51 protein-coding genes (2 of these 51 cut by a window edge) are annotated in these 57,329 nt (G+C 72.1%); 29 read left to right on the top strand and 22 right to left on the bottom strand.

Annotation, left to right across the window (positions count from 1 at the left end):
• Positions 1–1,080 carry the 5' portion of a S1C family serine protease gene (locus tag ACWEV0_RS06890; RefSeq protein WP_453147134.1) on the bottom strand. Its footprint begins 372 nt before the window's first position, so 1,080 of the gene's 1,452 nt are visible here — the first part of the coding sequence; the start codon lies at positions 1,078–1,080; the stop codon falls past the left edge of the window.
• A 149-nt stretch (positions 1,081–1,229) separates the two neighbouring features.
• Between ACWEV0_RS06890 and ACWEV0_RS06885 the strand changes: the two genes are divergently transcribed.
• The 3 genes from ACWEV0_RS06885 to ACWEV0_RS06875 all read left to right on the top strand — a co-directional run bounded on the left by ACWEV0_RS06885 (position 1,230) and on the right by ACWEV0_RS06875 (position 4,018).
• Positions 1,230–2,054, top strand: a complete 825-nt coding sequence (locus tag ACWEV0_RS06885) for a glycerophosphodiester phosphodiesterase (RefSeq protein ID WP_453147132.1) — start codon at positions 1,230–1,232, stop codon at positions 2,052–2,054.
• 167 nt (positions 2,055–2,221) lie between these two features.
• On the top strand, positions 2,222–2,833 hold the full coding sequence (locus ACWEV0_RS06880; RefSeq protein ID WP_453147131.1) for an ATP-binding protein: 612 nt from the start codon (positions 2,222–2,224) through the stop codon (positions 2,831–2,833).
• A gap of 207 nt (positions 2,834–3,040) precedes the next feature.
• Positions 3,041–4,018: a DUF5926 family protein gene (locus ACWEV0_RS06875; RefSeq protein WP_453147129.1), complete on the top strand. Its 978-nt coding sequence runs from the start codon at positions 3,041–3,043 to the stop codon at positions 4,016–4,018.
• Between the two features lie 219 nt (positions 4,019–4,237).
• Here ACWEV0_RS06875 and ACWEV0_RS06870 read toward each other — a convergent pair whose 3' ends face one another.
• Together ACWEV0_RS06870 and ACWEV0_RS06865 are read right to left on the bottom strand one after the other, a co-directional pair.
• Positions 4,238–4,858: a hypothetical protein gene (locus ACWEV0_RS06870; protein ID WP_453147127.1), complete on the bottom strand. Its 621-nt coding sequence runs from the start codon at positions 4,856–4,858 to the stop codon at positions 4,238–4,240.
• Between the two features lie 129 nt (positions 4,859–4,987).
• Complete coding sequence (locus ACWEV0_RS06865; protein ID WP_453147125.1) at positions 4,988–5,767, bottom strand: bifunctional DNA primase/polymerase; 780 nt, start codon at positions 5,765–5,767, stop codon at positions 4,988–4,990.
• 381 nt (positions 5,768–6,148) lie between these two features.
• On the opposite strand from ACWEV0_RS06865, the gene ACWEV0_RS06860 reads away from it, so the two are divergent.
• Positions 6,149–7,681, top strand: coding sequence for a PP2C family protein-serine/threonine phosphatase (locus tag ACWEV0_RS06860; RefSeq protein WP_453147123.1), 1,533 nt, complete (start codon positions 6,149–6,151; stop codon positions 7,679–7,681).
• A 107-nt stretch (positions 7,682–7,788) separates the two neighbouring features.
• Positions 7,789–9,258 (top strand): aminopeptidase P family protein, encoded by a 1,470-nt coding sequence (locus tag ACWEV0_RS06855; protein ID WP_453147122.1) that lies wholly within the window; start codon positions 7,789–7,791, stop codon positions 9,256–9,258.
• Positions 9,259–9,331: 73 nt separating this feature from the next.
• On the opposite strand, the gene ACWEV0_RS06850 is transcribed toward ACWEV0_RS06855, so the two are convergent.
• Entirely contained in the window at positions 9,332–9,781 is a 450-nt protein-coding gene (locus tag ACWEV0_RS06850) for an ATP-binding protein (RefSeq protein ID WP_453147120.1), read from the bottom strand.
• A gap of 237 nt (positions 9,782–10,018) precedes the next feature.
• On the opposite strand from ACWEV0_RS06850, the gene ACWEV0_RS06845 reads away from it, so the two are divergent.
• The 9 genes from ACWEV0_RS06845 to ACWEV0_RS06805 all read left to right on the top strand — a co-directional run bounded on the left by ACWEV0_RS06845 (position 10,019) and on the right by ACWEV0_RS06805 (position 19,655).
• A complete protein-coding gene (locus ACWEV0_RS06845; protein ID WP_453147119.1) occupies positions 10,019–10,822 on the top strand; it encodes a hypothetical protein in 804 nt (267 codons plus the stop codon).
• A gap of 122 nt (positions 10,823–10,944) precedes the next feature.
• Complete coding sequence (locus tag ACWEV0_RS06840) at positions 10,945–11,712, top strand: YcnI family copper-binding membrane protein (RefSeq protein WP_453147117.1); 768 nt, start codon at positions 10,945–10,947, stop codon at positions 11,710–11,712.
• 41 nt (positions 11,713–11,753) lie between these two features.
• A complete protein-coding gene (locus ACWEV0_RS06835) occupies positions 11,754–12,494 on the top strand; it encodes an SCO family protein (RefSeq protein WP_453147115.1) in 741 nt (246 codons plus the stop codon).
• Complete coding sequence (locus ACWEV0_RS06830; protein WP_453147113.1) at positions 12,491–12,964, top strand: copper chaperone PCu(A)C; 474 nt, start codon at positions 12,491–12,493, stop codon at positions 12,962–12,964. Before ACWEV0_RS06835 ends, ACWEV0_RS06830 begins: the two co-directional genes overlap by 4 nt.
• Before the next feature lie 48 nt (positions 12,965–13,012).
• Positions 13,013–14,950: a copper resistance CopC/CopD family protein gene (locus ACWEV0_RS06825; protein ID WP_453147111.1), complete on the top strand. Its 1,938-nt coding sequence runs from the start codon at positions 13,013–13,015 to the stop codon at positions 14,948–14,950.
• Complete coding sequence (gene efeB / locus ACWEV0_RS06820; RefSeq protein ID WP_453147151.1) at positions 14,947–16,233, top strand: iron uptake transporter deferrochelatase/peroxidase subunit; 1,287 nt, start codon at positions 14,947–14,949, stop codon at positions 16,231–16,233. Before ACWEV0_RS06825 ends, efeB begins: the two co-directional genes overlap by 4 nt.
• Before the next feature lie 62 nt (positions 16,234–16,295).
• Positions 16,296–17,231, top strand: a complete 936-nt coding sequence (gene pheA, locus ACWEV0_RS06815; RefSeq protein ID WP_453147110.1) for a prephenate dehydratase — start codon at positions 16,296–16,298, stop codon at positions 17,229–17,231.
• Positions 17,232–17,547: 316 nt separating this feature from the next.
• Positions 17,548–18,837, top strand: a complete 1,290-nt coding sequence (gene serS / locus ACWEV0_RS06810) for a serine--tRNA ligase (RefSeq protein WP_453147108.1) — start codon at positions 17,548–17,550, stop codon at positions 18,835–18,837.
• Between the two features lie 11 nt (positions 18,838–18,848).
• The gene (locus ACWEV0_RS06805) at positions 18,849–19,655 is read left to right on the top strand and encodes an HAD family hydrolase (RefSeq protein WP_453147149.1); all 807 of its coding nucleotides are present in this window, start codon (positions 18,849–18,851) and stop codon (positions 19,653–19,655) included.
• Positions 19,656–19,730: 75 nt separating this feature from the next.
• On the opposite strand, the gene ACWEV0_RS06800 is transcribed toward ACWEV0_RS06805, so the two are convergent.
• Positions 19,731–20,471 (bottom strand): rhomboid-like protein, encoded by a 741-nt coding sequence (locus ACWEV0_RS06800; RefSeq protein WP_453147106.1) that lies wholly within the window; start codon positions 20,469–20,471, stop codon positions 19,731–19,733.
• 77 nt (positions 20,472–20,548) lie between these two features.
• Positions 20,549–21,952 (bottom strand): dihydrolipoyl dehydrogenase, encoded by a 1,404-nt coding sequence (lpdA, locus tag ACWEV0_RS06795; RefSeq protein WP_451609023.1) that lies wholly within the window; start codon positions 21,950–21,952, stop codon positions 20,549–20,551.
• 146 nt (positions 21,953–22,098) lie between these two features.
• Between lpdA and ACWEV0_RS06790 the strand changes: the two genes are divergently transcribed.
• Positions 22,099–22,791, top strand: a complete 693-nt coding sequence (locus tag ACWEV0_RS06790; protein ID WP_453147104.1) for a FadR/GntR family transcriptional regulator — start codon at positions 22,099–22,101, stop codon at positions 22,789–22,791.
• A gap of 227 nt (positions 22,792–23,018) precedes the next feature.
• Positions 23,019–24,200 carry a CynX/NimT family MFS transporter gene (locus ACWEV0_RS06785; protein ID WP_453147148.1) on the top strand — a complete coding sequence of 394 codons (1,182 nt, stop codon included), beginning with the start codon at positions 23,019–23,021 and terminating at the stop codon, positions 24,198–24,200.
• 186 nt (positions 24,201–24,386) lie between these two features.
• On the opposite strand, the gene ACWEV0_RS06780 is transcribed toward ACWEV0_RS06785, so the two are convergent.
• From ACWEV0_RS06780 to ACWEV0_RS06765, 4 genes are read right to left on the bottom strand one after another with little or no spacing between them, the layout of a single operon-like run.
• Positions 24,387–25,106, bottom strand: coding sequence for an ABC transporter permease (locus ACWEV0_RS06780; RefSeq protein WP_453147103.1), 720 nt, complete (start codon positions 25,104–25,106; stop codon positions 24,387–24,389).
• A gap of 14 nt (positions 25,107–25,120) precedes the next feature.
• Complete coding sequence (locus ACWEV0_RS06775) at positions 25,121–26,032, bottom strand: ABC transporter ATP-binding protein (protein WP_453147101.1); 912 nt, start codon at positions 26,030–26,032, stop codon at positions 25,121–25,123.
• Positions 26,029–26,946 (bottom strand): ABC transporter permease, encoded by a 918-nt coding sequence (locus ACWEV0_RS06770; RefSeq protein WP_453147099.1) that lies wholly within the window; start codon positions 26,944–26,946, stop codon positions 26,029–26,031. Before ACWEV0_RS06770 ends, ACWEV0_RS06775 begins: the two co-directional genes overlap by 4 nt.
• Positions 26,943–27,905: an ABC transporter ATP-binding protein gene (locus ACWEV0_RS06765; RefSeq protein WP_453147147.1), complete on the bottom strand. Its 963-nt coding sequence runs from the start codon at positions 27,903–27,905 to the stop codon at positions 26,943–26,945. The genes ACWEV0_RS06770 and ACWEV0_RS06765 overlap by 4 nt, the downstream gene beginning before the upstream one ends.
• 239 nt (positions 27,906–28,144) lie before the next feature.
• Here ACWEV0_RS06765 and ACWEV0_RS06760 point away from each other — a divergent pair, with 239 nt between their 5' ends.
• The 5 genes from ACWEV0_RS06760 (at position 28,145) to ACWEV0_RS06740 (ending at position 32,981) form a co-directional block, all read left to right on the top strand.
• A complete protein-coding gene (locus ACWEV0_RS06760) occupies positions 28,145–29,005 on the top strand; it encodes a M24 family metallopeptidase (protein ID WP_453147097.1) in 861 nt (286 codons plus the stop codon).
• On the top strand, positions 29,005–30,795 hold the full coding sequence (locus ACWEV0_RS06755; RefSeq protein WP_453147096.1) for an SDR family oxidoreductase: 1,791 nt from the start codon (positions 29,005–29,007) through the stop codon (positions 30,793–30,795). Before ACWEV0_RS06760 ends, ACWEV0_RS06755 begins: the two co-directional genes overlap by 1 nt.
• Positions 30,796–30,871: 76 nt before the next feature.
• Positions 30,872–31,849, top strand: coding sequence for a MerR family transcriptional regulator (locus tag ACWEV0_RS06750; protein ID WP_453147094.1), 978 nt, complete (start codon positions 30,872–30,874; stop codon positions 31,847–31,849).
• Positions 31,850–31,938: 89 nt separating this feature from the next.
• A complete protein-coding gene (locus ACWEV0_RS06745; RefSeq protein ID WP_453147093.1) occupies positions 31,939–32,484 on the top strand; it encodes an RNA 2'-phosphotransferase in 546 nt (181 codons plus the stop codon).
• Positions 32,485–32,519: 35 nt separating this feature from the next.
• Entirely contained in the window at positions 32,520–32,981 is a 462-nt protein-coding gene (locus ACWEV0_RS06740; RefSeq protein ID WP_453147091.1) for a hypothetical protein, read from the top strand.
• A gap of 54 nt (positions 32,982–33,035) precedes the next feature.
• On the opposite strand, the gene ACWEV0_RS06735 is transcribed toward ACWEV0_RS06740, so the two are convergent.
• The 3 genes from ACWEV0_RS06735 to ACWEV0_RS06725 form a co-directional block, all read right to left on the bottom strand.
• Entirely contained in the window at positions 33,036–33,725 is a 690-nt protein-coding gene (locus tag ACWEV0_RS06735) for a hypothetical protein (RefSeq protein ID WP_453147089.1), read from the bottom strand.
• A 94-nt stretch (positions 33,726–33,819) separates the two neighbouring features.
• Positions 33,820–34,668 carry a hypothetical protein gene (locus tag ACWEV0_RS06730; protein ID WP_453147088.1) on the bottom strand — a complete coding sequence of 283 codons (849 nt, stop codon included), beginning with the start codon at positions 34,666–34,668 and terminating at the stop codon, positions 33,820–33,822.
• A complete protein-coding gene (locus tag ACWEV0_RS06725) occupies positions 34,665–35,210 on the bottom strand; it encodes an RNA polymerase sigma factor (RefSeq protein ID WP_453147086.1) in 546 nt (181 codons plus the stop codon). Before ACWEV0_RS06725 ends, ACWEV0_RS06730 begins: the two co-directional genes overlap by 4 nt.
• An 84-nt stretch (positions 35,211–35,294) precedes the next feature.
• On the opposite strand from ACWEV0_RS06725, the gene ACWEV0_RS06720 reads away from it, so the two are divergent.
• The 3 genes from ACWEV0_RS06720 (at position 35,295) to ACWEV0_RS06710 (ending at position 38,118) form a co-directional block, all read left to right on the top strand.
• Positions 35,295–36,206 (top strand): serine/threonine-protein kinase, encoded by a 912-nt coding sequence (locus tag ACWEV0_RS06720; RefSeq protein WP_453147084.1) that lies wholly within the window; start codon positions 35,295–35,297, stop codon positions 36,204–36,206.
• 66 nt (positions 36,207–36,272) lie between these two features.
• Entirely contained in the window at positions 36,273–37,166 is an 894-nt protein-coding gene (locus tag ACWEV0_RS06715) for an LLM class flavin-dependent oxidoreductase (protein WP_453147082.1), read from the top strand.
• 97 nt (positions 37,167–37,263) lie between these two features.
• Entirely contained in the window at positions 37,264–38,118 is an 855-nt protein-coding gene (locus ACWEV0_RS06710) for a Cof-type HAD-IIB family hydrolase (protein WP_453147080.1), read from the top strand.
• Positions 38,119–38,215: 97 nt separating this feature from the next.
• Here the strand turns inward: ACWEV0_RS06710 and ACWEV0_RS06705 are convergent, their stop codons facing one another.
• The 4 genes from ACWEV0_RS06705 to ACWEV0_RS06690 form a co-directional block, all read right to left on the bottom strand.
• The gene (locus ACWEV0_RS06705; RefSeq protein WP_453147079.1) at positions 38,216–39,928 is read right to left on the bottom strand and encodes a sensor histidine kinase; all 1,713 of its coding nucleotides are present in this window, start codon (positions 39,926–39,928) and stop codon (positions 38,216–38,218) included.
• A 116-nt stretch (positions 39,929–40,044) separates the two neighbouring features.
• Positions 40,045–43,731: a thiol reductant ABC exporter subunit CydD gene (gene cydD, locus ACWEV0_RS06700; RefSeq protein WP_453147077.1), complete on the bottom strand. Its 3,687-nt coding sequence runs from the start codon at positions 43,729–43,731 to the stop codon at positions 40,045–40,047.
• Positions 43,732–43,761: 30 nt separating this feature from the next.
• Positions 43,762–44,763 carry a cytochrome d ubiquinol oxidase subunit II gene (gene cydB, locus ACWEV0_RS06695; RefSeq protein WP_453147075.1) on the bottom strand — a complete coding sequence of 334 codons (1,002 nt, stop codon included), beginning with the start codon at positions 44,761–44,763 and terminating at the stop codon, positions 43,762–43,764.
• 18 nt (positions 44,764–44,781) lie between these two features.
• Positions 44,782–46,287 (bottom strand): cytochrome ubiquinol oxidase subunit I, encoded by a 1,506-nt coding sequence (locus ACWEV0_RS06690; RefSeq protein ID WP_453147146.1) that lies wholly within the window; start codon positions 46,285–46,287, stop codon positions 44,782–44,784.
• Between the two features lie 215 nt (positions 46,288–46,502).
• Here ACWEV0_RS06690 and ACWEV0_RS06685 point away from each other — a divergent pair, with 215 nt between their 5' ends.
• Positions 46,503–46,880 carry a cyclophilin-like fold protein gene (locus ACWEV0_RS06685; protein WP_453147073.1) on the top strand — a complete coding sequence of 126 codons (378 nt, stop codon included), beginning with the start codon at positions 46,503–46,505 and terminating at the stop codon, positions 46,878–46,880.
• Positions 46,881–46,925: 45 nt separating this feature from the next.
• On the opposite strand, the gene hisC is transcribed toward ACWEV0_RS06685, so the two are convergent.
• Positions 46,926–48,038 carry a histidinol-phosphate transaminase gene (gene hisC, locus ACWEV0_RS06680; RefSeq protein WP_453147072.1) on the bottom strand — a complete coding sequence of 371 codons (1,113 nt, stop codon included), beginning with the start codon at positions 48,036–48,038 and terminating at the stop codon, positions 46,926–46,928.
• A gap of 358 nt (positions 48,039–48,396) precedes the next feature.
• Between hisC and ACWEV0_RS06675 the strand changes: the two genes are divergently transcribed.
• The 3 genes from ACWEV0_RS06675 to ACWEV0_RS06665 all read left to right on the top strand — a co-directional run bounded on the left by ACWEV0_RS06675 (position 48,397) and on the right by ACWEV0_RS06665 (position 52,147).
• Positions 48,397–49,503 (top strand): LacI family DNA-binding transcriptional regulator, encoded by a 1,107-nt coding sequence (locus ACWEV0_RS06675; protein ID WP_046908646.1) that lies wholly within the window; start codon positions 48,397–48,399, stop codon positions 49,501–49,503.
• A 312-nt stretch (positions 49,504–49,815) separates the two neighbouring features.
• Entirely contained in the window at positions 49,816–51,093 is a 1,278-nt protein-coding gene (locus tag ACWEV0_RS06670; protein WP_453147144.1) for a metallophosphoesterase, read from the top strand.
• A 163-nt stretch (positions 51,094–51,256) separates the two neighbouring features.
• On the top strand, positions 51,257–52,147 hold the full coding sequence (locus tag ACWEV0_RS06665) for a hypothetical protein (RefSeq protein ID WP_453147069.1): 891 nt from the start codon (positions 51,257–51,259) through the stop codon (positions 52,145–52,147).
• Positions 52,148–52,217: 70 nt separating this feature from the next.
• Here ACWEV0_RS06665 and thiC read toward each other — a convergent pair whose 3' ends face one another.
• Positions 52,218–54,014, bottom strand: coding sequence for a phosphomethylpyrimidine synthase ThiC (gene thiC, locus ACWEV0_RS06660; RefSeq protein ID WP_403794438.1), 1,797 nt, complete (start codon positions 54,012–54,014; stop codon positions 52,218–52,220).
• Between the two features lie 181 nt (positions 54,015–54,195).
• Between thiC and ACWEV0_RS06655 the strand changes: the two genes are divergently transcribed.
• Positions 54,196–55,560 carry a YibE/F family protein gene (locus ACWEV0_RS06655; protein ID WP_453147068.1) on the top strand — a complete coding sequence of 455 codons (1,365 nt, stop codon included), beginning with the start codon at positions 54,196–54,198 and terminating at the stop codon, positions 55,558–55,560.
• Between the two features lie 76 nt (positions 55,561–55,636).
• On the opposite strand, the gene ACWEV0_RS06650 is transcribed toward ACWEV0_RS06655, so the two are convergent.
• From ACWEV0_RS06650 to ACWEV0_RS06640, 3 genes are all read right to left on the bottom strand, one after another.
• A complete protein-coding gene (locus ACWEV0_RS06650) occupies positions 55,637–56,071 on the bottom strand; it encodes an SsgA family sporulation/cell division regulator (RefSeq protein WP_403794939.1) in 435 nt (144 codons plus the stop codon).
• A 74-nt stretch (positions 56,072–56,145) separates the two neighbouring features.
• Positions 56,146–56,916 carry an IclR family transcriptional regulator gene (locus ACWEV0_RS06645; RefSeq protein WP_453147066.1) on the bottom strand — a complete coding sequence of 257 codons (771 nt, stop codon included), beginning with the start codon at positions 56,914–56,916 and terminating at the stop codon, positions 56,146–56,148.
• Between the two features lie 203 nt (positions 56,917–57,119).
• Positions 57,120–57,329, bottom strand: the 3' portion of a protein-coding gene (locus ACWEV0_RS06640; protein ID WP_453147064.1) for a DUF5326 family protein. It continues 9 nt past the right edge of the window; 210 of the gene's 219 nt are visible here — the last part of the coding sequence; the start codon falls outside the window, past its right edge; its stop codon occupies positions 57,120–57,122.

Raw genomic sequence — 57,329 nt, 5'->3', positions numbered from 1 at the left:
GATCGAGCCCGCCTGGGACTGGCCGTAGCCGCTGCCCGCCGACTGGATCGCCGAGTTGATGCCGATCACCGCGCCGCTCGCGTCGAGCAGCGGGCCGCCGGAGTTGCCCGGGTTGATCGAGGCGTCGGTCTGCAGCGCGCTCATGTACGAGTTCTTGCCGCCGGAGCCGTCACCGGAGGCGACCGGGCGGTCCTTGGCGCTGATGATGCCGGTGGTGACCGTGTTCGACAGGCCGAAGGGCGCGCCGATCGCGATCGTCGAGTCGCCGACCGCGACCTTCTCGGAGTCGCCGAGCGGCAGCGGGGTCAGGTCGGACGGGGCGTTCTTCAGCTTGATCACGGCCACGTCGTAGCCCTGCGCGCGGCCGACGACCTCGGCGTCGTACGTCTTGCCGTTGGAGAAGGTGGCGGAGAGCGTGCCGCCGTCCGCCGCGGAGGCCACCACGTGGTTGTTGGTGACGATGTGGCCTTCCTTGTCGTAGACGAAGCCGGTGCCCGTACCGCCCTCGCCGTCGACGCCGCCGGACTTCGCCTGGATGGTGACGACGCTCGGCAGCGCCTTGGCGGCGACCGCGGCGACCGTGCCCGGGTCGCGCTTGAAGGAGGAGGGGGCCTCGCCGGCCGAGACCGTCGTCGAGCTCGTGGAGTCGCCGTCGCGCTGGGACGCCGCCCAGTAGCCGATGCCGCCGCCGACGCCGCCGGCGACCAGGGCCGCGACGAGGACCGCCGCCACCAGGCCGCCGGCCCGCTTGCGCGGGGGCTGGGGGGCGACCGGCTGGGGCGCTCCCCAGGACGGGGTCACGGGCGGGGCGGGCGGCCAGCCACCGGCGGCGGCCGGGGAGGGGGCCGGGGCCTGGGTGGGGGTCGGGGCCGGGGAGGGGGCCGGGGCCGTCACCGGCTCCTGGACCGCCGTCACCGGCTCGGTGGGCGGCTCGGTGGGCTGCTCCGCCGGAGGCTCGGCCGGGGAGTCGGCCGCCGCCGGAGGCGTGGCGGGCGGCGTGGGCGGGGCGGGAGGAGTCGCAGGGGCGGACGGGGCAGTCTGGTCCGCCGGAACCGCCGTGCCCTCGTTCTCGGTGCTCACAGCTCTCTCCTCGTACACTGCGCGGTCTGGTCGTCAATCGTGCTGTGGCCAGCTTTTCCCACAGCACGTCAGGCCACTGTAAGCCGGAGCTGTGCGTTGGCACCCTATTGTTTACTTAGGGGCAAACCGGACAGCCGTACCATGACGCGGTGACCCACGCACCCCAGCAGCCGAGCCGCCCGCTCACCGTCCAGGTGGTCGCCCATCGCGGCGCCTCCGAAGACGCCCCCGAGCACACCCTCGCCGCCTATGTGAAGGCCATCGAGCACGGGGCCGACGCCCTGGAGTGCGACGTCCGGCTCACCGCCGACGGCCATCTCGTCCTCGTCCACGACCGGCGCGTCAACCGCACCTCCAACGGCCGCGGCGCCGTCTCCGCCCTGGAGCTCGCCGATCTCGCCGCGCTCGACTTCGGTACGTGGAAGGGGCGCGACGAGTCCGGCGAGGTGCCCGACTGGGGCGACCCCGAGGCCACCTCCGTCCTCACCCTCGAACGGCTCCTGGAGCTGGTCTCCGACGCCGGCCGCCGGATCGACCTGGCCATCGAGACCAAGCACCCCACCCGCTGGGCCGGTCAGGTGGAGGAGAAGCTGCTCCAGCTGCTCGACCGCTTCGGACTCGCCAAGCCGGCCGCGCCCGAGGAGTCGCCCGTCCGCGTCATGAGCTTCTCGGCGCGCTCGCTGCACCGCGTCGCCGCCGCCTCGCCGACGCTGCCGACCGTCTCGCTCTCCCAGTTCGTCACGCCCCGGCTGCGCTCCGGCGGGCTGCCGGCGGGCGCGCGGATCGCCGGACCCTCGATCCGGATCGTGCGGCACAATCCGACCGTGATCCTGCGGCTCCAGAAGGCCGGCCACCAGGTCCACGTGTGGACCGTGGACGATCCGGAGGACGTGGAGCTGTGCGTACGGCTCGGGATCGACGCGATCATCACGAACCGGCCGAAGCAGGTCCTCGCCCAGCTGGGCCGCGCGTAGGCGCGTTCAGCCGCGAGCAGCCGCCCGTAAGCGCGCGTAGGCCCGCGCAGCCGCCCGTAGGCGCGTAAAAGCCCTTCCGGCGCGGCCACTTGAGCCCCTTCTGTCCCGGCTGTCACACGGGTGCGGGGTGTGCACCGGCGCGTTCGGAACGTACGCGATCGTCACGAGTGCGTCACCGGAGGGGTACTGGCCGGTTTCCGGTCCAGGCCATTGGGGCATTCACCTCGTGGCGTGGGGCAAAGGAGGTCTCGGGGGTGGCGTTGGTGGTGGCACAGGAGGTGCCCACGTCGTCGAGCATGGCCGTACCTCATGGTCCTGCGGGCGTGGGTGAGGCGCGACACCGGATGCGGGAGCAGCTGATCCGCAGCGGGATGTCCGAATCGGTCGTCGACGACGCGGTGCTGATCCTTTCCGAACTGCTCAGCAATGCCTGTCGGCACGGCAGACCGCTGGGCCCCGGCGCGGACGTGGGCGACGGTGACGTACGGGCCGCCTGGAGCGTCGACAGACGCGGCGGCCTCACGATCGAGGTGACGGACGGCGGCGGCCCGACCCGCCCGGTTCCGGCCACCCCTTCCGTCACCGCGCGCGGCGGCCGCGGGCTGAACATCATCAGCGCGCTCGCCCAGGACTGGGGCGTCCGCGACAGCGCGACGGGCGAGGTCACCGTCTGGGCCCTCGTCACCGAGGGCGAGGGCCATCGTCGCGACGACTTCGCGACACGGGTCGGCGGCGGCCCCGGCCTGGGCTTCCTGGACGCGTACGACGACCTCGACTGACGACGGGCGGCTTGTTCGGGCGCCGTGGTCGTCGATGGTCGGCCCTGGCCGGCTCTGGACGGCCAGGGACGTAGGGGGACCGGGCGCCGGTGGCGCTCGGACCCGTCCGGCGCTCCCCCGCACGGCGGTGCCGGGCCACGCCGCGGACCCCGGGCGGCTAGGCTCGCGGCCATTACTGGATCGCCGCGATCGGGAGAAAGACCCACCATGGCCAAGAAGCGCCCCCAGACGAAGCCCGGCAAGGCCGGGCAGGCACAGGTCACGAGCGGGGAGATCCCGGTCGTCGGCGCGCGCGAGCCGTGCCCCTGTGGTTCGGGTCGCCGTTACAAGGCGTGTCACGGGCGGGCCGCCTCGCACGCCGTGACCGAGCTGGTGCAGCGCCCGTTCGAGGGACTGCCGGGTGAGTGCGACTGGGTCGCGCTGCGCGAGCTGGTGCCGGCCGCGACCGTGCCGCTGACGCTGAAGGACGGCCTGCCGGAGGGCGTGCCGTCCGTGACGCTGGCGACCGTGCTGCCGATGGCGTGGCCGGCGCTGCGCCGCGACGACGGCTCGGTGCTGATCGCCCTGCAGAACGAGTCGTCCACCGGCGACCTGGCCCGCGACCTCGCCGACACCCTGCAGCGCGCCCTGGTGGCCGAGCCGGGCACGCCGGTCGCCGCGCGGCGCGTCGAGGCGGAGGGTCCGCGGCTGCAGGAGCTGCTCGACCCGAACGGCGATTTTGCGCCGGAGGTGCACTCCGGATTCGAATTCTGGATTCCGGAGACGGCGGACAATTCCAACCCGGAGGTCGCCGCCTCCCTGGAGCGCGCCAACGCCGCCGCCATCCCCACCGTGAAGCTGGCGAGCGTCGACGCCGCCTACTGGTGCCAGGTCCCGGACAAGAACCACCTGCGCTGGGTCATGCCGCACCCGGAGGAGAAGCTGCTCGACGCGCTCGCCCGGCTGCAGGCCGCCGGCACCACCTCGCTCGGCCCGGACACCCGGCTCGTGGGCTCCTTCCGGGCGCACGGTCTGATGGTTCCGGTGTGGGACCTGCCGACCACGATGACGGCGGAGGACTGCGAGAAGCCGGCCGCCGAGTTCGCCGAGCGGCTCGCCACGGCGCTCGCGAGCGACGCTCCCCTCACCGTCGAGGAGCGTCGCGCGCGCGGCGGCCTCACCAACCGTCAGGTGACGCTCAGCTGATACCCCAGGTGGTATCCGTGACCGACAGACCGACCAGTCGGTGACGTCGACCACAAGATCTCGCCGGAAGGGCCAAATCCCTGTCCGAATAACCGAGATCGAATTTGCGAACGGCCAATCTCTTGTTACCGTTCTGGAAGCCCGGTCGCTGGTGCATCCCCCGTCGCCAGCGATCGGGCCTTTCCATGCCCTGGATCCGGCACCGGGTCCGTACGAGGCTCAACTACCTTCTGGCTCCGCCGCGTTGCTCCCCGAGCGCAGCAGCAGCGGCGTGCTGTCGCCCTCCCCGGACCCCGCGAATTCCGCCACCGCCGAATAGTCCGCGTGATCCGTGCCATCCGTGCCAACCGCGTGATCCGCGAGATCCGCGTGATCCGCTGAAACGCGTCCCGCCCGTCGCTCCCTCGGCGTCTCGCACGTCCCCGGTTCGTCCCGCGCCTCGACCGCGCACCGCACCTGTACGGTCCGCCCGGCGGGCGCCATCAGGGTGAGTACGGCGTCGAGCGGCTCGCCCGTCGCGTTGCGGTAGTACGTGCGCGCCCAGGTGTCGGCGCCCTCGGTCACCACGCACGTCTGCGCCTCCACGCCGTCGGGGGAGGCGAGTTCGGGGCCGCAGCGGGTGGCGGGGGAGGAGACCGCGGTACGGGCGGGGGGCAGGCCGAGGTCCGCGAGCAGGCCGCCCTCCGCCCCGGCGCCGTCCGCCGGCACCGACCCGCCGTCCGCCGGCACCGACCCGTCGGCCGTCGTGGTGGACGGGCCGGCCGTCGCCGCGATCGGCACCAGGACGGCGATCGACACGACGGCCCCGAGGGCCAGCACCCGCAGCTGCGCCGGTCTCACGCGCCCTCCAGTCGAAAGGTCCCCCGAAAGATCCTCCGGCGAAGATATCCGCGGCCGGCGGGCTCCCGGCCGGCCGCGCGCCCGATTCCCCTGGATGCCCGGGCCTGCCACACCCGTACGGGTGAAGCGTCAGTGCGCGAGCCTGCTGCCGCCGCCCGGTGTGCTCGTGCTCGCCTCGACGAGCGCGTCCACGACCGCCTCGACGTCCGGCAGCCACGGCCGCGCGGACCCTTCGAGCGGCGCCCGCTCCCAGCGGACCTGGCCGGTCCCGGTGGCCGAGGGCGGCAGCGGCAGATAGCCGCCGTCGCCGTGGAAGCGCAGCGTGCCGGGCACGCTGTCCTTCGCGTAGAGGAGCTCGCCGAGCCGTTCGAGGCCGTACGGGGCTACGAGGAGGGCCATCCGGTCGGGCGTGGTCACGACCGGGCCGAGCCGCATGCCCTGCGCGTCGAGCGCGGTGAGGGCGCGGGCGCCCGCGGCGGCCGGCAGGCTCACCGCGCACGGGGCGCGGCCGCCGGTGGCGAGCAGGACCGGGGCGCCGGGGCGGCCGCCGAACCACCAGCGGATCATGCGGGCGTCGGTGGTGGCCGCGAGGAGGCCGGGGTCGAAGGGGTGCGCGCCGGGTACGACGCACTCGGGGTCGGGACACGCACAGCTCGCGACGACGGGGGCGCCCTCGTCCGTACGGGAAGCGGCGCCCGCCCCGGCGCCCGCTCCCGCGAGCGGTCCCGTCGTACGCGCTCCGCCCGACCGCAGGCCCACGCCCGGCAGCACCGGCCAGCCCCAGGCGGTGGCGTACAGCAGCGCCGCGTCGAGCTGACCAGGGACGGTCTTCGCCACGCCCTCCATGCCCGCACCGCGCCTGCCGCGCCGGAACCGGAGCCTGCGTCGCCTTCCGGGGATCTCGCGCATGAGCGCTCGTCCTTTCCGTTGAACGCCAGAATCCACATCACACACGCGCACACATCACACCATGTGCACGTCTCTTCACTGTGCGTACGAGCTGCGCCCGAGCTCCGTGGGCAGTCCTGCCGGAACACGTTCCCCGCCACTCGGGGATAGGGGTGCGGCCTGCGGTGATGAGGACGCCCGGGTTCCGCGTCCGTATTCAGGGGCGTCGCCAACTGCCCCTGCCCGTCACCGATTACGTACCCGTCACGCTCTGAATGACGCGCTTTCAAACGACGCCAGTCGACCGCAAATGGTGCACGCCGAGGGCAATTTTCGGCCAACTTCCCCTAGTCTTCAACCCTCTCGCAGAGTCCCACGGACACCAGAAGTCCCATGGTGACAATGCTGGACATCGATCTACATGTGCGTGTAGATGTGGATCGATGGATAGCGGCGCAGAATGACTTGGGGGTTTGCGATGCTATTGCAGGAAATGAGCAGGTCGGAAAGCCGTCTGCCATGACTACACCCCGCGCGCCGAAAGTGGCCGGAATCGATTCCACCGTTCCCTCTCCCCCGCACACTGCGGCACCCGTCGGCGCGCCGCTCTCCGCCCACGTCTCCGCCATGCCCCCCGGGACGCCGCTGCAGGACCGCCTGGCCGGCTGGGTCTCCGACCTCACCCTCCTCCAGGAACTCACCGAGTCCCTGATCAGGACCGCCACGCTCGACGAGGCGCTGCACGAGCTGCTGCGCGCCGGCGCCGCCCTGGTCGGGGCGCGCCGCGGGATGGCCGTGCTCGAACCGGCCGACGGCCTCGGCCCCGCCAGCACCGTCGGCCTCGGCCTCGCCCACGCCGAGCTCGGCACCATCGAGACCGTGCCGCGCAGCGTCACCTCGTACGGCCGCATCCTCGACGGCCTCGACCCGCTGCCCGAAGGCTCGCTGCCCCGCCCCGTCGCCGTCCCCGACCTGCGCTCCGAGGAGGACCTCGACCCGCGGCTGCGCGAGGTCGCCGCCCGCCTGGGCTACGCCGCCAGCTACGCCCTGCCGCTCGCCACGGCGGAGGCCGGGAAGCTCGGCGCGGTCGTCTGGCTGTACGACGAGCCCGCCGAGCCCACCGAACGCCAGCGCCACCTGATCGGGCTCTACGGCCGCTTCGCCACCGAGCACCTCGCCCGCCTCCTGGAGGTCGAGCGCGCCCGCGTGCGGGTCGCCACCGTCGCCGAGGAGCTGCTGCCCAGCCGGCTCCCCCGGGTCCCCGGCGTGCAGCTCGCCGCCCGGCACCGCACCGGCCCGCGGGGCGGCGGCGACTGGTACGACGCGCTGCCGCTGCCCGAGGGCGCCCTCGGGCTCGCCGTCGGCTCCGTCACCGGCAGCGGGCCGAGCGCGCTGGCCGCCATGGGCCGGCTGCGCGCCTCGCTCCGCGCGTACGCCGTGATGGAGGGCGAGGACCCGGTCGCCGTCCTGTCCGACCTGGAGCTGCTGCTGCGCCTCACCGAGCCCGCGCGCTCGGCCACCGCCCTCTTCGCCTACTGCGAGCCGGCCGACCGCCGGATCGTCCTCGCCGGCGCCGGGCACGCCCCGCCGCTGGTCGTCGGCGAGCACCGCACCGAGTACGTGGAGACCTCGCTGTCCGCCCCGCTCGGCATGCTGGCCTGCTGGGAGGCGCCCAGCGTGGAGCTGTCGCCCGCCGCTGGAGAAACGGTGCTGCTGTACACCGACGGGCTGCTGCGGCGCACCGGCGATCCCATGGACCGGGCCTTCGCGCGGCTGCACGCGGCCGCCGCGAGCGTGCCGAGGGCGGACCGGACCGACCCGGGCGCGGTCGCCGACCACGTCCTGCGGACCCTGCTCCCGGACGGCCTGGACGGCCGGGACACGTCGGCCGACGACGGCGAGGACGTGGTGCTGCTGGCCGCGCGCTTCGAGTGAGAAGCGCCACCTGGTGAGTTTCCGGAAGCGGACCTTCCGCCTCTGAGTTGCCTCCGCACGAACGTACGATGGTGATGGTTCAGTGTCGTACCAAAGGAGGCAGAACCGTGGCCGATGAGCTCACGACGGAGACCCCGGAGACCCCGGAAGGTTCCGAAGAGCAGGCGATCAAGCAGCGGAAGAACGGTCTGTACCAGGACGTGTCCGACGAGCTCGCCGAGAACATGAAGTCCGGCTGGGCCGACACCGAGCTGCACGACCTCGCCCCGATCGCCCAGGCCGCGCACACCGCCGCCCGCCGCGCCGCGCTCTCCGCCCGCTTCCCGGGCGAGCGCCTGGTCATCCCGGCCGGCAACCTGAAGACCCGGTCCAACGACACCGAGTACTCCTTCCGCGCCTCCACCGAGTACGCGTACCTCACCGGCGACCAGACGCACGACGGCGTGCTCGTCCTGGAGCCCACCGCCGGGGGCCACACCGCCACGATCTACCTGCTGCCGCGCTCCGACCGCGAGAACGGCGAGTTCTGGCTCGACGGCCAGGGCGAGCTGTGGGTCGGCCGCCGCCACTCCCTCGCCGAGGCGGAGCAGCTGCTCGGTCTGCCCGCGAAGGACGTCCGCGAGCTGCCCGCGGCCCTGACCGCGGCCACCGGCCCGGTCCGCGCCGTCCGCGGCCACGACGCCGGCATCGAGGCCGCCCTCGCCGACAAGGTCACCGCCGAGCGCGACGAGGAGCTGCGGATCTTCCTCTCCGAGGCCCGCCTCGTGAAGGACGCCTTCGAGATCGCCGAGCTGGAGAAGGCGTGCGCCTCGACCGCGCGCGGCTTCGAGGACGTCGTCAAGGTCCTCGACAAGGCCCGGGCGACCAGCGAGCGCTACATCGAAGGAACCTTCTTCCTGCGCGCCCGCGTCGAGGGCAACGACGTCGGCTACGGCACCATCGCCGCCGCCGGCCCGCACGCCTGCACCCTGCACTGGGTCCGCAACGACGGCCCGGTCCGCTCCGGCGACCTGCTGCTGCTCGACGCCGGCGTGGAGACCACCGAGCTCTACACCGCCGACGTCACCCGCACGCTGCCCGTCAACGGCCGCTTCACCGACGTCCAGCGCAAGATCTACGACGCCGTGTACGAGGCCCAGGAGGCCGGCATCGCCGCCGTGAAGCCCGGCGCCGCCTACCGCGACTTCCACGACGCCGCCCAGCGCGTGCTCGCCGAGAAGCTCGTCGAGTGGGGCCTCGTCGAGGGCCCGGTCGACCGCGTCCTGGAACTCGGCCTGCAGCGCCGCTGGACCCTGCACGGCACCGGTCACATGCTCGGCATGGACGTCCACGACTGCGCCGCCGCGCGCACCGAGGCGTACGTCGACACGACCCTGGAGCCGGGCATGTGCCTGACCGTCGAGCCGGGTCTCTACTTCCAGGCCGACGACGTCAGCGTGCCGGAGGAGTACCGGGGCATCGGCGTCCGCATCGAGGACGACATCCTCGTCACGGACTCCGGCAACCGGAACCTGTCGGACCAGCTGCCGCGCGCCTCCCACGAGGTCGAGGCGTGGATGGCCGGCCTGCAGGGCTGACGCACCGCACGAGGAGCCCCCGCCGACACCGTCGGCGGGGGCTCCTGCCGTCCGTGGCGTCCGGGGCCGCCGGCTACGCCAGCGCGAGCGGCGCGTCCGGGCGCCACTTGAGGAGCTTGTCGAAACTGACCAGCGCGCCGCCGCGGCCCGTACGGCCGACGTGCACGTGGTCGGCGAGCTCCTCGATCAGCCGGAGCCCGCGGCCGTGTTCGGCGTACGTGTCGGCCGACGGGACCGGTGCCGGGCCCGGGAAGCCGGGGCCGGAGTCGGCCACCTCGATACGGCAGGTCTCGCCGTCCAGGTAGGCGGTGACGCGGTACGCCTCCGAGGCCCGGCCGAACCGCCCGGTGACCGCGCCCCCGTGCTCGACGGCGTTCGCGCACGCCTCCGTCAGGGCCACCGACAGGTCGTAGGAGACGTCCGGGTCGACGCCCGCCGTCTCCATCGTGCCGAGCAGCAGCCGGCGGGCGAGTGGCACGCTCGCGGCCTCGCGCCGCAGATGCAGGGACCACCAGATGCTCATGCTCCAGCCTCCTGTGCGCCACGACATACCGATACGTATTGCCGTGCCGCGTGGTCCATAAGCCCCCTCCCCCCGCAACGGCGCCCGTTCGGCGGATGCGGGAACCGGTGTGCCGGTGTAATGCGCGCCGCTCCGTGCCGGTCGGAGTCCGACGGGATGCCGTCCGAAGGCGCACAAGGGTGACCTTCCGGACCTGCCGTATGGGCGGGGTGGGCCTGGTGCGATGATGGGCCCGCCATGTCTGCCCCCGCGCTCGCGCCACGCCTGCTGAGGGCCGCGGTGTTCACCGCGGTCTGTGTCGTGCTGGCCGCGCTCGGCCACGCGCTGGCCGCCTGTGCGGGGATCGCGCTGTGGTCGCTGGCCGCCGGCTTCCTCGGCGTCTTCGGCTTCACGGTGCTCGTCGCGGGACGGGAGCGTTCGCTGCCGTTCGTCGTCGGCGCGCTCACGGCCGGACAGCTCGCCCTGCACGCCCTGTTCGGGCTCGGACAGCGGCCGCCGGCCCTGGGCCCGCAGTCGGACAACGCGCTCGTCAACCTCGCCGCCAAGCTGGTCTGCGGGCGCGGCGCGTCCGCGCTGAGCCCCGCCGACGCGGCCCGGATCGTCAGCGACGCCGGGCTCACCCCGGCCGCCCCGGTCACGGCCGGAGCGCACGCGCACATGGCGGGCATGAGCGGGATGCCGGCTCCCGTCGCGCCCGCCGAACTGGTGCCCAGCCTCCCGATGCTGCTCGGTCACCTCCTCGCCGCGCTCGCCACCGGCTGGCTGCTGCGCCGCGGCGACCTGGCCCTCGGCCGGCTCGTCCGGCTGTCGACGGAGGGCGTCGCCGAGTTCGCCGAGTGCGCGCTCGTACGGTCGCTGCGCGCCGCGCTGTTCCTCGTACGGGCCCTGCTCGCCGGCCTGCCGGGCGCTCCGGCCACCGGGCCGCGCGGGCCCGCCCGTACCGCCTTCGACTCCTCGCCGCCGCCGGTGGCCGAGGCACTTCAGCACACGGTGATCAGGCGCGGCCCGCCGGCCGCCGCCCGCTGCCTCCTCGCAGCCTGACGCGGGCCGCTCCAGCCACGGAGGAATTCGGGGGGGGGCGGGTCCGCAGCCGTCCGCGTCCGCACGCGGACCGCGCACGCCTGTCTTCCGACGTTTCTTTCATGAGCTGGAGTGTCTCTGCCATGAGCGTTTCCCGTACGTTCCCGCCCCGCACGTTCGTCGCCCGTGCCGCCGTCGCCGCCGGTGTCGCCGCCTCCTCCGTCCTGCTGCTCTCCGGCACCGCCTTCGCGCACGTGAGCGTGCAGCCGCAGGGCCAGGCCACCCAGGGCGGCTACGCGACCGTCAACCTGAAGGTCCCGAACGAGCGCGACAACGCCTCCACCGTCAAGGTCGAGGTCAGCTTCCCGGCCGACCACCCGCTGGCCTCCGTGATGCCGCAGCCGGTCCCCGGCTGGAAGGTCGAGGTCACCAGGGCGAAGCTCGCCAAGCCGCTCGCGCTGCACGGCAAGACGATCAACGAGGCCGTCTCCAAGGTGACCTGGACGGCGGACGGTTCGAAGATCGGCCCCGGCCAGTTCCAGCAGTTCCCGCTCTCCCTCGGCCAGCTGCCGGAGGACACCGACCGGCTCGTCCTGAAGGCCCTGCAGACCTACGACAACAACGAGGTCGTGCGCTGGATCGAGGAGCCCAAGGACGGCGCCGCCGAGCCCGAGAACCCCGCCCCCGTCCTGAAGCTGGCCGCCGCGACCGGCGAGGGCGACGACGACCACCACGACGGTGCCGCCAAGGGTGCCGACGACAAGGCCGGCGCGCACGACGACGGCGAGCACAAGGAGGCCGCCGCCTCCTCGACCGACAACGCGGCCCGCGTCCTCGGCGTCGTCGGCATCGTCATCGGTCTCGCCGGAGTCGCCTTCGGCGTCCTGGCCGGGCGCCGTCGCTCGGCCTGACGCACGGCCCGGAGCACATCCCCTCTCCCGAAAGACACACCATGTCCGACACCAAGTCCGACACCACGTCCGGCACCACCACGGACGGCGACCGCCCCGGCCGCCGTGCCCCGCTGATCGCCGCCGCGGTGGCGATCGTCGCGGCGATCGGCATCACGGCCGCCGTCGGCCTGAACGGCGGCGAGAACCCGGACGGCACGTCCGGCGGCAACGCGCCGGTCGCCGAGGTCTCCGGCGGCACCGACAACACCAGGGCCGCCACCGTCCTCGACCGGCCGTTCACCAAGCCCGACCTGGTCCTGACCGACACCAAGGGCCAGAAGTACGACCTCCGCGAGCGCACCAAGGGCAAGCCGACGCTCATCTACTTCGGCTACACCCACTGCCCCGACGTGTGCCCACTGACGATGAGCAACATCGCCATCGCGCGCAAGCAGCTCCCCAAGGCCGACCAGGACAAGCTCCAGGTCGTCTTCGTCACCACCGACCCGGAGCGGGACACCGCCGCCGAGCTCGGCAAGTGGCTGCCCGCCGCCGGCGACCCGTCGTTCACCGGTCTGACCGGCGACTTCTCGGCCATCCAGGCCGGGGCGCGCTCGATCGGCATCGGCATCGACCCGCCGACGAAGGAGAAGGACGGCACGGTCGTCTCCATGCACGGCGCGCAGGTGATCGCGTTCTCGCCGACGACCGACCAGGGCTACGTCCTGTACGGCGAGTCCACCACCGCCGACGACTACGCCAAGGACCTGCCGAAGCTCATCAAGGGGGAGAACCCGTGACCCGCCGCACCACCACCCTGCCCGCCTCCGTCGCTGCCGTGGCGCTCGCCACCGCGCTCGCGCTGACCGGGTGTTCGTCCTCGTCCTCGGACGCCAAGAGCGGCCCCGAACTGAAGGTGAGCGGCGCGTTCATGCCGCAGCCGGTGATGGACATGGCCGGCGGCTTCCTCACCATCACCAACGACGGCAACACCGCCGACAAGCTCACCTCCGTCACCAGCTCGCTCTCGGACGACATCACGATCCACGAGTCCAAGAACCAGAAGATGCAGGAGGTGAAGTCCTTCGACATCCCGGCGAACGGCGAGCTCAAGCTCGAACGCGGTGGCAACCACATCATGTTCATGGAGCTGAAGAAGCAGCCCAAGCAGGGCGAGAAGGTCGGCATCGAGCTCCACTTCGAGAAGTCCGCGCCCATCAAGGTCGAGCTTCCCGTCGAGGCCCCCAACCACAACCCGAAGCAGCACTGAGCCCTCTGAGGCAGTGACAGGAATCCCAGGAAGGGAGTGACAGAACCCGTGACCACCACCGCCCCGCGCCTCGGACCGGCCCTCGCCCGGCTGCTGCTCGTCGCCGCCGCGCTCCTCGGCGCCCTGCTCGCCACGGCGGGCCCCGCGTCCGCGCACGCGGCGCTGACCGGCAGCGACCCGCAGGACGGGGCGGTGGTCGCCACCGCCCCCAAGGAGGTCGACCTCACCTTCTCCGAACAGGTCGCCATGAGCGGCGACTCCATCCGGGTGCTCGACCCGGCGGGGAAGCGGGCCGACACGGGCGAGATCCGCGACCGGTGCAGCGGTTCGACCGTCCGCTACGGGGTGGAGCTGCTGCCCGGGCTGCCCGACGGCACCTACACGGTGGCCTGGCAGACCGTCTCCGCCGACAGCCACCCCGTCTCCGGCGCCTTCACCTTCTCGATCGGCGCCCCGTCGAAGACCTCCGTCGCCCTGCCGGACACCCCGGTGGGCGGCGGGGTGGTCGGCGCGCTGTACGGGATCGCGCGCTACCTCTCGTACGCCGCCTTCGTCGTCCTCGTCGGCGGCGGCGCGTTCGTGCTCGCCTGCTGGCCGCGCGGTGCGGCCGTACGGCCCGTGCAGAAGCTCGTGGTGGGCGGCTGGCTCACGCTGACCGGGTCCACGCTCGCGCTGCTGCTGCTCCGTCACCCGTACACCCGGACCGGGAAGCTCGCCGACGTCTTCGACCTGGGCGGGCTGCGGGCCGTCCTGGAGACGAAGACCGGGGCCGCGCTCTCCTCGCGACTGCTGCTGCTCGGCGCGGCGGCGCTGTTCGTGGCCGTGCTGTTCGGCGCGTACGCCAGGACGGTCGCGGAGCGGGAACAGGGAAGCGAGCGCGACGAGGAGGGGCGCCGGGACCTCACCTTCGGGCTCGCGCTCGGCGGCGTCGTCGTCGCCGCCGGCATCGCCGGGACCTGGGCGCTCGCCGAGCACGCCTCGACCGGGCTCCAGCCGGGCATCGCGATGCCCGTCGACATCCTGCACCTGCTGGCCGTGGCCGCCTGGCTGGGCGGTCTGACCGCGCTGCTCGTGGCGCTGTACCGGGCGCCGTCGGTCGAGCGGTCGGCCGTCGAGCGCTACTCGAAGGTGGCGTTCGGCTCGGTCGTCGTCCTCGCAGCCACCGGGATCTACCAGTCCTGGCGGCAGGTCGGCACCTGGTCGGCGCTCACCGACACCCGGTACGGGCAGCTGCTCCTGGTCAAGATCGGCCTGGTCGCCGTGCTCGTGGGCATCGGCTGGGTGTCGCGGCGCTGGGTCCGGCGACTGGCGGAGGCGCCCGCTTCCGAGCGGGTGGAGGAGGCCGAGGAGACCGAGGAGCCCTCGGATGCGGAGGGCGCCGAGGCCGTCGCGGCTGTCGAGATCGACGAGGAGCGGGCCGCGCAGCTCGCCCGGCAGCGGGCCGCCGTGGCCACCGCGCGGCGGAAGAAGGCGCGGGACGCGGACCCCGAGCGGGCCGGGCTGCGCCGCTCGGTGCTCACCGAGGCCGCCGTCGCCGTCGTGCTGCTCGCCGTCACGACCGTGCTGACCGCCACCGAGCCCGCCCGTACGGAGGAGGAGACGGGCCGGGGCCGGGCCGCGGCCGGCTCCACCGCCGTCCCCAACCGCCCGATCGACGTCCGGCTGCCCTTCGACACGGGCGGCGTCGACGGCAGGGGCACCGTCCAGCTCACCCTCGACCCGGGCCGCACGGGCGCCAACGCGCTGCACATCTACGTGCTGCGGCCGAACGGGCGGGGCCTGGACGTTCCCGAGGTGAAGGTCGCCTTCACCCTCAAGGAGAAGAACATCGGCCCGCTTCCCGTGCTGCCCGACCGGGTCCAGACCGGGCACTGGAGCGCGGCCGGCGTCCAGCTGCCGATGCCGGGCGAATGGCTGATGCAGGTCACCGTCCGCACCTCCGACATCGACCAGACCACCATCGAGAAGAACGTGAAGATCGGCTGAGCCCCGTGAACAACCCGAGCAACCCGAGCAACCCGAGCAACGACAACAATCTTGAGATCTCCCGGCGGCGGGTGCTCGGCACTGTCGGTGCGGCCGGTGCCGCCGGACTGGTGATCGGCGCGGCCGGCGGTGCCGGGATCTCGGCGGCGGTGTCTCCCGACGCCCCCTCGACCGACTCGACCGCCCTCGCCTCCGTCGGTGCGACCGAGGTGATGTTTCACGGGAAACATCAAGCGGGGATCACCACTCCGCTTCAGGCCCGCGGCCATCTGATCGCCTTCGACCTCGTCCCCGGCGCCGGCCGCAAGGAGGCCACCGCGCTGCTGCGCCGCTGGTCGGCCACGGCCAAGGCGCTGATGGCGGGCGGGACCGCGACCGACGACACCGGGATCGCGCTCGACGCGGGGCCGTCCTCGCTGACGGTGACCTTCGGCTTCGGCCGCACCTTCTTCGACCGCACCGGGCTCGCCGCGCGCCGCCCGGCGCAGCTCGACCCGCTGCCCGCCTTCTCGTCCGACGCGCTCGACCCGAAGCGTTCGGAGGGCGATCTGTGGGTGCAGATCGGCGCGGACGACGCCCTGGTCGCCTTCCACGCGCTGCGCGCGGTCCAGAAGGACGCGGCGGGCGCGGCCCGGGTGCGCTGGCAGATGAACGGCTTCAACCGGTCCGCCGGGGCCACGGCCAGGCCGATGACGGCCCGCAACCTGATGGGCCAGGTGGACGGCACGAACAACCCCAAGCCGTCCGAGCCCGACTTCGACCGCCGGATCTTCGTGCCCGGGTCGTCCTCGTCCGACTGGATGGCGGGCGGCTCGTACGCGGTCGTGCGGCGGATCCGGATGCTGCTCGACGACTGGGAGAAGCTCTCGCTCGACAAGCAGGAGAAGGTCATCGGACGGCGGAAGGCCGACGGCGCGCCGCTGAGCGGCGGGACCGAGACGACCAAGCTCGACCTGAACAAGCTCGGCCCGGACGGCAAGGCGGTCATCCCGGACAACGCCCATGCCCGGATCTCCGCCCCCGAACAGAACGGCGGAGCGGCGATGCTGCGCCGGCCGTTCTCCTTCCACGACGGGATCGCGCCCGACGGCACGCCGGACGCCGGCCTGCTGTTCGTGTGCTGGCAGGCCGACCCGCTGCGCGGCTTCGTGCCGGTGCAGCGCAAGCTCGACCGGGGCGACGCGCTGTCCCCGTTCGTGCGGCACGAGTCGAGCGGTCTGTTCGCGGTGCCGGGCGGTCCGGCCGAGGGCGAGTACGTGGGCCAGCGGCTTCTCGAGTCGTAGACGCCTTTCTCGAGTCGCAGAACGGCGGCGCCCCGGCGGACCGGCTCCATTAGGGTGACCGTATGTCCGCCACCCGGTATACGTATCTCGGTCCCGAAGGCACTTTCACGGAGGCCGCGCTGCGTACGCTGCCCGAGGCCGCGACGCGGGAGCTCGTCCCGATGGTCTCGGTCCCGGCCGCGCTCGACGCGGTGCGCAACGGTGAGGCGGCGGCGGCACTCGTGCCGATCGAGAACTCGGTCGAGGGCGGTGTGACCGCCACGCTCGACGAGCTGGCCTCGGGCGAGCCGCTGATGATCTACCGCGAGGTGGTCCTGCCGATCGCCTTCGCCCTGCTCGTACGGCCGGGGACGAAGCTGTCGGAGATCAAGACGGTCACCGGCCATCCGGTCGCCCAGCCGCAGGTGCGGAACTGGCTGCGGTCGCATCTGCCGGAGGCGGTGTGGGAGTCGGCCGCCTCCAACGCGGACGGGGCCCGGCTCGTGCAGGAGGGCCGCTTCGACGCGGCCTTCGCGGGCGAGTTCGCGGCGGCGACGTACGGGCTCGAACCGCTGGTCACCGAGATCCACGACGCAGAGAACGCGGAGACGCGGTTCGTGCTCGTGGGCCGCCCGGCCCGGCCGGCGGCGCCCACCGGCGCCGACAAGACCTCGGTCGTGCTGTGGCTCGGCGACGACCACCCGGGCGCCCTGCTCGAACTCCTCCAGGAGTTCGCGGTGCGCGGGGTCAACCTGATGCTGATCCAGTCGCGTCCGACGGGCGCGGGCATCGGCAACTACTGCTTCGCCGTGGACGCCGAGGGCCACATCTCGGACCGGCGGGTCGGCGAGGCACTGATGGGCCTGAAGCGGATCTGCCCGCAGGTGCGCTTCCTGGGCTCGTACCCGCGCGCGGGCGTCGCGCCCGAGGACGTACGGCCGCTGCGGCGCGGGACGACGGACACCGAGTTCACGGCGGCGTCGGACTGGCTGGCCCGGGTCCAGGACGGCCGGACCTGAGTTATCCACAGGGTCGCCCCTCGGCCTGGGGACAAGTCGACAAGGCGGTCGGCGCGGGTCGACAAATCGCCGTCATCCCAGGTCCGGGGCCCCACACTTTGGAGCGAGCAATTCCCACTCGAAGGAGTGGGAAAATGCCCTGAAGATCGACGGGTGGCGCTCATCCACAGATCTTTCGCACAGCCTGTGGATAACCCACTCTCGCTGTGCAGAACTCCGAATGGGGAATTCGCTGGAAAGCGAAGCAATTCGGGCAAAGCGACACGCAATCCTATATCGGGTAGGGCCGTACCTGCCGCACCGGTAGCCTGGTGGGGTGATTGACCTTCGCCTGCTCCGTGAGGACCCCGACCGTGTTCGCGCCTCCCAGCGCGCCCGTGGAGAGGACGTCGGCCTCGTCGACGCCCTGCTCTCCGCCGATGAGCGGCGCAGGTCGTCCGGCGTCCGCTTCGACGAACTCCGCTCCGAGCAGAAGGCGCTCGGCAAGCTGATCCCCAAGGCGTCCCCCGAGGAGCGCGCCGAGCTGCTGCAGAAGGCCGAGCAGCTCAAGACCGACGTCAAGGCCGCCGAGGCCGAGCAGAACGAGGCCGACGAGACGGCCCGCGCGCTGCTGCTCCAGCTCGGCAACATCGTCCACCAGGACGTGCCGGTCGGCGGTGAGGAGGACTTCGTCGTCCTCGAGACGCACGGCACCATCCGCGACTTCGCCGCCGAGGGCTTCGAGCCCAAGGACCACCTGGAGCTCGGCGAGGCGCTCGGCGCCATCGACGTCGAGCGCGGCGCCAAGGTCTCCGGCTCGCGCTTCTACTACCTCACCGGCGTCGGCGCGCTCCTGGAGCTCGCCCTGGTCAACGCGGCGATCGCGCAGGCCACCGAGGCCGGCTTCATCCCGATGCTCACCCCGGCGCTGGTCCGCCCGCGCGCCATGGAGGGCACCGGCTTCCTCGGCCAGGCCGCCGAGAACGTGTACCACCTGGAGAAGGACGACTTCTACCTGGTCGGCACGTCCGAGGTGCCGCTCGCCGCGTACCACATGGACGAGATCATCGAGGCCGACAAGCTGCCGCTGCGCTACGCCGGCTTCTCGCCGTGCTTCCGCCGCGAGGCCGGCACGTACGGCAAGGACACCCGCGGCATCTTCCGCGTCCACCAGTTCGACAAGGTCGAGATGTTCTCGTACGTCGCTCCGGAGGACGCCGAGGCCGAGCACAAGCGGCTCCTGAACTGGGAGAAGCAGTGGCTCACCTCCCTGGAGCTGCCGTTCCAGGTCATCGACGTCGCCACCGGCGACCTCGGCGCCTCGGCCTCGCGCAAGTTCGACTGCGAGGCGTGGATCCCGACCCAGGGCAAGTACCGCGAGCTGACCTCGGCCTCCAACTGCGACGGCTTCCAGGCCCGCCGCCTCTCCGTCCGCATGCGCGAGGAGCGGGACGGCAAGAAGACCGTGCAGCCGCTGGCCACCCTGAACGGCACGCTGTGCGCCGTCCCGCGCACCATCGTGGCGATCCTGGAGAACCACCAGCTGGCCGACGGCTCGGTGCGCGTGCCCGAGGTGCTGCGCCCCTACCTCGGCGGCCGTGAGGTCCTGGAGCCGGTCTCCAAGTGAGCACGTTCCCCGTGGGCACGTTCCCCTACCGCCTGGTCGCGACGGATCTCGACGGCACGCTGCTGCGGGCCGACGAGTCCGTCTCCGACCGGACGCGCGCGGCGCTCCTCGCGGCCACCGAGGCCGGAGCGGCGCACATCATCGTGACCGGGCGGGGGGTGCCCTGGACCCGGCACATCCTCGACGACCTCGGCTACGAGGGGATCGCGGTGTGCGGGCAGGGCGCACAGGTCTACCACGCCGGTGAGCACCGGCTGCTGACCTCGCTCACGCTCGACCGGCAGCTCGCCGGCCTCGCCCTCTCCAAGATCGAGGCGGAGGTGGGGCCGCTGGCCCTGGCCGCCAGCCGCGACGGTCTGGAGGGCGAGGTCCTGATCGGCCCCGGCTACCGGAGCCAGGAAGGGCCGCTGCCGTACGTCCCGTACGAGGACCCGGCCGAGCTGTGGGCGGCGCCGCTGACCAAGCTGTACATCCAGCACCCGACGCTGACCGACGACGAGCTGACCCTGATCGCCCGGGAGACCGTCGGCGGGCTCGTCGACGTCGTCCTGGCCGGCCCGGGCATCGTGGAGATCGTCCCGCTCGGCCTCAGCAAGGCCACCGGGCTCTCCATCGCCGCGCGCCGGCTCGGCGTGAAGGCCGCGGAGACCATCGCCTTCGGCGACATGCCCAACGACATCCCGATGTTCGGCTGGGCGGCCCGGGGCGTGGCGATGGCCAACGCGCACGTGGAGCTGAAGGCGGTCGCCGACGAGGTGACCGGCTCGAACGAGGAGGACGGCATCGCCGTCGTCCTGGAGCGGCTGCTCCAGCAGTAGAGGGAGTACGAAAAGCGGGGCGGCCCGCGCGGTTCGCCTCCGCGCGCTCGAAGCGGCCGCCCCGTTTCCGTACCCCTAGTGTGCGCCGGGCTCCCCGCCACCCACCAGCGGTTTTCGCCCCGGCCCCGGCCCTGGTCCCGGTCCCGGCCGTGGTCCCCGCCCCGGCCCCGGCCCCTCGGACCGGGCGAGCGGCCAGAACGCCAGGCCGATCACCAGCGAGATCGCGTGCCCGAGGTCCGTGTACGTGCGGTTGGTGACCAGCGGCACGGCGAAGAAGGCCACCGCCCCGGCGAGGTACAGCCAGCGCCAGGGGCGCGGCAGCCGGTAGGTGAGGATGCCGGCGGAGGCCGCGAGCCCGTAACTCACCCCGATGTCGACGACGTGCGCCATGCTGCGCGGCACGTGCTGGTCCCGGATGGCGAGGAGGACCACCTCCTGGCTGATGAGGGTGGCCGCGACGTGCGCGGTGGCGACGACGATCAGCCATTTCACCGTGCCGAGCCAGCGCTCGACGGGCGCGTGCAGGACCTCGAAGAGGACGGCGTAGAGGAGGAGGCTCCCCGGGTTCTCGATCCAGAAGGCGCTGCCGAGCAGGGCGCGCATCGGATGGTGGGAGAGCTGGAAGAGATTGCTGCTGTTGCGGTGCAGCAGATAACGCTCCAGCCGGTCCGGGGAGAGCGCGATGACCAGGCTGGTGATGGCGATGACGGCCAGCCAGAGATGCGTACCGGGTGACGAACGCACCCACGACCTGATCGGCCGCGACGGTTCGCCACCCGGTGACACCGGGAAACGGCTTGAGGTTTTGCTCGGCACATATCAGTGCCTATCACCCCGAGCTGGGTGATTTATGAGCGAAACCTTCTCCGTCCGAGAGAAACCCTCGGGAATCCTCAGAAATTGATCATGTGACCGGCGATGCCGTGGATCGCTTCCTTCACGGCCTCGCCCAGGGTCGGGTGCGCGTGCACGTTGCGCGCGACCTCGTGGACCGTGAGGTCCCACTGCTGCGCCAGGGTCAGCTCGGGCAGCAGCTCGGTGACGTCGGGGCCGATCAGGTGGGCGCCGATGATCTCGCCGTACTTCGCGTCGGCGACGATCTTCACGAAGCCGGTCGAGTCGCCGAGGCCGTGCGCCTTGCCGTTCGCCATGAACGGGAACTTGGCGACCTTGACGTCGTAGCCCTTCTCGCGCGCCTGGGCCTCGGTGTAGCCGAAGCTCGCGATCTGCGGCTGGCAGTAGGTGGCGCGCGGGATCATCGGGTAGTCGAGCTCCATCGTCTCGGCGTCCGCGATGGTCTCGGCGGCGATGACGCCCATGGCCTCGGCGGTGTGCGCGAGCATCAGCTTCGCGGTCACGTCACCGATGGCGTAGATGTGCGGCACGGAGGTGCGGCAGCGGCCGTCGACGTCGATGGCACCGCGCTCGGTGAGGGCGACACCGGTGTTCTCCAGGCCGTAGCCGGAGACGTTCGGCGCGAAGCCGATGGCCTGCAGGACCTTGTCGGCCTCCAGGACCTTCTGGGAGCCGTCCTTGCCGGTGACGGTGACGCGGACCTGCGGGCCGGACTCGTCGATGGCGTCGACGCGGGTCGAGGTGAGGACGTCGATGCCGAGCTTGCGGTACTGCTTCGCGAGCTCCTTGGACACCTCCTCGTCCTCCAGCGGGGCCATCCGGTCGAGGAACTCGACGATGGTGACCTTGGTGCCGTAGTTGTTCAGGACGTACGCGAACTCGATGCCGATCGCGCCGGCACCGGCGATGATGATCGACTGCGGGGCGTCCTCGGCGAGGATCTGCTCCTCGTACGACACGACGCGGTCGCTGAGGGCGGTGCCGGGCAGCAGCCGCGCGGTGGCGCCGGTGGCGATGATGCAGTTGTCGAAGGTGATCGTCTGCGTGGTGCCGTCGGCCTTCGCCACCTGGAGGGTGTTCGCGTCGAGGAAGGTGCCCCGGCCGTCGAACTCGGTGATCCCGTTCTTCTTCATCAGGAAGTGGACGCCCTTGACGCGGCCGTCCGCGACCGTGCGGCTGCGGCGGAACGCCTCGCCGTAGTCGAAGGAGACCGTGCCGTCGACCTTGATGCCGAACGTCTTGGCCTCGTGGTTGAAGATGTGGGCGAGCTCGGCGTTGCGCAGCAGCGCCTTGGTGGGGATGCAGCCGACGTTCAGGCAGACACCGCCCCAGTACTTCTCCTCGACGACCGCGACCCGCTTGCCCAGCTGGGCGGCGCGGATGGCGGCGACGTAGCCGCCGGGGCCAGCTCCGAGTACGACGACGTCGAAGCGGTCTGACATGACTGACTCCCGAGGGTGGTGAGGGTGTTCGGCACACGTACGAGCCCACAGTAGTCCGGTCGCTGTGGCCTGGCCGGGGAGGCGAGGGACGTCACTTGTAGGATGACTGGGCAACCGGGCGAATGTCCCCGAAGGCAGGAGTGACGATGGCACTGAAGGCGGCGGGACGGACCTCGCTGGTGGACTCCGTGGTCGAGCAACTGCGGGCGCAGCTCGCGGCCGGCGAGTGGGCGGTCGGCGACCGGATCCCCACCGAGCACGAGCTGGCGGCGCTCCTCGGCGTCGGCCGCAACACGGTCCGCGAGGCCGTCCGGGTCCTCGTCCACGCCGGTCTCCTGGAGTCCCGCCAGGGCAACGGCACCTTCGTCAGGTCCACCGCCGACCCGGCCGCCGTCCTCGGCGCAGTACGGCACGCGGGCGCCCGCGACGTCCTGGAGCTGCGCGCCGCCCTGGAGGCGGAGGCGGCGCGGCTCGCGGCCGTGCGGCGCGACACCCACGACCTGCTGCGGCTGCGCGCGGCCCTGGCCACCCTGCGCGAGGAGGGCGACCGGGACGCGGACGCCGACCTCGCCTTCCACCTGGCGGTCGTCGAGGCCACCCACAACACCGCCTTCCGCGAGGTCTACCGCTTCTTCTCCACCCAGGTGCACGAGGTGCTCGTCGAGGCGCTGTGCGACGCGGCACTGCCGGCGGTCGACATCGACCTGCACGAGGCCGTCGTCGTGGCCATCGAGGAGGGCGACGCGGAGGCGGCGGAGGCGGGGGCCCGGGAGCTGCTGCGGGTACCGATGGAGGCGCACGCGGCGCTGGCGGACTCGGCCGAGGGAGATGCCCGGTGACGGCGGATTCCTCGACGAGGGCCCTGGTCGACGCGGAGGGCGGCGTCGCGGGGGCAGGGGCGGAGACCTGCGGGAAGGCCGGGGCCGGGACGAAGACCGGGGCCGGGGTGGGAGCCGGGGCCGGGGTAGGAGCCGGGGCCGGCGTCCGGTCCTCTGCCACCGGCGCGGCCGGTGCCGCCCGTGCCACCGGCGCGGCCGGTGCCGCCGGTGCGGCCGGCCGGCGGGCGCTGCTCGCGCATCCGGCGCTGCTCCTGGTCGGCATCGTGCTGGCCTCGCTCAACATGCGGGCCGCCCTTGCCAGCGTGTCGCCGCTGGTGAGCGAGCTGGCGGAGACGTACGGACTGTCGGCGGCGGCCAGTTCCCTGGTGACCTCGGTGCCGGTGCTCTTCCTGGGCCTCGGCGCGCTGGTGGCACCCTGGCTCGGCCGGCGCTTCGGCGCCGAGCGGGTCCTCCTCGCGGCCCTGCTGCTGCTCGGCGCGGGCATCCTGGTGCGGATCCTGCCGGCGGCGGCCGCGCTCTACGCGGGCGGTGTCCTGGTCGGCACCGCGATCGCCCTGCTCAACGTCCTGATGCCGGGCCTGATCAAGCGTGACTTCCCGGACCGGGCCGCGTCCATGACCTCCGTCTACACGGGCGCCATGATCGCGGGCGCCACCCTCGTCGCCGCCTCCTCGGTGCCGCTGGAGCGGGCCCTCGGCGGCTGGCAGGCGTCCCTGGGCGTCTGGTCGCTGCTCGCCGTCGTCGCGGCACTCGCCTGGCTGCCGCAGCTGCTGATCGCCCGGGGCCGTACGGGGCACGAGGCGCGGCCCGTGCCGTCCGCCGCCGTGGCCCCGCGGCCGGTGAACGTGTGGCGGTCGGCGCTGGCCTGGCAGGTCACGCTCTTCATGGGGCTTCAGTCGCTGTGGACGTACGTGCTGATCGCCTGGATGCCGACGATCTTCACGGACCACGGGATGAGCCGCTCCACCGCCGGTGTCGTCTTCGCCTTCAACAACCTGATGCAGGTGGCGGGCGCCTTCGCCGTGCCGCTGCTCGCGGGCCGGATGCGCAGCCAGCGCCCGCTGATCGTGCTGGTCACCTCGCTGGTGGCGGCCGGTTACGCGGGCCTCATGGTGGCCCCGGTCGCGGGCGCCTGGCTCTGGTCGGCGCTGCTCGGCGTCGGGCAGGGCGGCGCGGTGGGCCTCGCGCTCACCCTGATCGTGCTGCGCACGGGCGACGCGGCGACGGCCGCCCGGCTCTCCGGAATGGCCCAGACCGTCGGCTATCTCATGGCCGCCGCGGGTCCGCTGGCCGCGGGCGCTCTGCACCAGGCGAGCGGCTCCTGGACGCTGCCGCTGGCCGTGGTGCTCGGCGTGTGCGCGACGGCGCTGGCGGTGGGACTGCTCGCGGCCCGGAACCGTACGGTCTGAGGACCTCGTCGGGTCGTCAGACCGTGCGACTCCGGGCCGCGCGGGCCACGAGCCGGGCGGCCCGGAGCGCCGGGCCTTGAGGCCGGCGGACCCGGGCCCTGAGGCCGGTGACTCCGGGCCTTGGGGCCGGCGGCTCCGGGCCCTGCCCCCGGTGACTCCGGGCAGGCGCCCTCGGAGCCGTACGGTCTACTCCTCGCCCGCCAGCGTCATCGTCCGCAGCTTGGCGGCCGCGAACCAGGTCGCGCCGACCGTCACCGCGACGAGCAGCACCACCGCCGTCGGCAGCGCCACCTCGGAGGTGATCAGGGCGTCGCCGGTGACCTTCTCGGCGAGCGCGAGCGCCCACTGCTGGACGCTGAGGGTCTTGGCGCCGGAGATCAGGGAGCCGAACAGCGCCTCCCAGACCAGGGCGTAGACCAGGCCGATGACGACGGCGTGCCGGCTGACCGTGCCGAGCAGCAGGAACAGCGCGCTGTAGGCGATGGAGGCCACCAGGGCCGCCACGGTGTAGGCGACCGCCACCTGCTGGCCGTTGCCGTTGAGGACGAAGCCGGCGATCAGGGTCGGCACGGCGGAGAAGACCATGGTGACGGCGACGGCCACGGTCAGCTTGGTGACGATGATCGTCGACCGCTTCACCGGCTTGGCGAGGAGATAGACGATCGAGCCGTCGTCGATCTCCGGTCCGATCGCTCCGGTGCCGGCGATCACACCGATCAGCGGCACCATCGTGGCGAGCGCGAAGCCGCCGAGGAAGTTGGCGGCGACCTGGTCGTCGGCGCCGTTGAACATCCGGACCGCCGCGGCGATCACGATCAGCAGGGCGGGCAGCGCGAAGAGGATCAGCGCCCGCCTGCGGCCGAGGAGGGCCCGGTAGGTGAGCCGGGCGACGGTGGGGTGATACATCGGTCGGGCTCCTTTCAGGCCGCTACGAGGTACGAGAAGACGGATTCGAGGGACTCGTCCGAGGGCGAGACCGTGTGCAGCCGGATGCCCTGCTCCTTGGCGACCTTCGGAAGCAGCGCGGTGAACCGGCCGAAGTCCACGGCCTGGATGCGCAGGGCGCCCTCCGTGAGGTCGACCTCGATGCCGGCCGTCGACGGGTCGGCGATCAGCGCCGCCGCGAGGGCCCGGTCGTCGCTGGAGCGGACGAGATAGCGGTGCGGCCGGTCGGTCATCAGCCGGCGGATGCGCCGGAAGTCGCCGGAGGCGGCGTGCCGTCCGGCCACGATCACCTCGATGTGCGAGGCGAGCTGCTCGACCTCCTCCAGGATGTGCGAGGAGAACAGCACCGTGCGGCCGTCGGCGCCCATCCGGCGCAGCAGGTCCATCAACTGCATGCGCTGGCGCGGGTCCATGCCGTTGAACGGCTCGTCGAGCAGCAGCACCGACGGCTCGTGGACGAGGGCCGAGGCCATCTTCACGCGCTGCCGCATGCCCTTGCTGTACGTGGCGATCTTGCGGTCCTGCGCGTACTCCATCTCCACCGTGGCGAGGGCCTTCTGGGCCTCCGCGTCGCCGAGGCCCTGCAACTCGGCGTTGGCGACGACGAATTCGCGGCCGGTGAGGAAGTCGTACATCGCCTCCCGCTCGGGCACGACGCCGATCTCCTTGTAGACCGACTCGTTGCGCCAGATCGTCTCCCCGTCGAGGGTGACGGTGCCGGTGGAGGGGGCGAGGAAGCCGCCCATCATGTTGATGAGGGTGGACTTGCCGGCGCCGTTGGGACCGAGCAGGCCGGTGACGCCCGGGCCGATGGTCATGGTGACGTCGTTGACGGCCACCACGTTTCCGAACCAGCGCGAGGCGTGGTCGATGTTGAGCGTGGTCACAGCCCGACCTTTCGGTAGCGGCGCATCAGCACACCGTACGAACCGGCGATGAGCGCGAGGACGACCAGCAGGTAGATCACGCCGACCCCGGTGCCGGGCGCCGCGGCCTCCCCGCCGGGTGCGGCGGTGGGCGCGCCGAGGAAGGCGTCCTGCACCCCGCCGATGAGGGTGAGCGGGGAGAACAGGCCGATCCACTTGACGGCGCCGATGTTGTCGGTGCCGTAGGCGATGCCCTGGAGGGTGGAGACCGCTCCGTACGAGATCACCAGCGTGGCGATGACGGCGGCGACGCCGAAGCCGCGGCGCGGGGTGAGGGCCGCCATGACGAGCCCGATGCCGCCGAAGAGGAGGGACAGCAGGGCCACGGACACCAGGCCCTGGCCGAACATCTCGGTCTGGTCGGCGAAGTCCATCTTGGCGAGCAGCGATCCGATCCAGAGGATCAGCAGGGGGGAGGCGGTCAGGATGAAGAGCGCCGAGGACATCGCGGCGAACTTGGCGAGGACGTAGTCCACGCGCTCGATCGGGCGGGCGAAGTACAGCGGCACGGTCCGGAAGCGCAGGTCGCGGGAGACGGACTGCGGGGCCTGGGCGGCCACGAAGATGGCGATCACCATCTGGAGGAAGATCGCGTACTGCGTGTACTCCATCACCAGCTTCGGGGCCTTGGTGAAGACCGCGACCGCCACGATGACCAGTGCGGGCACGCACATCACGGCGAACAGCAGCATCGGCAGCACCTTGGACTTGGCGCTGCGGCCGAGGCCGTACGCGCCGCGCAGCGACTGCGAGAACAGCGCCCGGCGGGCGGCGGCGCGGCCGAGGCGCGGCCCGTCGTAACTGCGGTACCCGATGTTGTGGATACGGGTGTCCGCCGAGCCGTTCGCCGAGTTCTCGGTGGCGTGGGTGCTCATCGCGCCGGCACCTCCTCCTGCTGCTGGTCGTTGGCCTTGAAGACCTCGGCGATGTGGTGGCGGCGCTGCTCCATGCGGACCAGGCCGAGGCCGAGGCCGGCGACGGTGTCACGGACGAGGTCGTAGGTCTCCTCGCCCGGGGCGTCGAGGAGCAGGATGTGACCGGCGCCCGGCAGCCCGTCCTCCACGCCCGCGTGGAGCTTCACGCCGGCGGCGGTGAGGGCCGCGCGCAGTGCCTCCGTGCCGTCCGGGTGCTCGTCGGTGTCGGTGACCTCGACCGCGAGGGTGGTCGTGGTGCGGGTGAAGTCGCGGGTGGAGCTGGAGCGGAGCAGCTTGCCGCCGTCGATGACGACGACGTGGTCGCAGGTGCGCTCCAGCTCGCCGAGCAGGTGCGAGGTGACCAGGACCGAGATGCCGAAGTCCGTCCACACGCGGCGGATCAGGCCGAGCATGTCGTCGCGGCCGACCGGGTCGAGGCCGTTCGTCGGCTCGTCGAGCAGCACCAGCTGCGGGTCGTGGACGAGGGCCTGGGCCAGCTTCACGCGCTGCTTCATGCCGGTCGAGTAGCCGCCCATGGGGCGGTAGCGCTCCTCGTACAGACCGACGTGGCGCAGGGTGTCGGCGGTCCGCTCGCGGGCGGCGGTCGGCGGCAGGCCGGACATCCGCGCCATGTGGACGACGAACTCGGTGGCCGAGACGTCGGGTGGCAGGCAGTCGTGCTCCGGCATGTACCCGACGCGTTCGCGGATGCGGTCGCCGGCGGTGGCGACGTCGAGTCCGAGGACTTCGGCGCGGCCCTCCGTGGCCGGGGACAGGCCGAGCAGGATCTTGATCATCGTGGACTTGCCGGCTCCGTTGGCACCCACCAGTCCGGTCACACCGGGCCCGATGTCCAGGGAGAGCCGGTCGAGAGCGGTCACCCGGGGGAACCGCTTGCTGAGGCTTTCGGTGGCGATCACAGTCACGTTTCGAAGGTAGTGGTGTGCGTCACGGCAGTCGTCAGCCCAACGGCTCGATCCCTCTCCGACTCCAGACGTACAAGCCCGTAGGGGAGCCGCGACCAAGGTCTCGTTTTCCACAGGCTCGTGCACACCCCTTGACGCAGCCTCCAGGCATTGTCACATTCATCGATGTCAAGTTACGGACGCGTAGGGCTACCGGACGCTCACGCGCGCTCACACAGGACGGGCGGGGTGGCATGGCATCGGCAGGCACGGCAGTGACGGGCGGACTCACCGAGGAGCTGCGCGGGTTCAGAGAGGTCCAGCGGCTCTCGTACGAGTGCGCGGAGGCCGTCGCGGCCCAGCTCAAGCCGGGTGTGACGGAGCGCGAGGCGGCGCGGATGCAGCGCGAGTGGCTGTACGAGCGCGGGGTGAAGGACTGGTTCCACCGGCCCTTCGCCTGGTTCGGCGACCGCACGGCCTTCGTCGACTTCAAGATCCCCCTCCAGTTCTTCCCCACGAACCGGAAGCTGGAGGCCGGGATGCCGTTCATCCTGGACATGGCCCCGGTCCACAGGGGCTACACGGCGGACATCGGCTACTCCGGCTGCCTCGGCCTCAACCCGGTCCACGACAAGCTGCTCGCCGATCTCAGGGACCACCGCGAGCTGATCCTGCGCGAGGTGCGCGAGCGCCGCACGCTGCGCGAGATCTACGAGGACGTGGACCGGCTCATGGTCCGCCAGGGCTATGCGAACCGGCACCGGGCCTATCCCTTCGGCGTCATCGCCCACAAGGTCGACCGGGTCAGGGAGCGCCGCTGGGCGCCCACCCTGTTCGGCTTCGGCACCCAGTCCCTCAAGGGCCTGGTGAGCGACGCCCTGCACGGCCACCGCGACGGCTGGTCGCCGCTGTGGTCCCCGTACAAGTTCTCCGACCACCCGCCCAGGCCGGGCCTGTGGGCGGTCGAGCCGCACCTCGGATTCCGGGGTACGGGCGCGAAGTTCGAGGAGATCCTGGTCGTCACCGACTCGAAGGACCCCGAGCAGAGCGCGTTCTGGCTGGACGACGACCTGCCGCACGTGCGGCGCTGGAACGAGGAAGGGGTGGCCGCGTGATGGCGGGGATCGCGGGTCTCGAGGGGGCGCGGGAGCGCTGGGTCCGTACGGGCGGGATCGAGCTGTGCGTGGCCGAGCTGGGCGACGAGAGCCGGCCGACCGTGCTGCTCGTGCACGGCTATCCGGACTCCAAGGAGGTCTGGTCGGAGGTCGCGGTCCGGCTCGCCGGGCGCTTCCACGTGGTCCTCTACGACGTGCGCGGCCACGGCCGGTCGACGGCGCCGACGCCGCTGCGCGGCGGCTTCACCCTGGAGAAGCTGACGGACGACTTCCTCGCCGTCGCGGACGCGGTCAGCCCGGACCGCCCGGTCCACCTGGTCGGCCACGACTGGGGCTCGGTGCAGTCCTGGGAGTTCGCCACCGTGCCGCGCACCGAGGGCCGGATCGCCTCCTTCACCTCGATGTCCGGGCCGTCGCTCGACCACTTCGGGCACTGGATCAAGAACCGGATGGCCAGGCCCACCCCGCGCCGGGTCGGCCAGCTCCTCGGCCAGGGCGCCAAGTCCTGGTACGTGTACCTGCTGCACACGCCCTCGCTGCCGGAGCTCGCCTGGCGCGGGCCGCTCGGGAAGCGCTGGCCGCGCATGCTGGAGCGGGTCGAGGGGATCCCGGCCGGCGACTACCCGACGCCGTCCCTGCCGGCCGACGCGGCGCACGGCGCCTGGCTCTACCGGGACAACGTGCGGGCCCGGATGCTCCGCCCCCGCACCGACGCGTACGCGCACGTGCCGGTGCAGCTGATCACGCCGACCGGTGACGCCTTCCTCTCCGAGCGGCTCTACGACGACCTGGCCGCCTGGGTGCCGGACCTGACCCGGCGCACCCTGCCGGCCAAGCACTGGGTGCCCCGCACCAGGCCGGACCAACTGGCGGCGTGGATCACCGAGTTCGTCGAGGCGAACGAGGACCCGGCGGCCAGGGCACCGAAGACGGCGGCGAAGAGCGGGGTGCGTCCGGAGTACGCGGAGCGCTTCGGCGGGCAGCTGGTCCTGGTGACCGGCGCCGCCAGCGGCATCGGCCGGGCCACCGCCTTCGCCTTCGCCGAGGCCGGCGCCCGGGTGATAGCCGTGGACCGGGACGCCGAGGGCGCGGCCCGTACGGCGGAGATGTCCCGGCTCATCGGGGCGCCCGCGGCCTGGGGCGAGACCGCCGACGTCGCCGACGAGCAGGCGATGGAGAAGCTGGCCGCGAAGGTGGCGAGCGAGTACGGCGTGGTCGACGTCCTGGTCAACAACGCGGGCATCGGTCTGACCGGCTCCTTCTTCGACACCACGAGCGAGGAGTGGAAGCGGGTCCTCGACGTCAACCTGTGGGGCGTGATCCACGGCTGCCGGGCCTTCGGCGCGCAGATGGCCGAGCGCGGCCAGGGCGGCCACATCGTCAACACGGCGTCGGCGGCGGCCTTCCAGCCGTCCCGCGCGCTGCCCGCGTACAGCACGTCGAAGGCGGCGGTGCTGATGCTCAGCGAGTGCCTGCGGGCCGAGCTCGCCGGGCAGGGCATCGGGGTCTCGGCGATCTGCCCGGGCATCGTGAACACGGGCATCACGTCGACCGCGCGGTTCGCGGGCGTCACGGACGAGGCCGAGGAGAAGCGCCGCCAGAAGAAGGCGTCGCGGCTCTACGGGCTGCGCAACTACCCGCCGGAGAAGGTCGCGGACGCGATCCTGCGCGCGGTGCTGCGCAACGAGGCCGTGGTCCCGGTGACCCCGGAGGCCCGCGGCGCCCACGTCCTGTCCCGGCTGGCGCCGGGCGTGCTGCGCGGCCTCGCGCGCTGGCAGCCGCCGGCGTAGGGGACGGCCCCGGGCCGGGGCGCGGCGGGTCGTACGATCCCTCGACGGGTGAAGGGAGCGGTCGGTGGGAGCGGTTTTGTCGGAGCAGTCAGCACATCCGGGGTCCGGTTCGGGGCCGGGGTCGCATCCGGAGTACCGGATCGAGGATCTGGCCCATCGCAGCGGGGCCACCGTGCGGACGATCCGCGCCTACCAGGACCGCGGGCTGCTGCCCCGCCCGGAGCGCCGCGGCCGGTCCAACGTGTACGGGGACACGCATCTGGCCCGGCTGCGGCAGATCGCCGACCTGCTGGACCGCGGCTACACCCTGGCCTCCATCAAGGAGCTCCTGGAGGCGTGGGACGCCGGGCGCGGGCTCGGCGGGGTCCTGGGGCTCGTCGCCGAGGTCGACGGGCCGTGGACGGACGAGGAGGCCGACCGGATCTCGCGCGCCGAGCTCGACGCGCGGTTCGGCGGCGAGCCCGACGAGGACGCGGTCCGGGAGGCCATCGAGCTCGGTGTCCTGGAGCGCATCCCGGACCGGGAGACCGAGGAGTACCTCGTCCCGAGCCCCCAAGAGCTGGCGGTGGCGGCCGAGTTGCACGCGGCGGGCGTGCCGCTCGCCGCGATCACCGGTCATCTGCGGGAACTTCGCGGCCAGGTCGAGCACATCGCCGCCCGTTTCCTGGAGTTCACCAGCGAGCACGTCTTCGCCCGCTACCTGGAGCACCGGCCGCCGACGGACGCGGACGCGGAGGAGGCGACGGATCTGGTGCGCCGGCTCCGCCCGCTCGCGCAGCAGACCGTGGACGCCGAACTGGCCCGGGCGATGCGCCTGTTCGCCACCGCGCACCTTCAGTTCCACCTCTCCCCGGACGCACCCCCGCCGGAGGGGCGGGAGCCCCGTACGGTCGCACTGCCGCCGGAGACGATCCGGGCCGTACAGCGGCTCGTTGGCCAGGAGAACGTGTCGGCGTTCGTCGCGGCGGCCGCCGAACGAGAGGTGCAGACCAGGACATTGGACGCACTTGCCTCAAATGCCATAGACAATAGTCAAGTAGATCAATCCAGTTGAATTTCCAGGCTCGTTGTCCACAGAAACGCCAACTTGCCTGTGGATAAATACAGTTGGCTGTGGATCAAACCTGGAGCTTCAATGAATTCATGAACGACGAGAAACGCACCGTGAAGGTGTCGAAATACCTCTCGAAACACCTGCGCCACCAGCCCGAACGCATCGGGCTCGTGCTCGACGCCCAGGGCTGGACCGAGATCGACGCGCTCCTGCGGGCCGCCGCCGCGCACGGCTTCCCGATCACCCGCGCCGAGCTCGACCACGTGGTCGCCGCCAACGACAAGAAGCGCTTCGCGATCGAGGGCACCCGGATCCGGGCCAGCCAGGGCCACACCGTCCCGGTCGACCTCGGTCTGCCGGCCGCCGAACCGCCCGCGTACCTCTACCACGGTACGGTCGCCGGCCGGCTCCCCGCCATCCGGGCCGAGGGCCTGCGCCCCATGACCCGGCACCACGTCCACCTCTCGCCCGACCGCGAGACCGCCACCCGCGTCGGCGCGCGCCGCGGCCGCCCGGTGGTGCTGAGCATCGACGCGGGCGCGATGCACCGGGCCGGGCACGTGTTCCACGTCAGTGCCAACGGCGTCTGGCTCACCGACGCCGTACCGCCGGAGTTCATCCGCTTCCCCGGCTGAGGCCGGCACCGGAACGGTCGGGCATGATCGTGCCCATGGGAGCCCATCACCCGCACCTGCCCACGACCGAATCGGCCGTCGCCGTCATCCGCGAGGTGGCCGAGGAGTACAACCTGGAGATGCTCGTCACCGACGACATCGGCGCCGACCAGACCTCCCGCCGCACCTCCGCCGGCGCCTTCGCCGTCCTCGACCCGGACGGCACCCTCCCCCACGAGGCGTTCGTCGAACTCGGCGGCACCCCGTCGATCACCGTCCGCCTCTACCCCGAGGACGACGCGCAGATCACCGTCGAAGGAGTCGTCTTCGACGACGTCCCGCGCGACTCCGTACCCGCCTTCCTCCGCTCCGCCCTCGGCGGCCTCGCCCACGTCAAGGGCCGTTTCTTCCCGCCGGGCCAGTGGCTGGTCGTCCCGCTCCCCGGCGACGAGACCTACAAGGAGCTCGTCACGCTCCGCATGCTCTCCCCCTGGCTGTCGGGCCGGATCCGCAAGTAGCTTCCCGCGGGGAGCCGGCTCCGCCCGGCGGCGCGGGCGGAGCGGGACTGCCGTTCAGGAGGAGAGGCGGTTCAGTGCCGCGGTGGCGATGCCTTCGACGTAGGCGGGGGCGCCGGTGGGCCGGCCGGTGAGCTCGGCGATGGCGACCCTGGTGCCGCTGCGCAGGACCGCGACCCCGCCGCTGACGGTGCCGTCGCCGTTGTAGGCCGGGTACCAGTGGGCGGTGCCGCCGGCGGTGGTCAGGGTGTGGGCCGCGCCGTAGTGCCAGTGACCGGCGGGCTCGTCCTGGCAGTCCTGGACGAGCGCGACGAGCTGCTTCTCCCAGGAGGCGGCCGCGGTCTTGGTGGGGGCGCTCGCGGCCGACTCGCTCAGCCGGCCGTCGGTGCTGAAGGTCCAGTTCACGGACGCGTACGCGGTGGCCTTGCCCTTGGTCAGGTCGCGCATCGTCTCCTCGCCGGAGCACGCGGACAGCCCCTGGCGTCCGTTCAGCGCGACGGTCGCGCCGACCGGGTTCAGGCCCTTCTGGAAGTCCTCGCTCTGGACGAGGTCGGCGGAGCCGAGTCGGGGCGCGGCGACGGAGACCGCGGCCGGGTGGGCGGCGGCGGTGCGGTGGGCGGTCCCGGCGGCGGTGGCCGACTGGGTGCCTACGACGGTGGCCGTGATCAGTGCGGCGGCGAAGCAGGCCGCGGCGGCGACCCGGTTGCGGCGAACGGACTTCTGCTGGACGGTCTGGTTCTCGGTCATCTGGTCCCCCTGCTGGTCGGGACGCCTGCTGCGTCCTCGTACAACCGGGGTGATGCCGCCGGAGGAGGGAAAGTTGGAGCCCTGACCGGCTGTTTCACAGCCGTGACAAAGCGGTCCTGACGACGCGGTCCATCGCGGCCGTCCCCAGGCAGGCATCGACCTCCAGCACCCCGTAGTGGCTGCCGCTGCGCAGCACGGCGATGCCGCCGCAGGGCTCCTGGCCCTCGGGCGCTGTGCCGGTGGTGTTGAGCGATCCCTGGTAGGCGCCCATCCAGCTCGCGGTGACGTCCGGGGCGAGCCGCAGCGTCGTGATCTTTCCGTAGACCCAGTGCCCCGGCGTTTCCTCCTGGCAGGGCACCTGCTCCAGCAGCAGGCGCTGGGCGAAGTTCTGCGCCAGGGAAGCGCTCCGGGCCTCGGCGGCGACCTCGCGGGCGACCTGGTCGGTGTGGTCGGCGGCCAGCGTGACGTCGTCCGTGCTGGTGCGGGGGCCGGTCATCAGTCCGCGGAAGTGGGCACCGGGCCCGCCCAGGGTCTCGGTGAGGGTCTTCTCCCCGGTGCAGGCCGCGTTGGCGTAATGCCCGTCGCCGAACCGGTCGGTGACGTGGATCCGCCCGACGCCGACGTCCGGGCCGAAGGCCGCGGGTTCCAGCAGGTTCGCCGTCGTCACCGGCCCGGTCGCACCCGTCGGCGAGGCGGAGCCGGAGGCCGAGGGAGCGGGCGTCGGGGCGGACCCTCCGGGCGTCGCGAGAGCGGACGCGCCCTGGGATGCCCCGCCGACCGCGGCACCCGACCGCGCTGCCGGGTGCGCGTCGGCGCCGGGGGGCGGTGGCAGGACGAACCGGCCGGTCGCCAGCCCGAGCGCGGCGGCTGCCACCAGGGCGACGAGGGCGGACCGGGGCCGGACGACGGCACGGCCGCCGCCCGTCGCGGGACCACCGTTCACGGACCGGTGACCAGGTGCTCGCGCATGAAGCGGCGGGCCTGGTGGATACGGTCCTTGACCGTGCCCAACGGGGCGTCCAGCTCCTCGGCCACCTGGGCGTAGGTCAGGTCGCCCAGGTCGCGCAGCACGAAGGACTCCACCAGGGAGGGGTGCTGCTGCTCCAGCGCGGCCAGCGCCTCCATCAGGTCGATCCTGGTCCCGGCGATGACGCTGGTGGTGCGCGGGTCGACGGACTCGGGGAGGTCGGCGTGGCTGTCCTCGGCGCGCCGGCGCATCGAGCGGTAGGTGGACCGGGCGGCGTTCGAGGCGATCACCATCACCCAGCCCAGGAAGGAGCCGCGGCCGCCGTACTCGCCCAGGTGCGTGCTGATGGACAGGAGCGCGTCCTGCGCGGCCTCCTCCGCGTCGGCGTGGTGGGGCAGGAAGCGCGAGCAGCGGCGCAGCACCACCGGCCGCAGCCTGGCCAGCAGGTACTCCATCGCCCCCGGGTCCCCCGCCTGAGCCGCCGCCACGAGCCGTTCCAGCTCGCCTTCCTCGAACACCCGGACCCCCGTATCGTCCCGCCTGGCATCCCGCCGTCGAACGGGAGTTCCACGCTCCCCCCGACTCCGGCAGAATGCTGCCACATGCGCAAGCTCGGCCGTTACCTCCTCCTGGAGCGGCTCGGAGCCGGCTCCTTCGCGACGGTCTGGAAGGCCTACGATCCGGAGCTCGACACCGAGGTCGCGGTGAAGGTGCTGGCCGAGAACTGGGCCGCCAACGCCGATGTGCGCGAGCGGTTCCTGGCGGAGGCGAGGCTGCTGCGCCGGATCGCCAGCCCGCGGGTGGTCCGGGTGCACGACGTCGGGGTGCAGGACGACCGGCCCTACTTCGTCATGGACTACGTACGCGGCGGCACCCTGGCGGACCGGGTCGGGCAGTGCGACCCGCAGGAGGCGCTGCGGCTGGCCGCGGAGGCGGGCTACGCGGTCCAGGTCCTGCACGAGGCGGGTGTGGTGCACCGCGACGTCAAACCGTCCAACCTGCTGCTCGCCACCGACCCCGCGCCCGCCGCGGTGCTGGTCGCGGATCTGGGCAGCGCGAAGCAACTGGCCGACGCGTCCGGGCTGACGGTGACCACGGGCACGCCCGCGTACATGGCACCGGAGCAGGCCTTCCAGACCGGCGGGTTCGACGGCCGGGCGGACGTGTACGCGCTGGCCGTCGTGGCCTACGAGCTGCTGACCGGACAGAAGCCGTTCGGCCCGGGCGGACGCGCCACAGCCCTGATGACCGACCAGCCGGCCGCCTCGACGCTGCCGGTGCTCCCAGCCGGAGCGGAGCTCCCACCGCACGTCGCCCTGCTGCTACGGGCCGCGATGTCCGTCGAGCCGGCGGACCGACCGCCGACCGCCCAGGCCTTCGCAGACGCGCTGCTGGCTCCGGTCCCGCAGTCCCAGCCCCTGGCGGGCCCCGGGTGGCTGACCCCGCGCGCGGTCTCCCTGGCGGCGGGCACGGTGTTCACGGCGACCACCCTGCTGAGCTGGCTGTGGCGCTGAGTCGGGACAAAGAGGTCGTCAAGACAGAGGGCGCCGGCTGCTGACGGCTGCCGTAGGGTCGATGACATGCGTCTGAGCACCGTGATCCTCCCCATCCACCGGTGGAGCGAGGGCCAGAAGACCTGGCGGCAGGCCGAGGACCTCGGTTTCCACGCCGCGTACACCTACGACCACCTGTCCTGGCGGAGCTTCCGCGACGGCCCCTGGTACGGGGCGCTGCCCACGCTCACCGCCGCCGCGACGGCGACCGAGCGGATGCGCCTCGGGACGCTGGTGACCTCGCCGAACTTCCGGCACCCGGTCACCCTCGCCAAGGAGCTGATCTCCCTCGACGACATCTCCGGCGGCCGCGTCACCCTCGGCATCGGCGCCGGCGGCAACGGCTTCGACGCCACCGTGCTGGGGCAGGAGGCGTGGACGCCGCGCGAGCGCGCCGACCGCTTCGCCGAGTTCGTGCCGCTGCTCGACCGGCTGCTCACCGAGGACACCGTGACCGAGCGCGGCACCTTCTACGCGGCCGACGAGGCCCGCAACGTCGCCGGCTGCGTCCAGCGGCCGCGGCTGCCGTTCGCCGTCGCCGCGACCGGCCCGCGCGGGCTGAAGCTCGCCGCACGCCACGGGCAGGCGTGGGTGACCACCGGCGACCCGAAGCTGTACGAGACGGGGACGCCCGAGCAGTCGGTCGCGGCCGTCGCCGGGCAGCTCGACAAGCTCGGCAAGGCGTGCGCGGAGATCGGCCGCGACGCCACCGAACTGGACAAGATCCTGCTCACCGGCTTCACCCCGGAGCAGAACACGGTCCTCGACTCTCTCGACGCCTTCGTCGACTTCGCCGGGCGCCACCAGGAGCTGGGCTTCACCGAGCTGGTGATCCACTGGCCGATCCCCGACTCCGTGTTCGCCGCCGACCAGGCCGTCTTCGAGAAGATCGCCACGGAGGCCGTCGCCCAGCTCGGCTGAGCAGACCTGACACAAAGCGTGGCGAGGGAGCCACATACAGCCACTCAAATGTGCACTCCCTCGCACGCACGTGCACGTTGTACGGAACAATGACGAGGTGACCTCACCTGACACCGTCCGCCTGATCGCCACCGACCTCGACGGCACCCTGCTGCGGGACGACAAGTCCGTCTCGGAGCGCACGGTCGCCGCCCTCGCCGCCGCCGAGCGGGCCGGCATCGAGGTCTTCTTCGTCACCGGCCGCCCGGCCCGCTGGATGGACGTCGTCAGCGAGCACGTCCACGGCCACGGCCTCGCCATCTGCGCCAACGGCGCCGCGGTCGTCGACCTGCACTCGGGCGGCGCGTTCCTGGAGGTCCGCCCGCTGGAGCGGCCGATCGCCCTGGAGGTCGTCCGGGCGCTGCGCGAGGCCGCCGCCGGCACCACCTTCGCCGTCGAGCTCACCACCGGCATCCACTACGAGCCGGAGTACCCGCCGTTCTTCCTCGACCCCGGGGCCACCGTCGCCACGGCCGAGAAGCTGCTCTTCGAGGAGGCGCCCGGCGCCGCCGCCCCGGTCCTGAAGCTGCTCGCCCAGCACCCCGAGCTCGACCCGGACGTCTTCCTCGCCACCGCCCGCGCGGCCGCCGGCGACCTGGCCTCCTTCACCCGCTCCAGCCCCACCGCGCTCATCGAGATCAGCGGCCTCGGCGTCTCCAAGGCGTCCACCCTCGCCCGCTGCTGCGCCGCGCGCGGCATCCCGCCCGAGCAGGTCGCGGCCTTCGGCGACATGCCCAACGACATCGAGATGCTCAGCTGGGCCGGCCGCTCGTACGCCATGGGCAACGCCCACCCGGACGTGATCGCCGCCGCCTCCGGCCGGACCGTCGGCAACAACGAGGACGGCGTCGCCGTCGTCATCGAGCAGCTGGTCGCCGAGGCCACCCGGGCAGCAGCGCAGGGCGTGCTCTAGGACGCGGCCCGCACGGGTGCGGGCACGCTGGGGCGCCCGCACAGGCGCAGCCACACAACGCGCTCGGTAGCGGGGCCGCGCAGGCGCAGGGCGCGCTCTAGAGCGGGGCCTCCCACACCACCGTCGTACCGCCGCCGTCCGCGCCGATGCCCGGGCCGACCCGGCTCGCGCCGCCCAGCGACTCGGCGCGCCGGGCCAGGTTGCGCAGTCCGCTGCGGCGGCCGCCCGCCGGGATGCCGATGCCGTCGTCGGCGACCGACAGCCGTACGCCCTGGGTGCCGTCGGGCAGGATGACGGTGGCGTCCACGACCACCTCGATCCGGGTGGCCTCGGCGTGCCGGAAGGCGTTCGACAGCGCCTCGCGCAGCGCGGCGACGAGGTTCTTGCCGGTGAGGTCGCCGACGGTCGTGTCGATCGCGCCGACGAAGCGGTGCGCGGGCTTGAAGCCGAGCGGCACCGCCGCCATGTTGATCTCCCGCAGCACGCGGGTGCGCAGCCCCGAGGGGGCCTCGGCCGGTCCCTGCTGGAGCGCGAAGATCGCCGTACGGATCTCCTGGATGGTCACGTCCAGCTCGTCCACGGCCTTGCCGACGCCCTCCTGCACGGCCGGCACGACCGACTTGCGCTGCGCGCTCTCCAGCATCATCCCGGTGGCGAACAGGCGCTGGATGACCAGGTCGTGCAGGTCCCGGGCGATCCGGTCGCGGTCCTCGAAGACGGCGAGCCGCTCCCGGTCCCGCTGCGCCTCGGCCATCATCAGCGCGAGCGCCGCCTGCGAGGCGAACTGGGTCGCCAGCGTCCGCTCGTCCTCCGTGAACTGCCGCGCCCCGCGGGCCCGCGGGGCGGCGAGGGCGCCGAGGACCCGGCCGCCGCTCTGCAGCGGCAGCAGCATCGCGGGGCCGTACTCCTCGGAGAGCCGGTTCAGCATCCGCGGGTCCGTGGAGGCGTCGGCGAGGAACACCGCCTCGCCCTCCATCAGCTGCTCCACCACCGCGCTCTCGGGGCCGATCACCACCCCGAGCCACCTGGTGGGCCCGGCCGAGGAGACGGCGACGACCTCCAGACCGCCGTGCTCCGCCGGAAGCAGCACGATGCCGGCGGCCGCGTCGGCCAGCCTGCGGGCCTGTTCGGCGACGACGGTGAGCGCGTCGTCGGCGTCACCGCCGGAGAGCAGGGCGGTGGTGACGGCGACCGAGCCGTCGATCCAGCGCTCGCGCTGGCGGGCGGCCTCGTACAGACGCGCGTTGCCGATGGCGATCCCGGCCTCGGTGGCGAGCACCCGGACCATGTGGACGTCGTAGTCGTTGAACTCGCCGCCGCCGTTCTTCTCGGCGAGGTAGAGGTTGCCGAAGATCTCGCCCTGGACCCGGATCGGGACGCCGAGGAAGGTCCGCATCGGCGGATGGCCGGGCGGGAAGCCGGCCGCGCGCGGATCGGTCGCCAGATCGGCGAGCCGGATCGTCTGCGGCTCCCGGATGAGCGCGCCGAGCAGCCCCGCGTGTCCGTCCGGGCGGCGCCCGATCAGGCGGGCGAGGTCGTCGCCGACGCCGTACGTGACGAAGTCGGAGAGGCCGTCGCCCTCGTCGTCGACCACGCCGATGGCGGCGTAGCGGGCGTCGGCGAGTTCGGCGGCGGTCTCGCAGATCCGGTCCAGCGTGGAGTGCAGTTCGAGGCCGGTGCCGACCGACCGCATCGCCTCCAGGAGCTGCGGCACCCGGGCGGTGAGCTCGGTGGACAGGCCGTGCAGGCTGCGCGCGGCCCGGGTCGCGGCTTCGAGCGGGTCCGGGGCGTCCGGCACGGCGGCGGTCATGGGGCCGAGCCTAGTAAGTCCCATTTGGCGAGGAAAGTCGGCTACGGGGTGGAGGGTCGGCCCTGGGGCGGGCGACGGGGCCGGGATCCGCCCCGGGGCCGGGTCCCCGGGGCGGACTACGCGGTGGGGACCAGGTGGAGGTCGCTCGCCCGCTCCTGCTCCAGCATCCGCCGCAACGGCCCGTCGACCGCCGCCAGCTCCGCGTACGTCCCGCGCTGCACGGTGCGGCCGCGGTCGAGGACGACGACCTCGTCGACGGCGTCGAGTCCGTGCAGCCGGTGCGTGATGAGGACGGTGGTGCGGCCCTCGGTGGCCCGCAGCAGGTCGTCGGTGAGCGCGTCGGCGGTGGCCAGGTCCAGGTGCTCGGCCGGCTCGTCGAGGACGAGGACCGGGAAGTCGGCGAGCAGTGCCCGGGCGAGCGCGAGACGCTGCCGCTGACCGCCGGAGAGCCGCGAGCCGTGCTCGCCCACGAGCGTGTCGAGCCCGTCGGGCAGCCCGTCCACCCAGTCCAGGAGCCGGGCCCGGCGCAGCGCCTCGCGCAGCTCGGCGTCGCCCGCGCCGGGCCTGGCCAGCCGCAGGTTCTCGCGCAGGGTGCTGTCGAAGAGGTGGGCGTCCTGCGCGCACAGGCCGACGAAGCGGCGTACGTCGTCGCCGTCCAGCACCGTCGCGGCCGTGCCACCGAGCCGGTACGTGCCCCGCTCCGCGTCCAGGAAGCGCAGCAGCACCTGCGCGAGCGTGGTCTTGCCGGAGCCGGACGCGCCGACGACGGCGACCCGGCGCCCGGCCTCCAGGCGCAGCCCGAATCCGTCGAGCGCGGGCCGCTCCTGCCCGGCGTACCGCGCCGTGAGTCCGGCCAGCTCCAGCGGGAACGGGCTCGCCGGGGGAGCGGCGGGCGTGGCCGGCTCGGACACGGGGACGGGCGCGTCGAGCACGTCGAGGACCCGCTCGGCACTGCGGCGCACCCGCTGGCGGTACTGCACGGCGAGCGGGAGTCCGGTCACGGCCTCGAACGCGGCGAGCGGGGTGAGCACGACGACGGCCAGCGCGACGCCGTCGAGCCGCCCGTCCCGTACTGCCTGGACGCCGACGAGCGCGGCTCCGGCGACCGTGAGGCCGCAGACCAGGGCGGAGAGCCCGGCGCCGAGCGCGGTGGCGGCGGACTGCCGGGAGGCGATGCCGGTGAGGGTACGGTCGGCCGCCGCGGCCCGTGCGACGCGGCCCTTCAGGGCGCCGGCCACGGTGAGTTCGGCGCAGCCGCGCAGCAGCTCGACGACGGCGGTGGTGAGCGTGCCGCGCGCGGGGGCGAGCTGCCGCTCGGCCCGTCGGGCGAGCGCGCCGCCGGCCAGTGGCACGGCGACCCCGGCGAGCAGCAGGCCCACGGCGAGCACGGCCCCGGCCTCGGGCAGCAGCCAACCCGTGAAGGCGACCGACCCGGCACCGACGACGAGCGCCGCGCCGACCGGGAGCAGCCAGCGCAGCCAGTAGTCCTGCAGCGCGTCGACGTCCTGGACCAGGCGGGCGAGGAGATCACCGCGCCGGGTGCGGCGCAGCCCGGCGGGCGCGATCCGTTCGAGCCGCCGGTAGACGGCGACCCGCAGGTCCGCGAGCATCCGCAGCACGGCGTCGTGCGACACCAGCCGCTCCGCGTACCGGAACACGGCCCGCCCGATACCGAAGGCGCGGGTCGCGGTGACCGCCACCATCAGATACAGCACGGGCGGCTGTTCGGACGCCCGGGAGATGAGCCACCCGGACACTCCCATGAGCCCGACGGCCGACCCGAGCGCCAGGCTCCCGAGCAGCAACGCGAGCACGAGCCGCCCCTTGACCTGCCCGGCCATGCCCCGAACCCGCCGAAGGGCACCACGCGCGGAGCCGGCGGCGCCCCGGGCCGAATCCTCGCCGCTGCCCTCCGCCGCCATGGGCCACGACTCGGGGCCGCGCCCGGGAGCGAACGGTCCGGGCGCCGAAGCCCTGCCGCCGGCAAAACCCGACGCGCTCCCGACGCCATCGGCCCGGTCGGCGGTCGGCGTCGGACCCTCGTCCGGGCCGTCGGCCGGGCCGCGCGGCGCGCTCGGCGCGGGCGCCCCGTCCGGCCGCGGCACCTCGTCGGCCGCCAGGCCGACGGACCCACCGGCCCCGCCGGCCCCGCCGGATCCCTCTCCCTCCGCCGGTGCCAACCGCACCACCCGGTCCGCCACCGCGAGCAGCGCCGGCCGGTGGACCACGAGCAGGACCGTCCGGCCCACCGCGAGGCGGCGGACCGCGTCGACGACGGCCGCCTCCGTCTCGCCGTCGAGGGCGGCGGTCGGCTCGTCGAGGAGGAGGACCGGGCGGTCGGCGAGGAAGGCGCGGGCGAGGGCGAGGCGCTGGCGCTGGCCGGCGGAGAGGCCGGCGCCGTCCTCGCCGAGCAGGGTGCCGGCGCCGTCCGGGAGTTCGCCGACGAAGTCGTCGGCGCCCGCGTCGCGCAGGGCGGCACGGACAGCCGCGTCGGTGGCGTCCGGGCGGGCCAGGCGCACGTTGTCGGCGATGGTGCCGGCGAAGAGGTAGGGGCGCTGGGGCACCCAGGCGATCCGGGAGCGCCACTGCTCCAGGTCGAGCGCGCCGAGGTCGGCGCCGCCGACCCGTACCGTGCCGCCGGCCTCCGGGGCGGCGAAGCCGAGCACCACGTCGAGCAGGGTCGACTTGCCGGCGCCGCTGGGTCCGACGAGGGCCACGGTCTCGCCGGGTTCGACGGTGAGCGAGGCCGCGTCGAGCGACGGCCGCGCGCGGCCCGCGTGCCGTACCGTCACCCGGTCGAGCTCGATCCGTACGGACGCGGGCACCGCTCCCGTACCGCCGGCCGGGACCGGGCGTTCCAGGACCGCGAAGATCTCCTCGGCGGCGGCGACCCCCTCCGCCGCCGCGTGGAACTGCGTCCCGACCTGCCGCAGCGGCAGATACGCCTCGGGTGCCAGGACCAGGATGACGAGCCCGGTGTAGAGGTCGAACTCACCGTGGACCAGGCGCATGCCGATGGTGACCGCCACCAGCGCGACCGAGAGGGTCGCGAGCAGTTCCAGGGCGAAGGAGGAGAGGAAGGCGATCCGCAGCGTCCGCATGGTCGCCTGCCGGTAGTCGCCGGTGATCCTCCGGATGTTCTCGGCCTGCGCCTTCGCGCGGCCGAAGACCTTGAGCGTGGGAAGCCCGGCCACCACGTCGAGGAAGTGCCCGGAGAGCCGGGAGAGCAGCTGCCACTGACGGTCCATCCGGGCCTGGGTGTACCAGCCGATGAGGATCATGAAGACCGGGATGAGCGGCAGGGTCACCACGATGATCGCGGCCGAGACCCAGTCCTCGGTGACGATCCGGGCGAGGACGGCGACCGGCACCACGACCGCGAGCCCCAGCTGCGGCAGATAGCGGGCGAAGTAGTCGTCGAGCGCGTCCACGCCCCGGGTCGCGAGCGCGGCCAGCGAGCCCGCCTTCTGCCCGCTGAGCCAGCCGGGCCCGAGCACCGCGGCCTGCTGGAGCAGCCGGCCGCGCAGCTCGGACTTGACCGCCGCGCTCGCCCGGTGGGCGGCGAGTTCGGTGAGCCAGGAGACGAGCCCCCGGCCCGCCGCCACCGCGACGAGCAGCAGCAGCGGGGTGCCGAGTCCGGAAACCGACAGGCCCTGCTGGAAGGCCCCCACCACGACCTCGGCGACGAGCATCGCCTGGGCGATGATCAGCAGCGCCCCGACGAAGCCCAGGCCGACGACCGCCGCCAGGAAGAAACGGGTGGCCCTGGCGTACCTCAGCAGTCGCGGATCGATCGGTTTCACGTGAAACATCTCCCGGCTAGAAGGCGTCGCCTAGTGGGCGTCGGCGAGGTGCTGCGTGCCGATCCGCTTGCGGAAGACCCAGTAGGTCCAGCCCTGGTAGAGCAGCACCAGCGGGGTCGCGACCGCCGCACACCAGGTCATGATCTTGAGCGTGTACGGGGTCGACGACGCGTTCGTCACCGTCAGGCTCCACGCCGGGTTCAGCGAGGACGGCATGACGTTCGGGAAGAGCGTCAGGAACAGCATCGCCACCGCCGCGACGATCGTGATGCCCGAGAGCGCGAACGACCAGCCCTCGCGCCCGACCCGGATCGCCCCGATCGCACCGACCAGCGCCACCACGGCGATCACCATCGCGACCAGGCTTCCGCCGTCGCCCTTGTCGAGCTGGGTCCAGACGAGGAAGCCGAGCGCGACCACGGCCGTGACCAGACCCAGCCTGAGCGCGAGCGCCCGGGCCCGGGTGCGGATGTCGCCGACCGTCTTGAGCGCCGCGAACACCGTGCCGTGGAAGGTGAAGAGGGTGAGCGTGACCAGGCCGCCGAGCAGGGCGTACGGGTTGAGCAGGTCCCAGAAGTTGCCGACGTACTCCAGGTTCCTGTCGATCTTCACGCCGCGGACGATGTTGCCGAAGGCCACGCCCCACAGGAAGGCCGGGACGAGGGAGGCCCAGAAGATGGCCTGCTCCCAGTTGCGCTGCCACCTCTCCTCGGGCCGCTTCACCCGGTACTCGAAGGCGACGCCGCGGACGATCAGACAGACCAGGATGATCAGCAGCGGCAGGTAGAAGCCGGAGAAGAGCGTCGCGTACCACTCGGGGAAGGCGGCGAAGGTCGCGCCGCCCGCGGTGAGCAGCCACACCTCGTTGCCGTCCCAGACCGGACCGATCGTGTTGATGAGCACCCGCTTCTCGGCCCGGTCCCGGGCGAGCAGCTTGGTGAGGACTCCGACCCCGAAGTCGAAGCCTTCGAGGAAGAAGTAGCCGATCCAGAGGACGGCGATGAGTACGAACCAGACGTCGTGGAGTTCCATGCCTCGATCTCCTGAGCCTCAGTACGAGAAGGCCATGGGCCGGTCGGCGTCGCGGTCCCCGCCGATCCGGGTGGGCGGGTTGAGGTCGTCTTCGGTGAGCTCGGGCGGGCCGGCCTTCGCGTACTTGCCGAGCAGCCTCACCTCGATCACGGCGAGCACGGCGTAGAGGAGGGTGAAGACGATCATCGAGGTGATCACCTCGCCCTGGGAGACCCCGGGGGAGACGGCGTCACGGGTGCGCAGCACGCCGTAGACGACCCACGGCTGACGGCCCATCTCGGTGAAGATCCAGCCCCAGGAGTTGGCGATCAGCGGGAAGGCCATCGTCCACAGGGCGACGAGCCAGTACCACTTGCCGATCCTCGGGCTGAGCGCCTTGTTCTTGAAGAGGACGAGATGCGGTGCCTCGTCCTCGCCCACCCTCAGAGCGGGGGCCAGCATGAACTTCTTGCGGGTCAGCCAGAGTCCGAGCAGGCCGAGCGCGAAGGACGCCATGCCGAAGCCGATCATCCAGCGGAAGCCCCAGTACGCGACCGGGATGTTGGGCCGGTAGTCGCCGGGCCCGAACTTCTGCTGCTCGGCCTTGTTGACGTCGTTGATGCCCGGGACGTACGAGCTGAAGTCGTCGTTGGCGAGGAAGGACAGCAGACCCGGGATCTCTATGGCCACCGTGTTGTGGCCCTTCTCGACGTCGCCGTAGGCGAAGACCGAGAAGGGGGCGGGTGCCTCGCCGTCCCAAAGCGCCTCGGCCGCGGCCATCTTCATCGGCTGCTGCTTGAACATGACCTTGCCGAGCAGGTCGCCGCTGACCGCGGTGAGCATGCCGGCGATCACGACCGTGACCAGACCGAGCCGCAGCGAGGTCTTCATCACCGGGATGTGCCGCTTGCGGGCCAGGTGGTAGGCGGCGATGCCGACCATGAAGGCGCCGCCGGTGAGGAAGGCCGCCGAGAGGGTGTGGAACACCTGGTTGAGGGTGGTGTTCTGGGTGAGCACCAGCCAGAAGTCGGTGAGCTCGGCCCGCCCGCGCGCCGCGTTGATCTTGTAGCCGACCGGGTGCTGCATCCAGGAGTTGGCCGCCAGGATGAAGTACGCCGACAGGATGGTGCCGATCGACACCATCCAGATGCAGGCCAGGTGGATCTTCTTCGGCAGCTTGTCCCAGCCGAAGATCCACAGGCCGATGAAGGTCGACTCGAAGAAGAACGCGATCAACGCCTCGAAGGCGAGCGGAGCGCCGAAGATGTCACCGACGAAGCGGGAGTAGTCCGACCAGTTCATGCCGAACTGGAACTCCTGCACGATGCCGGTGACCACACCCATCGCGATGTTGATCAGGAAGAGCTTGCCCCAGAACTTCGTCGCCCTGAGGTACTTCTCCTTCTCGGTGCGCACCCAGGCCGTCTGGAGCCCGGCCGTGAGCGCCGCGAGCGAGATCGTCAGAGGGACGAAGAGGAAGTGGTAGACGGTGGTGATACCGAACTGCCAGCGCGCCAGAGTCTCTGGCGCCAACGCGAGGTCCATATGGTCCACGTCGCCTTCTCCTTACATCGCCGTGGTGCACAATCGGCAGTTTGCCCCTTTGATCCCACTCAATCCGGGAGGAACAGGGACACGCTTGTGAACGCGTTCACATTCACAAGCATTATGGCTCATACGAAATCCGTACCTCCAGTCGGGGGTCCCGTGCCGAAGGTCACCTCTTCCCAAGACCTTCAACATATTGTTGAATCCGGGCCATGAACCTTCGGATACGCATCTCCTGGCCGGCCGGTCACATCACGGCCACCCTCGACGAAACCCCCACGAGCAAGGCGCTCGTGGGGGCTCTGCCGATCTCCGCCACCGCCCGGACCTGGGGCGAGGAGGTCTACTTCGACACTCCGGTCTCGGTCCCGCTCGAGTCCGACGCGCGCCAGGTCGTCGCGCCGGGCACGGTGGCGTTCTGGACGGAGGGCGACGCGCTCGCCCTCCCCTACGGCCCCACCCCGATCTCGACGGGCGACGAGCCGCGGCTCGCCAGCCCGTGCAACCTCCTGGGCACGCTGGACGGGGATCCGAGGATCCTGGCCACGGTCAGGTCCGGCGACCCGATCCGGGTGGAAGTCATCGACTGACCAGGCAGCTCGGCCTGGTCGGTCGGATCGGTCCGATCAGCGCGATCAGCCCTGGCGGAAACCCTCCGCCGTCTTCAGGAACAGGTCGTTCGCCTCGCACTCACCGATCGTGACGCGCACGCCCTCACCCGCGAACGGCCGCACCACCACTCCGTGCCGCTCGCACTCCGCCGCGAAGTCCATGGTCCGCTCGCCGAGCCGCAGCCAGACGAAGTTCGCCTGGGTGTCCGGCACCGTCCAGCCCTGGGCCACGAGCCCCGCGTGGACCCGCTCGCGCTCGGCCACCAGCGAGCCGACCCGCCCGAGCAGCTCGTCCTCCGCCCGCAGCGAGGCCACCGCCGCGTCCTGCGCGAGCTGGCTCACACCGAACGGCACCGCCGTCTTGCGCAGCGCCGCCGCCACCGGCTCGTGGGCGACCGCGAAGCCCACCCGCAGGCCGGCGAGCCCGTACGCCTTCGAGAAGGTCCGCAGGACCGCCACGTTCGGCCGGTCGCGGTAGAGCTCGATGCCGTCCGGGATGTCGGTGTCGCGGACGAACTCCCGGTACGCCTCGTCGATGACGACCAGGACGTCGGAGGGCACCCGGTCCAGGAAGCGCTCCAGCTCGGCCCGGCGCACCGCGGTGCCCGTGGGGTTGTTCGGGTTGCAGACGAAGATCAGCCGGGTCCGGTCGGTGATCGCCGCCGCCATCGCGTCGAGGTCGTGCACGTCGCCCTCGGTCAGCGGCACCTGCACCGGGGTGGCCCCGCTGATCTGCGTGATGATCGGGTACGCCTCGAAGGAGCGCCAGGCGTACATCACCTCGTCGCCCGGGCCCGCGGTCGACTGGATCAGCGACTGGGCGACACCGACGGAGCCGGTGCCGGTGGCGATGTGCGAGACCGGGACACCGAAGCGGTCGGCGAGCTCGGTCATCAGCCCCGTGCACGCCATGTCCGGGTAGCGGTTGAAGTTGGCGGCCGCGGCCAGCGTGCTCTCCATCACGCCCGGCAGCGGCGGATACGGGTTCTCGTTGGAGGAGAGCTTGAAGGCGACCGGTCCGCCCGCGGCGGCCGGCTTGCCCGGCTTGTAGGTGGGGATGCCGTCCAGCTCGGCGCGCAGCTTCGGGCCCGCCGTGCCCGCCGTGCCGACCCCGCTCGTCCCGCTGGTCTCGCTCACTGTGGGTCCTCCTCGACCGTACGTACCACCAATACTCCTCACCTTATGAGGATTCGGCCCTCCTGCGAATGGGCTGTGGACAACGGAGCGGCAACAAGGGGGGCGCGCGTCGGGGTGGCGCGCGCTGGTGGCGGACGCCGTGGCGCGCATCCCCCGTAGAGGTGAGTTGAGACCTCTTCGAGACCTCGCCCCCTCGCCAGGTGCATGGCGGCCAGGGACCGTAGCTCTTACGCCAGCCGCCCGAACACCCTTTGTTTCGCAGGTCATTGACCGCTCTTGATCTTGCAGAAACGTGTCTGTCAATGCCTGCATATGCGACCGGCTCGACCCACTCCCTTCGCCCTACTATCGGCTCGCCATGACAGCAGCAGGGAAGCACCAGGTGAGCCGGGCACAGACCCGGGGCAGCCGGCAGGGCCGGGCGGGCATCCGGGACGTGGCCGCCGCCGCCGGAGTCTCGATCACGACTGTCTCCGACGCGCTCAACGGCAAGGGCCGGCTCCCGGACGCCACCCGCCGTCACGTCCGCGAGGTCGCAGACAGGCTGGGCTACCGCCCGTCCGCGGCGGCCCGCACCCTCCGTACCGGCAAGTCGGGACTCATCGGCCTGACCGTGACCACGTACGGGGATGAACCTTTCACCTTCACCGAGTTCGCCTACTTCGCGGAGATGGCCAGAGCCGCCACCTCGGCCGCGCTCGCCCGCGGCTACGCCCTGGTCATCCTGCCCGCCACCTCCCGTCACGACGTCTGGTCGAACGTCGCCCTCGACGGCACCGTCGTCATCGACCCCTCCGACCACGACCCCGTCGTCACCGAGCTCGTCCGCCAGGGCCTGCCCGTCGTCTCCGACGGGCGCCCCGCCGGCACGCTGCCGGTGACCGCCTGGGTCGACAACGACCACGAGGCCGCCGTCCTCGACCTGCTCGACCACCTCGCCGCCGCGGGCGCCCGCCGGATCGGGCTGCTCACCGGGACGACGACCGACACCTACACCCGGCTGTCCACCACCGCGTACCTCAACTGGTGCGAGCGGGTCGGCCAGGACCCCGTCTACGAGGCATATCCGGCACACGATCCGTGCGCGGGCGCCGTCGCGGCCGACCGGCTGCTCGCCCGCCCGGACCGTCCCGACGCCGTGTACGGGCTCTTCGACCCGAACGGCACCGATCTGCTCGCCGCGGCCCGCCGCTACGGGCTGCGGGTCCCGGACGACCTGCTGCTGGTGTGCTGCAGCGAGTCCACGGTGTACGCCAACACCGAGCCGCCCATCACGACCCTCTCGCTCAAACCGCGCCGGATCGGCACGGCCGTCGTGCAGCTGCTCATCGACGCCATCGAGGGCATCGAGACGGACGGACCGGTCGAGCAGGTGATACCGACCGAGCTGATCGTCCGCACCTCGTCGCAGCGCCGCTCGCCGCGGACAACCGTGAGCCCGCCACGGTCTCCCTCGAAGGACTGAACCCGGAGCGGGGGGCGGAGAGGGCCGGCGGGGGCGGCGAGAAGAACGGGAACGGGGACCGGAAACGGGCTCGGGGAGGGCCGCGGAAAGCCGTGGCTCTTGTGGCCCGGCAGGCGCAAACCATTCGGCGCCCCGGGTCCGCCCCTGGTCCGGACCTTCCCAATTCGGGCGAAACACCCGGTGAACCCGGAGTGGACCCGGATTCACCACCCCTGGTGCGTCACACAGGCGGACCCTCATTCCTATGATGGATGGACGACACCGCGGACCACCACGACCAGGCCGGTCCGCGATGTGCAGGGCATCGCGACGGTGGTGGAGGGGTCGATGACACAGGGGGCCGGGCAGGAACCCGTGGTGCGCACAGCGACGTTGCGTGACTTCCGCGTACCTCCGTACGCCCGGGTGCCCGTCCAGGGCCATGCTCCCGAGCCGCTCCCCACCGACGCCCCGCCCACCGCCGGGCCCGCCGACGCCACGCTCCACCTGGCCCAGAAGCCCGAGGCGTACGAGCCCCGCGGGGCCCACGAGTCTCCTGAGCCGTTCGAGGCCCCAGAGCCGTACGAGTCTCCTGAGCCGTACGACTTCTTCGCCGCCGGGGCCGTCAGCGCCGGCCACCCCGGCCACCCCGGCAACGCCTTCCCCGACGACGAGCCGCCCGAGGGCTACACCCCGACCGAGCGCGACCTCCCGGTCATCAACCGAGGCGACACCGTCCAGGTCCACGTCACCCCGGTGCCCCAGCCGGCCGCCGCCCGCCCCGACGGCCGCGGCCCGATGTACGTGGTGGGCGACGTCCACGGCTACCTCGACGAGCTGCTCGACGCGCTGCGCGCCCAGGGCATCATCGACGAGAACGGCGGCTGGGCCGCCGGCAACACCCGGCTGTGGTTCCTCGGCGACTTCACCGACCGCGGCCCCGACGGCATCGGCGTCATCGACCTCGTGATGCGCCTGTCCGCCGAGGCGGCGGCCGCCGGCGGCTACTGCAAGGCCCTGATGGGCAACCACGAGCTGCTCCTCATCGGCGCCAAGCGCTTCGGCGACACGCCGGTCAGCTCCGGCGCCGGCACCGCCACCTTCCAGGCCGCCTGGCTGCTCAACGGCGGCCAGAAGCACGACATGGACCGCCTCCAGGACGTCCACCTCCAGTGGATGTCCCGGCTCGACTCCATGGCGGAGGAGGACGGCCATCTGCTGCTGCACTCGGACACCACCGCATACCTCGAGTACGGCGACACGATCGAGGACGTCAACGAGACGGTCAAGGAGACCCTCAACCGCAACGACGCCGACGAAGTCTGGGACCTCTTCCGGAAGTTCACCAAGCGCTTCGCCTTCCGCGACGAGGAGGCCGGGCCGCCGGCCGTCCGCGAGATGCTCGGCACCTACGGCGGCAGCCGGATCGTGCACGGCCACAGCCCCATCCCGTACCTTCTCGGCCAGGTCGGCACGGAGGACGGCGAGGAGGGCGAGCGCCCGCTCGTCGAGGGTCCGCACGTCTACGCGGACGGGCTCGCCATCGCGATGGACGGCGGAGTGACCATGGCCGGAAAGCTGCTGGTCGTGCAACTCCCGCTGCCCGCCTGACGCATTAACCCTCCGCATCCGGGGAAGGCGATTTCCCGAAACACCCTGTCACCGCGTGCCGTAACCGCAATACCATCGGCTCATCCGTAGCAGGCTCTCCTCCGTTTCCGCCCGAACGGCCGTTTTCCCACGGCCGGTTCCGGCCCTTACGGAGCATCGGGGGATGCACATGAACGTGGCTCCGCACCTGCTGACCGAGGACCGCGCCGAATTCGAGCGGGTCCTCGACGACGCACTGCGCACCGCGCACGACCATCCGGATCTGGCCGGAATCGGGACCCGGCTGACCACCGCACAGCTGCGCTCGATGGCGCTGAACGCCACGACGCTGATCACGACCGCCGCGGCGGCCGAGTACGACCACTTCGTGAAGGTACGGGAGCAGGTCCGCGAGCAGACGCGCGCGGCGAGCGGCACGGGGAACACGGACGGCGCCGGTGACGAGGGCGGCGCGGGCATCTTCGCCGTCGTCACCGTCCTCGGCCCGCTCCTCGCGGGCACCGCGGCCGTGATCTTCCTGCTGGTCGGCGCGGTCCTGAAGATGCTCGACCCGGCCCCCGCGTTCGCCGACACCCTGCTCACCGCCGGCCTTCTCTTCGGCGCCGTCGCCGCGGCGGGACTGCTCTGCGCGGCGGCCGGACTGCTGCTCACGGCCCTGCGCAACAGCGCCACCGAGGTTCCCGCCCAGGCCCCCGACGACGAGCTGACGCGGGCCCGGGAAGCCTGGTGCCGGGCCCTGGCGGACCGGGGCATCCACCCTTTTCTCCGCGACGCCCTCGCCGCGACGCCGGGCCTGCCGCGCCAGTCGCCCGCGCCGCCCACCGGCCGCATACCCAAGGTCGGCTACAGCGGCCCGGACTTCACCAGCCCGAACGAGGGCGGCGCCCCGGCCCCGCGCCCGACCTACACGAGCCCCGACTTCTCCAGCCCGGACTTCACGAGCCCGAACGCCATGAGTCCCGACCGAACGAGCCCCGGCCGAACGAGCCCCGACTCCGCGAGCCCGGACTTCACGAGCCCTGACGCCGGCACACCGGAGCACCGTCCGGAGTGACCGGCATGCCACCCACCGGTCGCGGGTGACATGCCATCAGCCACAGGTGCCATGCCGTCAGCCGCGGGCGTCAGTCGGCCAGCGGCAGGTACACCCGGTTCCCGGACGCCGCGAACTCCGCCGACTTCTCGGCCATGCCCGCCTCGATCTCGTCCGCCTTCAGGTCACCGCCGTGCTCACGCCGGATGTCCTGCGAGATCTTCATCGAGCAGAACTTCGGCCCGCACATCGAGCAGAAGTGCGCCGTCTTCGCGGGCTCCGCCGGCAGCGTCTCGTCGTGGAACTCGCGGGCCGTGTCCGGGTCGAGGGCCAGGTTGAACTGGTCCTCCCAGCGGAACTCGAACCGCGCGTCGGACAGCGCGTCGTCCCACTCCTGCGCGCCCGGGTGCCCCTTGGCGAGGTCGGCCGCGTGCGCCGCGATCTTGTACGTGATGACACCGGTCTTCACGTCGTCGCGGTTGGGCAGGCCCAGGTGCTCCTTGGGCGTGACGTAGCAGAGCATCGCGGTGCCCCACCAGGCGATCATCGCCGCGCCGATGCCCGAGGTGATGTGGTCGTACGCCGGAGCGACGTCCGTGGTCAGCGGGCCGAGCGTGTAGAACGGCGCCTCCTCGCAGATCTCCTGCTGGAGGTCGATGTTCTCCTTGATCTTGTGCATCGGGACGTGGCCCGGGCCCTCGATCATCGTCTGCACGTTGTGGCGCTTGGCGATCGTGTTCAGCTCACCGAGGGTGCGCAGCTCGGCGAACTGGGCGTCGTCGTTGGCGTCCGCGATCGAGCCGGGCCGCAGACCGTCGCCGAGCGAGTACGTGACGTCGTACGCCGCGAGGATCTCGCAGAGCTCCTCGAAGTTGGTGTAGAGGAAGTTCTCCTTGTGGTGCGCGAGACACCAGGCGGCCATGATCGAGCCGCCGCGCGAGACGATGCCGGTCTTGCGGCGGGCGGTGAGCGGCACGTACGGCAGCAGCACGCCGGCGTGCACCGTCATGTAGTCGACGCCCTGCTCGGCCTGCTCGATGACCGTGTCCTTGTAGATCTCCCAGGTCAGCTCCTCGGCCTTGCCGTCGACCTTCTCCAGGGCCTGGTAGAGCGGCACGGTGCCGATCGGCACGGGGGAGTTGCGCAGCACCCACTCGCGGGTGGTGTGGATGTTGCGGCCGGTGGACAGGTCCATGACCGTGTCGGCGCCCCAGCGGGTCGCCCAGGTCATCTTCTCCACCTCCTCCTCGATGGAGGAGGTCACGGCGGAGTTGCCGATGTTGGCGTTGACCTTCACCAGGAAGCGCTTGCCGATGATCATCGGCTCGATCTCCGGGTGGTTGACGTTGGCCGGCAGCACCGCGCGCCCGGCCGCGATCTCCTCGCGCACGACCTCGGGGGAGACGTTCTCGCGGATCGCGACGTACTCCATCTCCGGCGTGATCTCGCCACGGCGGGCGTACGCGAGCTGGGTGACCGCCTGCCCGTCGCGGCCCCGGCGGGGCAGCCGCGGCCGGCCCGGGAAGACCGCGTCGAGGTTCTTCAGCCCACCGCCGCGGGGCGAGGTGTGCTTGATGCCGTCGTCCTCGGGGCGGACGGGACGGCCCGCGTACTCCTCGGTGTCGCCGCGCGCGATGATCCAGTTCTCGCGCAGCGGCGCGAGCCCGCGCCGCACGTCGGTGTCGACGGCGGGGTCGGTGTACGGGCCGGACGTGTCGTACAGCGTCACGTCCTTGCCGTTGGTGAGGTGCACCTGGCGGACCGGCACCCGGATGTCGGGGCGGGAACCCTCGACGTACCCCTTGTGCCAGCCCGGCGTGCGCTCCCCCTGGCCGCTCTGCGGGTCGTTCTGGTCGGAGGCAGACGTGCGTGCATCCTGAATGGTCATGAGACCGAATCTCCCTACGCCGGCATTACCCGGTAACAGGTTCGGCGGTCGGCGCAGCGAAACTTCAGCGCCCTCTCAGCCCGGTGCTCCGAGCTCCCGCGTGTGCAAAGGTGCCACCACGCTAGCGTCAATCCTGGCGTGCTGAACAGTGGGCCCCGGGCGTTCTTGCGATGATCGGTCGGTGACTTCGACGCAGCAGACCCCCGAAACGCACGGTCACGAGGGCCACGGCGGCCACGCCCACTCCCCCGGTCCGTCCCCCGACCATTCCGGCCAGTCCCCCGGCCACGCCCCCGGTCATTCCCACGGCCACAGCCACAGCCACGGCCCGGCCGCGCCCGTCTCCCGGCATCTGCGGAAGGTCATCGCCGCGGTCCTCATCCCCTTCGGCGCCGCCGTGCTCGTCGGGCTCGTGATGCTGTGGCCGGGCGGCACGCCGGCGCACCAGCGCACGGGCGTGGGCTTCGACCGGCAGACCGAGCAGGGCCGGGTGGTCTCCGTCGTCCACGTCGACTGCAAGAACGGGAACGCCGAGTCCGCGCGGGGCCAGTGCGAGAAGGCCACGGTCGAGGTCACCACGGGCCGGGACAAGGGCCGTACGTTCCCGGAGATCGTGCAGCCGGACGCGCCGCGGCAACTGCACGAGGGGCAGGGCGTGGTGGTCGCGTACGCGCCGGACGCGCCGCGCGAGCTGCAGTACTCGGTCACCGACGTGGACCGGAAGCTGCCGATCACGCTGCTCGCCGGCGTCTTCGCGCTCGCCGTCGTGATCGTCGGCCGGATGCGCGGGGTGATGGCGCTGGTCGCGCTCGCCGCGAGCTTCCTGGTGCTGACCTTCTTCATCCTGCCGGCGATACTCCAGGGCTCGAATCCCCTGGTGGTCGCCGTCGTCGGCGCGAGCGCGATCATGCTGATCGCGCTCTACATGTGCCACGGGCTCTCCGCGCGCACCTCGGTCGCGGTGCTCGGCACGCTGGTCTCGCTGCTGCTGACCGGTCTGCTCGGCTCACTCTTCATCGGCTGGGCCTCGCTCAGCGGGAACACCGACGACAACACCGGTCTCATCCACGGCCTCTACCCGCACATCGACATGTCCGGTCTGCTGCTCGCCGGCGTCATCATCGGCTCGCTCGGCGTGCTCGACGACGTGACGGTCACCCAGACCTCGGCCGTCTGGGAACTCCACCAGGCCGACCCGGGCATGGGGCCGCGGGCGCTCTACCGGGCCGGCATCCGGATCGGCCGGGACCACATCGCCTCGGTGGTGAACACCCTGGTGCTCGCCTACGCCGGCGCGGCGCTCCCGCTGCTCCTGCTCTTCTCCATCGCGCAGAGCAGCGTGGGGACGGTGGCCAACAGCGAGCTGGTCGCCGAGGAGATCGTCCGCACGCTGGTCGGCTCGATCGGTCTGGTCGCGTCGGTGCCGGTCACCACCGGCCTCGCGGCCCTCGTGGTCGCGGCCGACCGCCCGGGTCCGGCCGGGCGGGTGGCGCGAGGGGAAGCGTCACGAGGGGTACGGGGCGGCCGGCGGCGCCGGGCGAAGTGACGGTACGGCGCCGGGCCGGACGCGGGTCGGACGTGAGATGAGGCACTCGGCCGGGGCTCGGGGACCCGGCCGGGGCTCAGCCCGCGTTCTCCTCCGCGAGGATCCGGCCGAGTGCCGCCTCCAGGTGGTCCTCGAAGTCACCGAGCGTCCGTTCCTGACCGAGCGGTACGAGCTTGTCCGTACGGTCGAGGAAGGCGACCAGCGGCGGGGCGCTGGCCCGGAACAGGGCGCGGTCACCGCCGACCTGGAGCCGGATCATCACGTCGGACAGGCCCTCGGGTTCGGTCGGCGCGATGTGCACGTCGCCGTCCCCGCTCGGCCTGTTGATCCCGTCGAGCAGCAGCTCGCGGCCGAACGCCCAGGTCACCGGCGCGTCTCCGGGCAGGTGGAAGGTCATCCGCACCGCGTACGGGTCGCGGGTCTCGTACCGCAGTTCCACCGGGATCCTGAAGGAGAGCTCCTCGGAGACGAGGAAGCTCATCAGGACCTCGGCCTGAACCGTCTCTCGCATCATGTACCCCGCAGTAAGTGGAAGTTTTGACGCAATCGTGCTGTAAGCCCTAGCGGATCACAAGGAGTGATTTTTCAGATACTGATAGAGAACGGGAGTGAACTGAAGAGCTTTCCGATCTCGCAACGTAGCCATTCGACTGCGGGCAGCAACCGTTCTTGCTGGTGAAGCGGGAGGGAAATCGCCATCGTGGCCGCCGTGGAGCCCGCCGTGATGGGAATGGCGGCACAGACCGTGCCGAGTGCATATTCCTGACGCTCCACCAGGGGCTCCATTCGCCCCAAACCTTCCAAACGGTCCAAAAAGGTACGCCGATTACGCACCGTATACGGGGTGATGGATTCCACCGGGTGGCGATCGAGGTGGTCTTGACGGCTCTTCGGATCGAGTTGGGAGAGCAGGCACTGCCCGATGGCGTGCGCGTGACCGGTCTCCTTGAAGTTCGCCCACTCCTCGACGGCGGGGTTCGCGGGAGTGTCGGCGACGGAGACGAGCTCGATCTCGCCGTCGCGGTAGATCGCGAAGTAGACGGGGACGCCGATGACGTCGCGCCAGTGGGCGAGAGAGTCCTCGACCTTGGTGCGACGATTCTGCACAGCTCCGCCGCCGACGAGACGGGCTACGGCGTCACCGAGGACGAACACGCCCTTCTCGCGGCGCAGATAACCCTCGTGCGTCAGGGTGCGGAGCAGGTGGTACGCGGTGGGAAGCGGGAGTCCCGCCTCGCGCGCGAGCTGTTTGGCGGGGGCTCCGTCCGCGTGGGAGCCCACGGCCTCGAGGAGTCTCAGCGCCCGCTGCACCGAGCCGATCAGAGTAGGAGCAGCGGGCTGCGAAGCAGTGGCCAAAGGTCACCCCCAGGCGTGTCGACGAGTGCGTCGCACCCGCCCGCGGGGGCCGCCCCCGCGCGCCCGCCGCGGCCTGGGACCGCGGAGGTTTCGCCTGTGGTTCCCGGGGCGGCAGAGGTTTGCCACTCTAATGGCAGGCCCCAGGGCCACATGGGTTTCGACCTGCGCGTTCCCCCGGCCGGGCTAACGCCCGGCGGGGCGTGCTACCAGTCCCCCCGCGAGGTGTTCGACGCCGTGAACTTCTTGACGACGTAGATCAGACCGCCGACCAGCGCCACGAAGACCAGCACCTTGAAGAGCAGCCCGAACACGATGCTCAGCACCGTGGTGATCAGACCGCCGAAGACGGCCAGAGCGATGAGGGGTATGGCGATCCACTTCACCCACCACGGCATCCCCGCGAGAATCTCCTT

Source organism: Streptomyces sp. NPDC003943 (assembly GCF_053605265.1).
Note: the sequence above shows the minus strand (reverse complement) of the source record. Positions and strands in the feature narration are given on the sequence as shown.

Bases quoted from the DNA above. Each gene is read 5' to 3' on its own strand.
- ACWEV0_RS06850 (WP_453147120.1), bottom strand. From the start codon at position 9,781: ATGAGCATCTGGTGGTCCCTGCATCTGCGGCGCGAGGCCGCGAGCGTG.
- ACWEV0_RS06770 (WP_453147099.1), bottom strand. From the start codon at position 26,946: ATGAGCACCCACGCCACCGAGAACTCGGCGAACGGCTCGGCGGACACC.
- ACWEV0_RS06685 (WP_453147073.1), top strand. From the start codon at position 46,503: ATGAACCTTCGGATACGCATCTCCTGGCCGGCCGGTCACATCACGGCC.
- pheA (WP_453147110.1), top strand. From the start codon at position 16,296: ATGTCCGCCACCCGGTATACGTATCTCGGTCCCGAAGGCACTTTCACG.
- ACWEV0_RS06675 (WP_046908646.1), top strand. From the start codon at position 48,397: ATGACAGCAGCAGGGAAGCACCAGGTGAGCCGGGCACAGACCCGGGGC.
- ACWEV0_RS06715 (WP_453147082.1), top strand. From the start codon at position 36,273: ATGCGTCTGAGCACCGTGATCCTCCCCATCCACCGGTGGAGCGAGGGC.
- ACWEV0_RS06875 (WP_453147129.1), top strand. From the start codon at position 3,041: ATGGCCAAGAAGCGCCCCCAGACGAAGCCCGGCAAGGCCGGGCAGGCA.
- ACWEV0_RS06840 (WP_453147117.1), top strand. From the start codon at position 10,945: ATGAGCGTTTCCCGTACGTTCCCGCCCCGCACGTTCGTCGCCCGTGCC.
- ACWEV0_RS06845 (WP_453147119.1), top strand. From the start codon at position 10,019: ATGTCTGCCCCCGCGCTCGCGCCACGCCTGCTGAGGGCCGCGGTGTTC.
- ACWEV0_RS06690 (WP_453147146.1), bottom strand. From the start codon at position 46,287: ATGGACCTCGCGTTGGCGCCAGAGACTCTGGCGCGCTGGCAGTTCGGT.
- ACWEV0_RS06665 (WP_453147069.1), top strand. From the start codon at position 51,257: ATGCACATGAACGTGGCTCCGCACCTGCTGACCGAGGACCGCGCCGAA.
- ACWEV0_RS06735 (WP_453147089.1), bottom strand. From the start codon at position 33,725: ATGACCGAGAACCAGACCGTCCAGCAGAAGTCCGTTCGCCGCAACCGG.
- ACWEV0_RS06755 (WP_453147096.1), top strand. From the start codon at position 29,005: ATGGCGGGGATCGCGGGTCTCGAGGGGGCGCGGGAGCGCTGGGTCCGT.
- thiC (WP_403794438.1), bottom strand. From the start codon at position 54,014: ATGACCATTCAGGATGCACGCACGTCTGCCTCCGACCAGAACGACCCG.
- ACWEV0_RS06790 (WP_453147104.1), top strand. From the start codon at position 22,099: ATGGCACTGAAGGCGGCGGGACGGACCTCGCTGGTGGACTCCGTGGTC.
- ACWEV0_RS06835 (WP_453147115.1), top strand. From the start codon at position 11,754: ATGTCCGACACCAAGTCCGACACCACGTCCGGCACCACCACGGACGGC.
- ACWEV0_RS06705 (WP_453147079.1), bottom strand. From the start codon at position 39,928: ATGACCGCCGCCGTGCCGGACGCCCCGGACCCGCTCGAAGCCGCGACC.
- ACWEV0_RS06740 (WP_453147091.1), top strand. From the start codon at position 32,520: ATGGGAGCCCATCACCCGCACCTGCCCACGACCGAATCGGCCGTCGCC.
- ACWEV0_RS06650 (WP_403794939.1), bottom strand. From the start codon at position 56,071: ATGCGAGAGACGGTTCAGGCCGAGGTCCTGATGAGCTTCCTCGTCTCC.
- ACWEV0_RS06860 (WP_453147123.1), top strand. From the start codon at position 6,149: ATGCTGGACATCGATCTACATGTGCGTGTAGATGTGGATCGATGGATA.
- ACWEV0_RS06865 (WP_453147125.1), bottom strand. From the start codon at position 5,767: ATGCGCGAGATCCCCGGAAGGCGACGCAGGCTCCGGTTCCGGCGCGGC.
- ACWEV0_RS06720 (WP_453147084.1), top strand. From the start codon at position 35,295: ATGCGCAAGCTCGGCCGTTACCTCCTCCTGGAGCGGCTCGGAGCCGGC.
- ACWEV0_RS06745 (WP_453147093.1), top strand. From the start codon at position 31,939: ATGAACGACGAGAAACGCACCGTGAAGGTGTCGAAATACCTCTCGAAA.
- ACWEV0_RS06780 (WP_453147103.1), bottom strand. From the start codon at position 25,106: ATGTATCACCCCACCGTCGCCCGGCTCACCTACCGGGCCCTCCTCGGC.
- ACWEV0_RS06760 (WP_453147097.1), top strand. From the start codon at position 28,145: ATGGCATCGGCAGGCACGGCAGTGACGGGCGGACTCACCGAGGAGCTG.
- lpdA (WP_451609023.1), bottom strand. From the start codon at position 21,952: ATGTCAGACCGCTTCGACGTCGTCGTACTCGGAGCTGGCCCCGGCGGC.
- cydB (WP_453147075.1), bottom strand. From the start codon at position 44,763: ATGGAACTCCACGACGTCTGGTTCGTACTCATCGCCGTCCTCTGGATC.